This window comes from Pectobacterium sp. CHL-2024, from assembly GCF_044751765.1.
In the GTDB taxonomy this organism is placed as follows: domain Bacteria; phylum Pseudomonadota; class Gammaproteobacteria; order Enterobacterales; family Enterobacteriaceae; genus Pectobacterium; species Pectobacterium brasiliense.
In genome coordinates this window covers 1-52,844 of sequence record NZ_JBIXKO010000019.1, presented here as the reverse complement: position 1 = coordinate 52,844, position 52,844 = coordinate 1, and the positions used below count along the sequence as shown (strand labels likewise).

Annotated in this window: 48 protein-coding genes; 26 read left to right on the top strand and 22 right to left on the bottom strand. The window is 53.1% G+C overall.

Going from position 1 to position 52,844, the window contains the following annotated elements:
* Window positions 1–669: 669 nt before the first annotated feature.
* The 4 genes from nadS to ACIPUG_RS19195 all read right to left on the bottom strand — a co-directional run bounded on the left by nadS (window position 670) and on the right by ACIPUG_RS19195 (window position 4,828).
* Complete coding sequence (gene nadS, locus ACIPUG_RS19210) at window positions 670–954, bottom strand: NadS family protein (protein ID WP_205549079.1); 285 nt, start codon at window positions 952–954, stop codon at window positions 670–672.
* A 1-nt stretch (window position 955) separates the two neighbouring features.
* The gene (locus ACIPUG_RS19205; RefSeq protein WP_400339755.1) at window positions 956–1,288 is read right to left on the bottom strand and encodes a type II toxin-antitoxin system RelE/ParE family toxin; all 333 of its coding nucleotides are present in this window, start codon (window positions 1,286–1,288) and stop codon (window positions 956–958) included.
* 234 nt (window positions 1,289–1,522) lie between these two features.
* Window positions 1,523–4,240: a CRISPR-associated helicase Cas3' gene (cas3, locus tag ACIPUG_RS19200; protein ID WP_400339752.1), complete on the bottom strand. Its 2,718-nt coding sequence runs from the start codon at window positions 4,238–4,240 to the stop codon at window positions 1,523–1,525.
* 36 nt (window positions 4,241–4,276) lie between these two features.
* Window positions 4,277–4,828, bottom strand: coding sequence for a polymer-forming cytoskeletal protein (locus tag ACIPUG_RS19195; RefSeq protein ID WP_039504223.1), 552 nt, complete (start codon window positions 4,826–4,828; stop codon window positions 4,277–4,279).
* A 458-nt stretch (window positions 4,829–5,286) separates the two neighbouring features.
* Here ACIPUG_RS19195 and ACIPUG_RS19190 point away from each other — a divergent pair, with 458 nt between their 5' ends.
* The 5 genes from ACIPUG_RS19190 to ACIPUG_RS19170 all read left to right on the top strand — a co-directional run bounded on the left by ACIPUG_RS19190 (window position 5,287) and on the right by ACIPUG_RS19170 (window position 11,854).
* Window positions 5,287–6,210 (top strand): aminoimidazole riboside kinase, encoded by a 924-nt coding sequence (locus ACIPUG_RS19190; protein WP_180773946.1) that lies wholly within the window; start codon window positions 5,287–5,289, stop codon window positions 6,208–6,210.
* A 198-nt stretch (window positions 6,211–6,408) separates the two neighbouring features.
* Entirely contained in the window at window positions 6,409–7,944 is a 1,536-nt protein-coding gene (locus tag ACIPUG_RS19185; protein ID WP_205593336.1) for a carbohydrate porin, read from the top strand.
* An 80-nt stretch (window positions 7,945–8,024) separates the two neighbouring features.
* A complete protein-coding gene (locus ACIPUG_RS19180) occupies window positions 8,025–9,395 on the top strand; it encodes a sucrose-specific PTS transporter subunit IIBC (protein WP_014913919.1) in 1,371 nt (456 codons plus the stop codon).
* A complete protein-coding gene (locus tag ACIPUG_RS19175) occupies window positions 9,395–10,804 on the top strand; it encodes a glycoside hydrolase family 32 protein (RefSeq protein ID WP_400339749.1) in 1,410 nt (469 codons plus the stop codon). The genes ACIPUG_RS19180 and ACIPUG_RS19175 overlap by 1 nt, the downstream gene beginning before the upstream one ends.
* A 30-nt stretch (window positions 10,805–10,834) precedes the next feature.
* Window positions 10,835–11,854, top strand: coding sequence for a substrate-binding domain-containing protein (locus ACIPUG_RS19170; protein WP_014913917.1), 1,020 nt, complete (start codon window positions 10,835–10,837; stop codon window positions 11,852–11,854).
* A gap of 110 nt (window positions 11,855–11,964) precedes the next feature.
* On the opposite strand, the gene exbD is transcribed toward ACIPUG_RS19170, so the two are convergent.
* Window positions 11,965–12,390 carry a TonB system transport protein ExbD gene (gene exbD / locus ACIPUG_RS19165; protein ID WP_010280259.1) on the bottom strand — a complete coding sequence of 142 codons (426 nt, stop codon included), beginning with the start codon at window positions 12,388–12,390 and terminating at the stop codon, window positions 11,965–11,967.
* A 3-nt stretch (window positions 12,391–12,393) separates the two neighbouring features.
* Window positions 12,394–13,404, bottom strand: coding sequence for a tol-pal system-associated acyl-CoA thioesterase (exbB, locus tag ACIPUG_RS19160; RefSeq protein WP_080724439.1), 1,011 nt, complete (start codon window positions 13,402–13,404; stop codon window positions 12,394–12,396).
* Between the two features lie 705 nt (window positions 13,405–14,109).
* Between exbB and ACIPUG_RS19155 the strand changes: the two genes are divergently transcribed.
* The 5 genes from ACIPUG_RS19155 to ACIPUG_RS19135 all read left to right on the top strand — a co-directional run bounded on the left by ACIPUG_RS19155 (window position 14,110) and on the right by ACIPUG_RS19135 (window position 19,658).
* Window positions 14,110–15,087: a TRAP transporter substrate-binding protein gene (locus tag ACIPUG_RS19155; RefSeq protein ID WP_039279224.1), complete on the top strand. Its 978-nt coding sequence runs from the start codon at window positions 14,110–14,112 to the stop codon at window positions 15,085–15,087.
* 238 nt (window positions 15,088–15,325) lie between these two features.
* The gene (locus ACIPUG_RS19150) at window positions 15,326–15,832 is read left to right on the top strand and encodes a TRAP transporter small permease (protein ID WP_039462738.1); all 507 of its coding nucleotides are present in this window, start codon (window positions 15,326–15,328) and stop codon (window positions 15,830–15,832) included.
* 15 nt (window positions 15,833–15,847) lie between these two features.
* Window positions 15,848–17,140, top strand: a complete 1,293-nt coding sequence (locus ACIPUG_RS19145; protein ID WP_094370053.1) for a TRAP transporter large permease — start codon at window positions 15,848–15,850, stop codon at window positions 17,138–17,140.
* A gap of 338 nt (window positions 17,141–17,478) precedes the next feature.
* Entirely contained in the window at window positions 17,479–18,669 is a 1,191-nt protein-coding gene (gene metC, locus ACIPUG_RS19140) for a cystathionine beta-lyase (protein WP_205593334.1), read from the top strand.
* 329 nt (window positions 18,670–18,998) lie between these two features.
* Window positions 18,999–19,658, top strand: a complete 660-nt coding sequence (locus tag ACIPUG_RS19135) for a DedA family protein (protein ID WP_014913910.1) — start codon at window positions 18,999–19,001, stop codon at window positions 19,656–19,658.
* A gap of 29 nt (window positions 19,659–19,687) precedes the next feature.
* Here ACIPUG_RS19135 and ACIPUG_RS19130 read toward each other — a convergent pair whose 3' ends face one another.
* Window positions 19,688–20,698: an AraC family transcriptional regulator gene (locus ACIPUG_RS19130; RefSeq protein ID WP_014913909.1), complete on the bottom strand. Its 1,011-nt coding sequence runs from the start codon at window positions 20,696–20,698 to the stop codon at window positions 19,688–19,690.
* Window positions 20,699–20,930: 232 nt separating this feature from the next.
* Between ACIPUG_RS19130 and ACIPUG_RS19125 the strand changes: the two genes are divergently transcribed.
* The 3 genes from ACIPUG_RS19125 (at window position 20,931) to dkgA (ending at window position 24,060) form a co-directional block, all read left to right on the top strand.
* The gene (locus ACIPUG_RS19125) at window positions 20,931–21,671 is read left to right on the top strand and encodes an NADPH-dependent oxidoreductase (protein WP_014913907.1); all 741 of its coding nucleotides are present in this window, start codon (window positions 20,931–20,933) and stop codon (window positions 21,669–21,671) included.
* 3 nt (window positions 21,672–21,674) lie between these two features.
* Complete coding sequence (yqhD, locus tag ACIPUG_RS19120; RefSeq protein ID WP_014913906.1) at window positions 21,675–22,838, top strand: alcohol dehydrogenase; 1,164 nt, start codon at window positions 21,675–21,677, stop codon at window positions 22,836–22,838.
* A 394-nt stretch (window positions 22,839–23,232) separates the two neighbouring features.
* Window positions 23,233–24,060 (top strand): 2,5-didehydrogluconate reductase DkgA, encoded by an 828-nt coding sequence (dkgA, locus tag ACIPUG_RS19115; RefSeq protein WP_014913905.1) that lies wholly within the window; start codon window positions 23,233–23,235, stop codon window positions 24,058–24,060.
* 47 nt (window positions 24,061–24,107) lie between these two features.
* On the opposite strand, the gene ACIPUG_RS19110 is transcribed toward dkgA, so the two are convergent.
* The 4 genes from ACIPUG_RS19110 to parC all read right to left on the bottom strand — a co-directional run bounded on the left by ACIPUG_RS19110 (window position 24,108) and on the right by parC (window position 29,906).
* The gene (locus ACIPUG_RS19110) at window positions 24,108–24,782 is read right to left on the bottom strand and encodes a GntR family transcriptional regulator (RefSeq protein WP_240477607.1); all 675 of its coding nucleotides are present in this window, start codon (window positions 24,780–24,782) and stop codon (window positions 24,108–24,110) included.
* A gap of 447 nt (window positions 24,783–25,229) precedes the next feature.
* On the bottom strand, window positions 25,230–26,645 hold the full coding sequence (ftsP, locus tag ACIPUG_RS19105; RefSeq protein WP_039282743.1) for a cell division protein FtsP: 1,416 nt from the start codon (window positions 26,643–26,645) through the stop codon (window positions 25,230–25,232).
* Between the two features lie 102 nt (window positions 26,646–26,747).
* On the bottom strand, window positions 26,748–27,485 hold the full coding sequence (locus ACIPUG_RS19100) for a 1-acylglycerol-3-phosphate O-acyltransferase (RefSeq protein WP_014913902.1): 738 nt from the start codon (window positions 27,483–27,485) through the stop codon (window positions 26,748–26,750).
* 150 nt (window positions 27,486–27,635) lie between these two features.
* Window positions 27,636–29,906, bottom strand: coding sequence for a DNA topoisomerase IV subunit A (parC, locus tag ACIPUG_RS19095; protein ID WP_400339743.1), 2,271 nt, complete (start codon window positions 29,904–29,906; stop codon window positions 27,636–27,638).
* On the opposite strand from parC, the gene ACIPUG_RS19090 reads away from it, so the two are divergent.
* Window positions 29,889–30,137 carry a hypothetical protein gene (locus ACIPUG_RS19090; protein ID WP_131546539.1) on the top strand — a complete coding sequence of 83 codons (249 nt, stop codon included), beginning with the start codon at window positions 29,889–29,891 and terminating at the stop codon, window positions 30,135–30,137. The genes parC and ACIPUG_RS19090 overlap by 18 nt on opposite strands.
* Here ACIPUG_RS19090 and ACIPUG_RS19085 read toward each other — a convergent pair.
* Window positions 30,134–30,637 (bottom strand): SUKH-3 domain-containing protein, encoded by a 504-nt coding sequence (locus ACIPUG_RS19085; RefSeq protein ID WP_039462713.1) that lies wholly within the window; start codon window positions 30,635–30,637, stop codon window positions 30,134–30,136. The genes ACIPUG_RS19090 and ACIPUG_RS19085 overlap by 4 nt on opposite strands.
* A gap of 274 nt (window positions 30,638–30,911) precedes the next feature.
* On the opposite strand from ACIPUG_RS19085, the gene ACIPUG_RS19080 reads away from it, so the two are divergent.
* The 8 genes from ACIPUG_RS19080 (at window position 30,912) to ACIPUG_RS19045 (ending at window position 39,872) form a co-directional block, all read left to right on the top strand.
* Complete coding sequence (locus tag ACIPUG_RS19080) at window positions 30,912–33,314, top strand: TonB-dependent receptor domain-containing protein (protein WP_400339739.1); 2,403 nt, start codon at window positions 30,912–30,914, stop codon at window positions 33,312–33,314.
* Between the two features lie 432 nt (window positions 33,315–33,746).
* On the top strand, window positions 33,747–35,297 hold the full coding sequence (locus tag ACIPUG_RS19075) for a BglG family transcription antiterminator (protein WP_400339737.1): 1,551 nt from the start codon (window positions 33,747–33,749) through the stop codon (window positions 35,295–35,297).
* 48 nt (window positions 35,298–35,345) lie between these two features.
* Window positions 35,346–35,825, top strand: coding sequence for a PTS sugar transporter subunit IIA (locus tag ACIPUG_RS19070; protein WP_039313703.1), 480 nt, complete (start codon window positions 35,346–35,348; stop codon window positions 35,823–35,825).
* 13 nt (window positions 35,826–35,838) lie between these two features.
* A complete protein-coding gene (locus ACIPUG_RS19065; protein ID WP_010280229.1) occupies window positions 35,839–36,153 on the top strand; it encodes a PTS fructose transporter subunit IIB in 315 nt (104 codons plus the stop codon).
* 25 nt (window positions 36,154–36,178) lie between these two features.
* Window positions 36,179–37,270, top strand: coding sequence for a PTS fructose transporter subunit IIC (locus ACIPUG_RS19060; RefSeq protein WP_010280227.1), 1,092 nt, complete (start codon window positions 36,179–36,181; stop codon window positions 37,268–37,270).
* 11 nt (window positions 37,271–37,281) lie between these two features.
* Window positions 37,282–38,133, top strand: coding sequence for a class II fructose-bisphosphate aldolase (locus ACIPUG_RS19055; RefSeq protein WP_039522255.1), 852 nt, complete (start codon window positions 37,282–37,284; stop codon window positions 38,131–38,133).
* A gap of 89 nt (window positions 38,134–38,222) precedes the next feature.
* Window positions 38,223–39,086: a ketose-bisphosphate aldolase gene (locus ACIPUG_RS19050; RefSeq protein ID WP_277517460.1), complete on the top strand. Its 864-nt coding sequence runs from the start codon at window positions 38,223–38,225 to the stop codon at window positions 39,084–39,086.
* A 204-nt stretch (window positions 39,087–39,290) separates the two neighbouring features.
* Window positions 39,291–39,872: an NAD(P)H-dependent oxidoreductase gene (locus tag ACIPUG_RS19045; protein WP_400339732.1), complete on the top strand. Its 582-nt coding sequence runs from the start codon at window positions 39,291–39,293 to the stop codon at window positions 39,870–39,872.
* A gap of 40 nt (window positions 39,873–39,912) precedes the next feature.
* Here the strand turns inward: ACIPUG_RS19045 and ACIPUG_RS19040 are convergent, their stop codons facing one another.
* Together ACIPUG_RS19040 and ACIPUG_RS19035 are read right to left on the bottom strand one after the other, a co-directional pair.
* Window positions 39,913–40,809, bottom strand: coding sequence for a LysR family transcriptional regulator (locus ACIPUG_RS19040; RefSeq protein ID WP_094370060.1), 897 nt, complete (start codon window positions 40,807–40,809; stop codon window positions 39,913–39,915).
* Between the two features lie 155 nt (window positions 40,810–40,964).
* Window positions 40,965–41,705: a 3-oxoacyl-ACP reductase family protein gene (locus ACIPUG_RS19035; RefSeq protein ID WP_039555413.1), complete on the bottom strand. Its 741-nt coding sequence runs from the start codon at window positions 41,703–41,705 to the stop codon at window positions 40,965–40,967.
* An 82-nt stretch (window positions 41,706–41,787) separates the two neighbouring features.
* Here ACIPUG_RS19035 and ACIPUG_RS19030 point away from each other — a divergent pair, with 82 nt between their 5' ends.
* A complete protein-coding gene (locus ACIPUG_RS19030) occupies window positions 41,788–42,447 on the top strand; it encodes a TetR/AcrR family transcriptional regulator (RefSeq protein ID WP_400339727.1) in 660 nt (219 codons plus the stop codon).
* A 188-nt stretch (window positions 42,448–42,635) separates the two neighbouring features.
* On the opposite strand, the gene parE is transcribed toward ACIPUG_RS19030, so the two are convergent.
* The 5 genes from parE to nudF all read right to left on the bottom strand — a co-directional run bounded on the left by parE (window position 42,636) and on the right by nudF (window position 47,199).
* Complete coding sequence (parE, locus tag ACIPUG_RS19025) at window positions 42,636–44,531, bottom strand: DNA topoisomerase 4 subunit B (RefSeq protein ID WP_400339724.1); 1,896 nt, start codon at window positions 44,529–44,531, stop codon at window positions 42,636–42,638.
* Between the two features lie 83 nt (window positions 44,532–44,614).
* On the bottom strand, window positions 44,615–45,196 hold the full coding sequence (gene yqiA / locus ACIPUG_RS19020; RefSeq protein WP_039282773.1) for an esterase YqiA: 582 nt from the start codon (window positions 45,194–45,196) through the stop codon (window positions 44,615–44,617).
* Complete coding sequence (gene cpdA / locus ACIPUG_RS19015; protein ID WP_010297432.1) at window positions 45,196–46,023, bottom strand: 3',5'-cyclic-AMP phosphodiesterase; 828 nt, start codon at window positions 46,021–46,023, stop codon at window positions 45,196–45,198. Before cpdA ends, yqiA begins: the two co-directional genes overlap by 1 nt.
* A 107-nt stretch (window positions 46,024–46,130) precedes the next feature.
* Window positions 46,131–46,562 carry a DUF1249 family protein gene (locus tag ACIPUG_RS19010; protein ID WP_010280219.1) on the bottom strand — a complete coding sequence of 144 codons (432 nt, stop codon included), beginning with the start codon at window positions 46,560–46,562 and terminating at the stop codon, window positions 46,131–46,133.
* A 4-nt stretch (window positions 46,563–46,566) separates the two neighbouring features.
* On the bottom strand, window positions 46,567–47,199 hold the full coding sequence (nudF, locus tag ACIPUG_RS19005) for an ADP-ribose diphosphatase (protein WP_039555410.1): 633 nt from the start codon (window positions 47,197–47,199) through the stop codon (window positions 46,567–46,569).
* 336 nt (window positions 47,200–47,535) lie between these two features.
* Here nudF and tolC point away from each other — a divergent pair, with 336 nt between their 5' ends.
* The 3 genes from tolC (at window position 47,536) to ACIPUG_RS18990 (ending at window position 51,044) form a co-directional block, all read left to right on the top strand.
* Window positions 47,536–48,927 carry an outer membrane channel protein TolC gene (gene tolC, locus ACIPUG_RS19000; protein WP_039282780.1) on the top strand — a complete coding sequence of 464 codons (1,392 nt, stop codon included), beginning with the start codon at window positions 47,536–47,538 and terminating at the stop codon, window positions 48,925–48,927.
* 270 nt (window positions 48,928–49,197) lie between these two features.
* On the top strand, window positions 49,198–49,872 hold the full coding sequence (locus tag ACIPUG_RS18995; RefSeq protein WP_010280216.1) for a DUF1190 family protein: 675 nt from the start codon (window positions 49,198–49,200) through the stop codon (window positions 49,870–49,872).
* 11 nt (window positions 49,873–49,883) lie between these two features.
* Window positions 49,884–51,044 (top strand): glutathionylspermidine synthase family protein, encoded by a 1,161-nt coding sequence (locus ACIPUG_RS18990; RefSeq protein WP_010297418.1) that lies wholly within the window; start codon window positions 49,884–49,886, stop codon window positions 51,042–51,044.
* Window positions 51,045–51,111: 67 nt separating this feature from the next.
* On the opposite strand, the gene ygiD is transcribed toward ACIPUG_RS18990, so the two are convergent.
* From ygiD to ACIPUG_RS18975, 3 genes are all read right to left on the bottom strand, one after another.
* Window positions 51,112–51,897 (bottom strand): 4,5-DOPA dioxygenase extradiol, encoded by a 786-nt coding sequence (gene ygiD, locus ACIPUG_RS18985; RefSeq protein WP_400339721.1) that lies wholly within the window; start codon window positions 51,895–51,897, stop codon window positions 51,112–51,114.
* A 176-nt stretch (window positions 51,898–52,073) separates the two neighbouring features.
* Window positions 52,074–52,361 (bottom strand): type II toxin-antitoxin system RelE/ParE family toxin, encoded by a 288-nt coding sequence (locus tag ACIPUG_RS18980; protein WP_100017717.1) that lies wholly within the window; start codon window positions 52,359–52,361, stop codon window positions 52,074–52,076.
* The gene (locus tag ACIPUG_RS18975) at window positions 52,351–52,605 is read right to left on the bottom strand and encodes a type II toxin-antitoxin system Phd/YefM family antitoxin (protein ID WP_039282788.1); all 255 of its coding nucleotides are present in this window, start codon (window positions 52,603–52,605) and stop codon (window positions 52,351–52,353) included. Before ACIPUG_RS18975 ends, ACIPUG_RS18980 begins: the two co-directional genes overlap by 11 nt.
* Window positions 52,606–52,844: the final 239 nt, after the last annotated feature.

The window sequence follows — 52,844 nt, the reverse complement described above, 5'->3', positions numbered from 1 at the left end:
GATTTGACACTCATACTCTGGCACATCTGATGCCGTTAAGATGGAGCGTCCATCTCATTATCCCTGCGGCAAGCCGATTACGGCTGGTTCTACAGTCTCTTTTTTAACGCATTCAGCCCGCGACGCCAGAGAGATGGCTCACGTTTGTGGCTTAGCGCTGGGATAGTACAGGTGGGGTGCGGTGGCGGTGCCTCCACTTTGGTTTGGTGAATAGTGATATTCACTGGGATAGTGATAACGGGAATAATGATCAATATTCATATTCCTTCTGGCGTGGTTTGATTTCCACGAAATACGCCGCTAGGCATGAAAGATGCCGCTGGCTCAACTAAATGCGTGTTCCGTGCCTTGCGCCTGAACACCGCTCAGTTGAGCAACTCCAGCTAGCAATATCAGGTGCTGTCTTATTTTTAGTCTAACTGAACAAAAAGTTCAATAAGATAATAGATACGGCTTTTAACAAAAAAATAGGAGCTGTTTAATGAATAGAACTTCTAATTGAATAATTATGAGTTAGACTTCATGCGTTCCCTCTATTAGAGGGATGAACCGATAATGGAAACAGCCTGTTACTTCTGTCTTCCATCTTCCCCGCGCCAGCGGGGACAAACCGCAGGGATGCAGCACCTCTTGCAAAACGCACTTTATACCCGTTTTTTTGGTGGCGGTTTAGTGTGAAGCTAACTCATAGAAGAAAGCAGGGTTCGCCTGAATGGTAGCCAGAACCTTAGCCGCCAGTCCAGTTGGGTTACGCCGTTTAGCTTCCCAGCTTTTGATGGTATCAACGCTGGTTCCCAAAGCTTGTGCCATTTCACTTTGAGAAACATTGAGCTGTTCTCTTATCGCCCGCACATCTGCGATCTCATAGCGAGTCACTCTGGTTGGTGCTTTCACACCATTTTTTATGTCTACAGCTTCCTCCAGAGAGGTTTTTAGGTCATCAAAAAAGCTCATTTCATGCCTCATCTTTCAGTAATTTTGTTAACTTCTTCAGAGCGGCTTTTTCAGCATCAGTTAGACTATCTTTGGTATTTTTCGGGTAAGCCATTACAAAATAAATAACATCTACGGTTGCCAAAAAGTAAATAACTCTAACGCTACCACTTTTCCCTTGGGAACCTGTCGCCATCCTAATTTTTCGCAGACCACCCGTTTTCTGTATCAGATCGCCTTTATCCGGGGATCCGATAAGCTCTTTCTGAAGTTCTTTAAGCTCATCATCGGTTGCGATCTGCTTTATCTGCCTGGTAAACATCGGGGTTTCAATAAACTCTATCGCCTGACTCACTGACACACCTTCCTTGTTAGGGTACAAAGTACACCAAATAGAGTACATAGTACACCAAAAGCAATAGTGTGCTAGAAACAGCCCAGGCCATACCGTACTTTATTTGCCAGTCTCATCATAAAACGCACGTATTTGCTAAATTGATAGGCAGCGATAAAGTGGCATTATTTATCACTATAAAGCCGCATCAGATAAAAGACTTTTCTCGCTACTTTAATGTGCCTGTTGAGACATTTATTGACTGAGCATCAACCCCACTCGCTCGCTATAAAACGCGTGGGTTTCACCCCGATGCAGCAGCAGCACTTCGGCCTGTGGGCGGTGTAATTGCTGCCGAAACCGTTCCAGTGCGTCACCTTCCAGTATGGGCAATCCGGTTTTACGCTTCTGCCACCAGCTTAACCGAACCTGCACGCGGCTTTGCTCCCAGCCGAAGGTTTCCGATGTGGCGTAAGGCTGCGGGAGTTCGCCGTCGTTTTCCGGTTTCCACACCAGATACAGATCCAGCGTTTCCTCTCCTATGCGGGTGGAGATATCTACCGCATCGCTCCAGCCAGAGTCGCTGGATTGAGCACAGTAACCGTGTACCAACGCCAGCGCAGACTGTAGTGCGAAAGAACGCTGGCCGTAGTTTTTCCCCAGAACCGTGCAGGCTATCGCTTCCAAGGCCGGAGGCACCGCGATCTGTTCTTCATACACGCTGTTGATCAGCTGTCGCGCCGCTTCCGGCATTTTTATCGCACCGTGTTCGCGTAATATCGCCTGCGTACGCCACAGCGCAGCATGATCGGGGTAAACGTAGCCGCTATTTCGCAGTTCATCGCCTAGCCAGTCGGCTTCCGCTTCTGGTTGCCAGACGGGAGCCATAATGTGCAGCACCGCAGCCGGGCGCTCATCCGTTAGCGGCGCCGTATCCGACTCTGTTTTACGACTCCCGTCGAGAAACCGGATATGCCGCTGTAGCCGCCCTGCACGCTGAATCAGCAAATCGATGGGCGCAAGGTCGCTAATCATATTGTCGACATCAATATCCAGCGATTGCTCAACCACCTGCGTGGCAATCAGTACTTTGCCACCACGTTGCTCCGGCGTACTGTCTTTGCCAAACCACGTCAGCGCCTGTTCCTCAATCGCCATGCGATCGCAAAAGGCAAAACGACTGTGGAACAGCAACATATTTTCCTCTGCAATACCCGCCTCAATGAGTTGGCGATACACGGCGATGGCGTCATCCACCGTATTCCTGATCCAACAGATCGATTGCCCCGCCGCCACGGCAACCTTCACACGTTCGATGCCCTGCAACCGTTCAGTCAACCAACCAATCTTGACCTCGCGTCGCACTTCCGCCCGCGTATCCAACAGCGTTTCCCGCAGGCACCCCCGCGTTAACTGTGTCATCCACGGATAATCCGCATCGGGATTGAGCTGTACAGATTCACACGCTATCCCCTGCGCGAACGCCCACGTCAGCTTTTCCCGCAGATTAAGCGGCAGCGTCGCGGTGAGGATAATCACGCTACCGCCCTGCCGCGCATGGAAGCCAATCAACAGCTCGATCAGCTTGCTCATGTAGGCGTCATACGCATGTACTTCATCAAGAATCAGCAGCTTGTTCTGTAGCCCCAACACCCGCAGCGACTGGTGGCGAAACGGCATCACCGCCATCAGCGCCTGATCGAGCGTGCCCACGCCGATATCCGCCAGCAGCGCTTTCTTGCGCGAGTCCGCAAACCAGATGTTGCAGTCTTTGCTAGCGGCGTTTTCCTTCTTGTCGTACTGCGTCTGTCCCTGACTGTCGCCCTCCCACAGCGATTGCATAAAGGCTGACGACATATGCCGCGCTCCGTGCGCCAGCATCAGCGAAGGGCTGTGCTCTGATGAATATAATGCGCGGTAGGCCTTGGCAAGCCGCAGGTACATAGCATTCGCCGTTGCCATCGTCGGCAAGCCGACATAAATACCGCTCGCTTTTTGCTGCGCAATCAGCCGATGCGCCAGTACCATCGCAGCTTCTGTTTTCCCCGCGCCAGTCACATCTTCCAGAATGAAAAGCTGCGGCCCGTCAGCAGAAATATCAGCCTCCAGCGCCTGCTGTTGCAACGGCGTTGGGCGCTGGATAAACGGAAAAAGCTGTTGGATAGAATGGAAAGGAGCGGTAGACGGCGCTCGTGGCAAGCGCGAGATGACCCTTTCTGCCGTCGGCAGCGCGTGTTCACGCCAATAGGTTTCGAGTGGCATCGGCGTGCTGCAATAGCAGAAATCCTGCTGGCGCGAGCCCAACCAATCTGCCAGCACCGTCAAGCCAGCCAGCGCCCAGCTTTGCTGCTTCAGCCGGTTTCGCCAGCCTTTATCAGCGAAGCAGGCAGGGAACGTAGACGCGTCGGGAAAGCACGTTTCCAGATCATGCAGGTAATGCTCTACCGCCAGATAGTCATCACGATGAAAAGCCAGACTGCCTTTGCATTCCGCCGCCGGTTTGCCGTGGTGCCCGGTAACAATGTTCAGCCAGATCTCCAGCGTATTTTTCACCACCGAAGTGGGCTTTTTCGTCCCTAAAGGAAATAAATTGGGAATGTCATCACGCATCGTCCATAGCCAGAAGCCCAGATCGTCATGCCTGTCCCTCCCTGACAGCCCCGAATGCTGGACTAACGGGGAATCAGGGTTGGCATATTTGCCCTGAAAACCTCGGGCAAATTTTCCGATATCGTGCCAGGCCAGAAAATACGCAAACCATGCGGCGACATCATCATCACCAGATGCCAGTTCACGCAGCACATGGTTAGCCTGAAAATAGTTTCCCTTTAATAAGAAATAACCACAGGCTGCCACATCCAAACCGTGATAAGGCAGCAGATGATAATCATCCCCCTCCAGCGCATCTGCCGATTTTTTTGCTTTGCCCCAATACTGGAAGTAGCGCCGGCCGATGATGTCTTCCTTGTCCATAGACTTTACCTGTCAAAGTGACCTTTCCCGACAATATCACGCCGTGGGCGCATTACTCGCTAGCGCGACGACGTTCTCTTGCTCTGCGGGGACTTTGCTGGTTTTCTCTTTTTTCTTTTCCACGTAGGTCAGTTTTTCCTGATTCTGTGCTGGCGGGGTCAGCGGGTGGGATTGGCCGGTGAAGACGCCGCCTTTTTCGATAGAGAGTTCATCGGTGAAAATGTCGCCGAATACTTTTCCCTGCGCCAGAATGGCTACGACGCTGGCGGCTATGCGTCCTTCTACGCGACCATTGATGACGATCTGCTGCGATTTCATTTCGCCGTTTACCTGACCGGTGTGCTCCACTTTAATCGTGTTATCACACTGCACATCACCTTCTACCCGGCCTTCCACGGTAATGTTGCCATCCACGGCCAGAGAGCCCGTCATGCGCGCGCCCTGAGAAATGAAGGTGTCTTTTTTCACACGCACAGGGTTCACTGAATTAATCAACTCGTTCGATGGATTGATAGCGGGAGAGCTGTTTATTTCACTGCGCTCTTGCGGTTCTTTTGCATCTTTTTTGTTTTTATCGAATGAAAACATCGTGTTATTCCTTTTAACAGTGTAGAAAAATGCGATCGTGGCACTTGCGGCGAGTACGGCTGCCACTCCCTGACCGTAATATCGAAGGGGAAATTCGCTATAAATATCAATAAGCCAGACGATAACCAATAAAGCCCATATCGCCCATATTCCCCAAAGCAGGTTGTAATTACGCACCGGGGCAAACCCGGAAAGAGGTGGGGTAATGCATATCCTTCTCCATTCGTCCTTTTTGCGGCTTAATTCAGCCACGCCCCATAGATATCGGATAACAGGCCCGTTTATTTAGCCCGATGACCATGGCAACGTGATGACTATCGCATAAATTTTCGCCAACGCGATGTGGAAATGTGCCTTTTATTGATGTGGACGTGTCTCTGCGGTGAAGAGTATTGCTTAGCTAAACCGATTCTTCTATTTTAGCAAACAGTCTAATTATCATTGATAAGAGTAACGTTATGGCAAACAGAATTTGGGTCATGGGCGACGCGGTTGTCGATCTCATCCCGGAAGATACGGAACGCTATCTGAAATGCCCTGGCGGCGCGCCCGCCAATGTGGCGGTCGGCATTGCCAGACTCGGGGGAAACAGTGCCTTTGTTGGTCGCGTTGGCGACGATGTTTTTGGCCATTTTCTCAAAACGGTGCTGGAACAGGAAAGCGTAAATACCCGCTACATGGCACACGACAGGCTACATCGGACCTCAACCGTGGTCGTGAGCCTCGATGAAACAGGGGAACGCACCTTCACGTTCATGGTGCGCCCGAGTGCTGATTTGTTTTTACAGCCGGAAGACCTGCCGGTGTTCAGCCAGAGAGAGTGGCTGCACCTCTGTTCCATCGCACTCTCACAGGAACCTTCGCGCAGTACCGCATTTGCGGCGATGCGGCAGGTGAAAGCTGCGCAGGGACGGGTCAGCTTCGACCCGAATATCCGTGACGACCTCTGGCAAAGCGAGCAGGAACTGCGCGACTGTCTGACACAGGCGCTGATGCTGGCCGATGTGGTGAAGCTATCGCGTGAAGAACTGGCCTTTCTCTGTTCAACACCGGATGTTGAAGCGGGGATTCAGCAGTTTATGCAGCGCTACCCTACCCAACTCTTGCTGGTAACGCTGGGCGGTGAAGGCGTCTGGCTGCACGATCGCCACCGGCTACAACACTTTACCGCGCCGTCGGTAACGCCCGTCGATACTACCGGTGCAGGGGATGCCTTCGTCGCCGGTTTGCTGCACGGTCTGGCGCAGTATGACGACCTGTCACAGCCGCTGAGCTGGGACCCCATTATCGAGCAGGCGCAGCGGTGCGGCGCACTGGCTACCACGGCAAAAGGTGCGATGACCGCACTCCCCTACGCTCAGCAGTTGCACGCACGCCCTTAGCCAAGCCCTAATCCCCTCGTTTGATACGGTTACCGCCCGGTTTTGTAGTCAGGATCACAGTTACAGAATCGGGTGAATGAAATTTCTTGCTAACCCTTCTTTTGGCTTTTATTTTCCTCATGAAAAACCGGTTTAGCAATTTAGCTAAACACGAAAAATCCAAAAACAATAAATCTCCTTCACGACGAGAAAGAAAAAATGAAGCCAAGCCACCTTGCTGTGACGATAGGATTATTACTTTCCTCCCCGTTTTATGTTTCCGCTGCCAACACCGACAGTATTGAAGCCCGTCTGAACGCCATGGAACAGCGTCTGCAACAGGCTGAAGCCCGCGCTCAGGCCGCTGAAGCCAGAGCTAATGCCGCTGAAAAGCAAACCCAGCAGTTAGCCACCCGCACGACCCAAACCGAACAAAAAACCCAGCAGGTGGAACAGCGTACAACGGCGCTGGCCAAGCAGAAGTCGTTCGCTGATGGATTCGAATTCCACGGCTACGCGCGTTCTGGCCTGTCGATCAATGATTCTGCCACCAGTTCCAAAACCGATATCGGGCCGGGCATGTCCCCTGCGGGTCAAACTGGCGGGCATATTGGCCGTTTAGGCAATGAAGACGACACCTACGTCGAAATTAAACTGGAGCACAAACAGAAGCTGGATAACGGTGCGACCACCCGTTTCAAGGTGATGATGGCGGACGGCCAGCGCAGCTATAACGACTGGACTGGCGATGATAGCAAGCTCAACATCCGTGAAGCTTTCGTCGAGCTGGGTTCACTGCCAACCTTCACCGGTGCCTTTAAGGACACCACGCTGTGGGCGGGTAAACGCTTCGATCGCGATAACTTTGATATTCACTGGCTGGACAGCGACGTGGTCTTCCTCGCGGGCACCGGCGGCGGGATCTATGACGTGAAATGGGCAGATAGCGCCAAGAGTAACTTCTCGCTGTATGGCCGCAGCCTCGGCGAAATTACCTCGCTGGATAACGACATCAAAAACTACGTCTTTACTGCGAACAACTACGTCGGGCCATTCCAGTTCATGCTGAGCGGATTAACCGCCAAGAACAACGACGTAAAAGAAAACACGGGTACCAGCCGCGATAACACCGTCGTTACTAACACCAATGCGGGCGACAAAGGCTATCACGCGATGGTGGCATACCACGGCGACAGCTTCTACGGCTTGCGCGACGGGACATCGAAAACCGCGATCCTCTACGGTCACGGTCTGGGTGGCGAAGTGAAAAACATCGGTGCCGATGGCAACCTGACCAACGATGCTAACACCTGGCGCTTTGCGACCTACGGTACCACCGCGCTGAACAAAACCTGGAGCTTCGCGCCATCCATTCTGGCGCAAACCAGCAAAGACCGTTACGTCAGCGGTGATAGCTACGAATGGGTGACGTTTAATGCGCGCCTGATTCAGGAAATCACCGAAAACTTTGCACTGGCCTATGAAGGCAGCTATCAATACATGGACCTCGATCCGCGCGGTTATCGCAGCCTGAATCAGGTTAGCGGCGGCTTCTACAAGCTGACCTTCGCACCGACGTTCAAGGTTGGCGATATCGGCAACTTCTTTAGCCGCCCTGAACTGCGCGTGTTTGCCAGCTACATGGACTGGGATAAACGACTGGATAACTACTCCAGTGAAGATACGTTTGGCTCCACCGGCTTTAAAGCAGGCGGCGAATGGAACTTCGGTATCCAGATGGAAACCTGGTTCTAATCATTGCCTGAATCTGGCGTCGATGATGCGCTAATCGACGCCAAAGAAACCGCATATCCTATAGAAAGAAGAGGAATAACATGGATATCAACGCTACTGCCGCCGCGCTCATCCCCCTCCTCGGCGGGAAAGAGAACATCGCCAGTGCTGCTCACTGTGCGACTCGCCTGCGTCTGGTGCTGAATGATGACAGTCTGGCTGACAAGAAAGCGATCGAGAACGTCGACGGCGTGAAAGGCTGCTTCCAGAACGCCGGACAAATGCAGATCATTTTCGGCACAGGGCTGGTCAACAAGGTGTATGCCGAGTTCATCAAAGCGGCAGGCATCAGTGAATCGAGCAAATCCGAAGCCGCCTCGATTGCCGCGAAAAAACTGAACCCGCTGCAACGTCTGGCGCGCCTGCTATCGAACATCTTCGTCCCTATCATGCCGGCGATTATCGCGTCCGGTCTGTTGATGGGGCTGCTCGGCATGATCAAGACCTACGGTTGGGTCGATTCCAGCAGCGCGATCTTTGTCATGCTGGATATGTTCAGCTCCGCGGCATTTATTATCCTGCCGGTTCTGATCGGCTTTACCGCCGCGCGGGAATTCGGCGGCAACCCTTATCTGGGTGCGACGCTGGGCGGTATCCTGACTCATCCAGCGTTGACCAACGCCTGGGGCGTCGCCGGTGGTTTCCAGACCATGCATTTCTTCGGCATGGACATCGCCATGATCGGCTATCAGGGCACCGTGTTTCCGGTCCTGCTGGCCGTCTGGTTCATGAGCATCGTGGAAAAACGCCTGCGTAAGATCGTACCGGATGCGCTGGACATCATCGTCACGCCGTTCCTGACCGTCATCATTTCCGGCTTTGTCGCCATGCTGCTCATTGGTCCGGCTGGACGTGCGCTGGGCGATGGCATTTCTTTGGTTCTCAGCACATTGATTACGCACGCTGGCTGGCTAGCCGGTTTGCTGTTCGGCGGCCTCTACTCCGTCATCGTGATCACTGGCGTCCATCACAGCTTCCATGCTATTGAAGCTGGGCTGCTTGGCAACCCGAATATCGGCGTCAACTTCCTGCTGCCAATTTGGGCGATGGCGAACGTGGCGCAGGGCGGCGCGTGTCTGGCGGTGTACTTCAAAACGCGTGATGCCAAAACCCGGGCGATTGCCGTTCCTGCCGGGCTTTCTTGTCTGCTAGGCATCACGGAAGCAGCGATATTTGGTATCAACCTGCGCTTCATTAAACCGTTCCTGGCGGCGCTGGCAGGCGGTGCACTCGGTGGCGCATGGGTGGTTTTCAATCACGTCAATATGACGGCCGTCGGGCTGACCGGTTTTCCGGGACTGGCGATTGTGCAAGGGGGCTCAATGCTTAACTACCTGATTGGGATGTTAATTGCGTTCGGTGCCGCCTTTATCATTTCCTTACTGCTGAAATATAAAACGGATAGCGAATAATGAAGGAAGTCCACTTACTAAAGCGCATGGCGCACGCCCTGATGTCAGGCCATTCACGGAAACAGGAAGATCCGTATCGCCCGGAATGGCACCTGTCTCCGAACGTTGGTCTGCTCAACGATCCGAATGGATTTATTCATCACAATGGGCGTTACCATCTGTTTTATCAGTGGAATCCTTTAGCCTGTGCCCACGGAGCGAAATTCTGGGGGCACTGGAGTTCCGCCGATCTGGTGAACTGGACGCATGAACCCGTCGCGCTGGTACCGAGCGAAAGCTATGAAAGTCACGGCTGCTACTCCGGTTCTGCCGTGGTGGATCATGGCGCGATCACGCTGATTTACACCGGTAACGTCAAATACGATGACGGTTCACGTACCGCGTTTCAGTGCCTCGCCCGTGAGAACCCTAACGGTGAATATGACAAACTGGGAGCGGTGCTGACGCTCCCCGACGGCTACACCGGCCACGTTCGCGATCCCAAAGTGTGGCGTCATGACGACCACTGGTACATGGTGCTCGGTGCACAGGATCTCGATCTACAAGGTAAAGTATTGCTCTACCGTTCTGCCGATCTGCTGGCATGGGAAAAGATCGGCGAGATCGCCGGTTCCCGTTTGGGCGGGCTCGGTGATTTTGGCTACATGTGGGAATGCCCGGATCTGTTCCCGTTGGATGGCAAAGACGTACTGATTTGCTGCCCGCAGGGCGTTCCCGCCGAAGAGGAACGCTACCTGAATACCTTTCAGGCTGGCTATTTCATCGGCTCACTCAATTACGAAAACGGCGCTTACCCGCATCAGGATTTCCACGAACTGGATCTCGGCTTCGAGTTTTACGCTCCACAAACCACGTTGAGTGAAGACGGGCGACGCCTGCTGTTCGGCTGGATGTCGATTCCTGACGACAATGAATTTTTTGAACCGACGATCGAACATGGCTGGATCCATACCATGACCTGCCCGCGTGAACTCACGCTGCATGACGATCGCGTTTATCAACGTCCTGCGCGCGAGTTGCAGTTGCTGCGCAGACAGCATTACAGCTGGCAGGGTGCCGCAGACTACGCGTCTCCGCTGGACGCTAGCAGCGCGGAAATCCTTATCACCGTGCAGGGAGAATTCCAGTTCAGCCTCGCTTCCCAATTGGTTCTCTGTTGGGACGGTGAACGCGTCACGCTGAGCCGACGTAACCGTCGTACCGGCGAGCCCGAGCATCGTTACTGGCGTGGCGCTCTGAACCAATTGCAGATCTTGTGCGATCGCTCCAGCGTTGAAATTTTTATCAACGACGGTGAAGCCGTGATGTCTGCACGCTATTTCCCGGAAAGCGAGGCGCTCATGACGTTCAGCGGTTCTGGGCGATTAACGCTACAGCACTGGCTGTTAGCGCCATGCGTGATAGAATAACTTCCCTTTTTTCTGATAGCAGACCTCGCGGTGAAACCGACTAAACGCATAACAATCAGTGACATCGCCGCGCTGGCTGGTGTATCAAAATCTACCGCCAGCCTGGTGCTTAACGGGCGTAGCAAAGAGTTTCGCGTTTCTGATGAAACCCGCGATCGCATTTTAGCCGTCGCACATGAGCAACGTTATCAGCCCAGCATTCACGCACGTTCTCTGCGTTCCTCACGCAGCAACACGCTGGGGCTGGTGGTGCCGGAAATGACCAACTACGGCTTTGCTGTGATTTCCCGCGAGCTGGAAATGCTGTGTCGTGAAGCAGGGCTACAGTTGCTGATTGCTTGCACCGACGAAAACGCCAGTCAGGAGATGATGGCGGTCAACAGTCTGGTGCAACGTCAGGTCGATGGCCTGATTGTCGCTTCCAGCCTGTTAAGCGATGTCGAATATCAGAAAATTAATCAGCAGTTGCCCGTCATACAGTTTGACCGGGTGATTGGTGATTCCACGCTGCCGATGGTGATTTCCGAAGCGGTAGAATCCACGGCAGAAATGGTCGAGCGTATCGCCCGCCAGCATCGTGATGAATTCTATTTCCTTGGCGGCCAGCCGCGAATCTCCCCGACTCGCCACCGTCTGGAAGGCTTTCAACTTGGACTCACGCGCGCAGGTATCGATTGCAAGCCGGAGTGGATTATTCACGGCAGCTATCACCCCAGTGCGGGTTATGAAATGTTTGCTCAGCTGTGTGCAACGCTGGGTCGTCCGCCAAAAGCGCTGTTTGTTGCCGCCTGTGGCCTGATGGAAGGCGTGCTGCGCTATATGAACCAGCATAACCTGATGGAAAGCGGTATTCGACTGTGCTGCTTTGACGATCACTATCTGTTTGACTGCTTACCGTTGAAGATCGATACCGTGGCGCAGGATTGTGAAAATCTGGCGCGCAGCAGCTTTGAGATGGTGACCAGCCTGATTGCACAACAGCCGCTTGAAGAAGATCGACGCTATATCCCGACGCGGATTCACTGGCGCCATCCTGACTCGCGTGCGTAGGCTTAACGCCTAACCACTCTACCCTATCACCCAGATGTAAACCTACAGACATAAAAAAAGGAACGCGGTTTGAACATCCGCATTCCTTCTTACAACACAACCCTCAGCCGTTATTTAGCAGCAGCGGTTTCCGCACCGACCAGGCCGACTTTGAGGTAGCCTGCTTTACGCAGTGAATCCATCACGCTCATGATGGTTTCATAATCGACGCTTTTATCAGCCTGAAAGAAGATGGTCGTTTCTTTGTTGGCACTGGTTTTCGCATCCAGCACCTGCGCCAGCGACTGCTCGCTAACCACCTCTTCACCCAGGAACATTTGCTTGTCCGCTTTTACCGTCAGATAAAGCGGTTTTTCCGGCCGCGGCTGTGGTGCTGCCGATGAGGCTGGCAGATCGACACGAATGTCTACCGTTGCCAGCGGGGCAGCCACCATGAAGATAATCAGCAGAACCAGCATGACGTCAATGAACGGCGTGACGTTAATGTCATGCATTTCACCGTCATCACTCACGTCCTCCTTCAAATGCATCGCCATGACTTAACCCACCCGCAGTTTATGCGCTGCTGAAGACGCCCGGTTATCGTTGCTGGCAGCCACGTCGAGATCGCGACTTTGCAGCAGCAGCACTTGTGCAGCCACATCGCCGACCATCGCTTTGTAGCCAGCAATCGAACGAGCAAACACGTTATAGATGACCACCGCAGGAATCGCGGCAACCAGACCAATCGCCGTCGCCAGCAGGGCTTCTGCAATCCCCGGAGCAACGACCGCCAGGTTAGTGGTTTGCGTCTGTGCGATACCGATGAAGCTGTTCATGATGCCCCATACCGTACCGAACAGCCCCACGAACGGGGCAACTGCGCCGACCGTCGCCAGATAGCCGTTACCACGCCCCATGTGACGCCCGGTAGCCGCCACGCGACGTTCCAGACGAAACGCGGTGCGCTCTTTAATGCCGTTGTTGTCATCAGAACGTGCGGAAAGCTCCAGTTCGTTCTGCGCATCAACCAGCAGTTGCTGTGCGACGCTGCCGGCTTTGAACGCGTCCGCGGTTTCCAGCGCGTCGTCCAATGTTTTCGCCTGTTCCAACGCCAAATACTCACGGCGCAGGCGGCGTTTCGCGCCAGACATCTCAACGCTTTTACTGAAGAAGATCGCCCAGGTAATCACGGAGGCCAGCAGCAAACCGATCATCACCGTTTTCACCACGGCGTCAGCATGCTGGTACATACCCCAGACGGACAAATCGGTTTTCATCAGGTTGTTGGTGCCCGGTGCCGCACTGGCAGGCAGCGCGAGGGCTGAGGCTGGTGCCTGCACATCGGTCGTCACAGGAGCGGAAGGCGACGCAGCAGCAGGCTGAGCGACGGGTGCTGCATTCTCTGTCGATAACGGTGCCGTTGCTGGAGCCGCAAACGCATTTCCACTTAGTCCCGCCGTACACAGCAGGATAACCAGCACGCTACGGGAAAATGCGCTGAACGCGCCACGTTTTTTTTGCCAGGTTGATAACACCTGTTGAGTTGTATTACTGACAGCCGTCTTCACGCTGTGCCTCCACCATTCGTTCTGTACAATCATCTGTTTTGTACAATCATCTGTTCTGTACAATATCCGCACATATTCGCAGGTATAATGCCGCAATAACGCAGCCTGAAATGATACCAAACCCTGAACGAATTGATAGTCGTTCTCATTATTATTTACATCAGATAACGCACTTTCCTTGCGTTTTGACAGGATTTCGGAGGGTATTGCTCGCACATCAGCAGGAAAAGCATAAGAACGACAAGAAGAATAGCATTCAGGAATATATCAGGCGGGAGATCCCACCTAAAACACGGTGCGATAGCAAAGATTTTTACGATCGGCTTTTTGTGATCAACATTAAGTTATCACACCATTTCATGATGACTGGCGATAAGTTTACTGAAATAAATAGACACATAAGAACATAATAAGATAAATAAAAACACCAAGTTACGTATATTCCTATAAGTCAAATAGGAATAAAGCCCATATAAAACAGCATTTCATATTAGCTTTTTCTTTTGTGACACGAGTCATTCTACGAAGTTGTATAATAGGTTAGCTTAACTCGCAGAGAATACTGACACACGCCACAATAATACGTAATAGGCGGTCGTCTTCTCATCATTAAACCCACTCTTCATTACGCTATTATTCATGGGTTTATATTTTTAAATCACCTTTGATTATCGATAATGTCACCCCACCTCTGGAGATAATTCAATGAAGCTGTCGAAAACATTGATCGGCGTTTGTCTGGGTTCTACTGCACTCCTGATGAGCCAAGCGATTCAGGCACAACAAATTAAAGCCTCTGATGTTCACCCTGAAGGTTACCCTAATGTCGTCGCCGTTCAGAAAATGGGAGAAAAATTAAAAGCCGCCACAAATGGCAGGCTGGAAATTAAAACCTTCCCTGGCGGGGTATTGGGTGATGAAAAACAAATGATTGAGCAGGCGCAGCTCGGCGCGATTGATATTATCCGTGTATCAATGACGCCCGTTGCTGCTATTTTACCGGAAATAGAAGTCTTCACGCTGCCCTATATTTTCCGTGATGAAGATCATCTGCATAAAGTGCTGGATGGGAAAATTGGTCAGGAAATTGGTGACAAGATTACCCATAGCAGTAAATCAAAATTGGTTTTTCTGGGCTGGATGGATGCGGGAACGCGTAACTTAATCACCAAGGAACCGGTGGTGAAACCAGAAGACCTCAAAGGCATGAAAATTCGCGTACAGGGTAGCCCGGTCGCGCTGGCTACGCTAAAAGCGATGGGGGCCAACTCGATTGCCATGGGCGTCAGTGAAGTCTTCAGCGGCATGCAAACCGGCGTGATTGACGGCACCGAAAATAACCCACCAACGTTTGTCGCACACAACTACCTGCCTGTCGTGAAAAACTATACCTGGAGCCGCCACTTCATTATCCCTGAGCTGTTCCTGTATTCCAAAGCCAAATGGGACAAATTATCCAAAGAAGATCAGGATCTTATCCTGAAGCTGGCGAAAGAAGCACAGCAGGAACAGCGCGTACTGTGGAAAGAATATACGCAGCAATCTCTGGATAAAATGAAAGCCGGCGGCGTTCAGTTCCATGAAATTGATACCGAGTACTATTTTAAAGCCACCCAACCCGTTCGCGATCAGTTTGGTGCCAAATATCAGGATCTGATTAAAGCCGTCGCTGACGTCCAATAATCAGTACCTCATCTCAGCGGATAAATAGCCTGCTATTTATCCGCCACCATTAATATACCCCAAATAATTCGAGTTTCAGGAAGGCGGCAAGAGAGTGAATCCCGATGAGCTTACTCAGGTAAGTGATTCGGGTGAGTGAACGCAGCCAACGCCCATGCAACTTGAATGATGACGGGATAGCCTGATATCAACAATGATCCTTTGCTTATCACTCAGCGAAGTGAGTATAGGTGGAAAAATGGCACAGTCTTATCTTTCCAGCATGGATGTACTCTATCGTATTGCCATGTGGGTTTCTGGTCTGGCGTTATTAATTATGACGCTTGTTATTCCTGTCGGTATATTCGCACGCTATGTATTGAATTCCGCATTATCCTGGCCAGAACCCATTTCTATTATTTGTATGGTGACGTTTACTTTTGTCGGTGCCGCTGTCAGCTACCGTTCCAACTCGCATATTGCCGTCAGTATGTTGACCGACAGATTGCCAGAAGCCGGTAAGAAGGTTTGCGTTCATCTGGCGAATCTCCTGATGCTGTTAATCAGCCTGTTTATTCTCTATTACAGCACGTTGCTTTGCCTGGAATTATGGGAACAGCCCGTTGCGGAGTTTCCCTTATTAACCGCGGGTGAAAGCTATTTACCGCTGCCTATTGGCTCGTTAATCACCGTGCTGTTCATCATCGAAAAAATGTTTTTCGGCCCGCAGGATAAACGCCCTGTGGTAATGCTTGGCAGTTCTTAATCTGGAGCCAATACCATGGATGCATTTATTCTGATTGCCTCACTGGCCGTGCTGTTGGCGGTCGGCGTTCCCGTCGCCTACGCAGTGGGATTAAGCGCCATCGTTGGCGCGTTCTGGATCGATCTACCGCTTGAAGCGGTCATGATTCAGGTTACCAACGGCGTGAACAAATTCTCGCTGCTGGCGATTCCCTTCTTTATTCTGGCCGGAGCAATTATGGCCGAAGGCGGCATCGCCCGTCGGTTGGTCAGCTTCGCTTACATCTTTGTCGGCTTTATTCGCGGCGGTTTATCGCTGGTTAACATCGTTGCATCGACGTTTTTCGGCGCGATATCCGGCTCTTCCGTGGCGGACACCGCCTCTATCGGTTCGGTGATGATCCCGGAAATGGAGAAGAAAGGTTATCCGCGCGACTTCTCCGCCGCCGTCACTGCCAGCGGCTCCGTGCAGGCGATTTTGACACCGCCGAGCCACAACTCCGTGATCTACTCACTGGCAACCGGCGGTACGGTTTCCATTGCTTCGCTGTTTATTGCAGGGATCCTGCCCGGTCTGCTGCTCAGCCTGACCCTGATGGTGATGTGCGTCGGCTTCGCACATCGACGCGGTTATCCAAAAGGCGAACGCGTACCGTTCCGTCAGGCGCTGAAAATCTTTGTCGATACCCTGTGGGGATTGATGACCGTCGTCATCATCATGGGCGGGATCCTATCCGGCATTTTCACCGCAACCGAGTCTGCGGCCATCGCCTGCCTGTGGTCCTTCTTCGTGACCATGTTTATCTACAAAGACTATAAGTGGTCAGAACTGCCCAAGCTGATGTACCGCACGGTCAAGACCGTCACGATCGTAATGATCCTGATCGGCTTCGCTGCCGCGTTCGGTGCCATCATGACTTACATGCAGCTGCCGAGCCGCATTACCGAGTTTTTCACCTCCATTTCGGACAACAAGTACGTCATCCTGATGTGGATTAACATCATGCTGCTGCTACTTGGCACACTGATGGACATGGCACCGCTGATCCTGATTCTGACGCCCGTTCTGCTGCCCGTCGCCCTCTCGCTCGGCATCGATCCGGTGCATTTCGGCATGATCATGCTGGTGAACCTTGGGATCGGCCTGATTACACCGCCGGTGGGGTCGGTACTTTTCGTCGCCAGTGCAGTGAGTAAACAGAAGATAGAACAGGTGGTTAAGGCGATGCTGCCCTTCTACTGCGCGCTCTTCCTTGTGCTGATGCTGGTCACCTATATTCCGGCCATCTCGCTCTGGCTGCCTAAGCTCTTTGGCGTCCATACGGGTTAACGCACGCCCCATTGCGCCATGTTGTTCGCCGCAATACAGAACAACATGGCGCTTTCCCGACATTTTCTGACCTGAAATATTTTCACCTACTTCCGACCTTCTCACCGCAAAACGGGCTGAAAGCCCACTCTCCAAGGGAATGCCTGCGGTGCGGCGCATTTTTCCGCCGTGACAAAACCCGCCCACACGCCGCCCAAGCCGTGATAACGTAGACCTCATCAATCGAACGCTTATAAATCCAATCATGCCCCGCCCTACGATTCCCTCTGCATCGCCGTTGGGAATCGTCGGCGTAGTGAGTCATCCGGCAGGACTGAACAGAAAAGGTGATAGTGGTTATGACAAGCAAAAAAACGGCAACAGCATTAGTCGCCGCAGGACGCAGCAAGAAATTCACCCACGGCTCCGTCAACCCCGTTATTCAGCGCGCGTCCTCTCTGGTATTCGATACCGTGCAGGACAAAAAAAACGCCACGATTAACCGAGCAAAGGGAGCGCTGTTCTATGGCCGCCGCGGTACGCTGACCCACTTTTCGTTTCAGGAAGCAATGGTTGAGCTGGAAGGCGGCGCGGGTTGTGTGTTGTACCCGTGCGGTGCAGCGGCTATCTCTAACGCTATTCTTTCTTTCGTCTCAGCAGGCGATCATGTGCTGGTAACCGGTTCGGCCTATGAACCCACGCAGGATTTCTGTAATAAAGTCCTCAGCAAAATGAACGTCAGCACCACCTACTTTAACCCGCTGATCGGTGCCGATATTGCCGAGCTGATCCAGCCCAATACCAAAGTGGTCTTTCTCGAGTCGCCCGGCTCCATCACGATGGAAGTCCACGATGTGCCAGCCATCGTACAAGCCGTACGCCGCATCAATCCCGACATTATTGTCATGATTGATAATACCTGGGCGGCAGGTATTTTATTCAGAGCATTCGACTTTGACATTGATATCTCCATTCAGTCTGCCACCAAATATATTGTCGGTCATTCCGATGCCATGATAGGCACGGCGGTCGCTAACGAACGCTGCTGGGCACAGCTGCGTGAACACTCTTATCTGATGGGACAAATGGTCGATGCCGATAGCGCCTATGTCGCCAGCCGTGGCCTGCGCACATTGGGCGTTAGACTCAAACAGCATCAGGAAAGCAGCATCCGCATTGCGAAATGGCTGGCAGAGCAACCCGAAGTCGCGGTGGTTAACCACCCAGCCTTACCTGAGTGCAAAGGGCATGAATTCTACGTACGCGACTTTAAAGGCTGCAACGGCTTGTTCTCCTTTGTGCTGAAAGAGAAATTGAGCAAAGACGCGTTGGCGAACTATCTGGACAATTTTGAGCACTTCAGCATGGCGTATTCCTGGGGTGGCTTTGAGTCGCTGATACTGGCGAATCAGCCGGAAGATCTGGCCGCCATCCGTCCTGCTGGCGGCGTGGATTTTACCGGCACTCTTATTCGGTTACATATTGGACTTGAAGACAGTGACGATCTGATTGACGATCTGGCTGCGGGTTTCAGCAGGCTGAGCGCCTAGTCTGGCAAGGCGTCAGCAAGCTCGCCGCTGGAAACCACATACAGGCAGGAAACAAAATATAGAAAGTGTGACGGCCATAAAACCGCCGTATCTTGATTTCCCCTGCGGCGCGGTGGGTAATGCGTTATGATAATCATGAGTCAACGCTTACCCAAAAACCGCGTTACCTTAACCAAAACTAAGCATTAAGCCCTGCTGCATTCTCATCATGCGGCAAGGCGTTTTGCCCATATCGATCTTAGGGCTTGATAAGCAGTAGATTTCAGGTAGCCCAGCGTCCCACGCCGCAGCCTGAGAGATAGTGAATATCGTCACTGGCGGGAAGTAATATGAGTGTGGTTCACGACATTATTCAGGCGCTCTGGCAGCAGGATTTTAGTGCACTGGCCGATCCCCACGTTGTTTGGGTCGTTTACGGCATTCTGTTCACGACACTGTTTCTGGAGAATGGTCTGCTCCCTGCCTCTTTTCTGCCTGGCGATAGCCTGTTGCTGCTCACGGGTGCCATGATTGCCAAAGGCGTGATGAGCTTTTTCCCTACGATGATTCTGCTTACCATCGCCGCAAGCCTCGGCTGCTGGCTCAGTTACCTTCAAGGGCGCTGGTTGAGCGATACGCGCTTGGTAAAGGGCTGGCTGTTGCAGCTTCCCGCCCATTACCACCAGCGGGCCCATCACCTGTTTCATCGCCACGGCCTGATGGCGCTGCTGGTTGGCCGCTTTTTAGCATTTATCCGCACGCTGCTGCCAACGATGGCGGGCATTTCTGGATTAAACAATACGCGCTTTCAGATTTTCAACTGGCTCAGTGGGTTGCTGTGGGTCGGCGGGATTGTCACGCTCGGCTATGCGCTCAGCCACATTCCGCTGGTCAAACGCTATGAAGATCAGGTGATGACCGCGCTGATCCTGCTCCCGATTATTTTGCTGGTTAGCGGCCTGATCGGCATGGCTGTCATGGTGTGGCGCAAAAAACGTGCGGTCGCCTAATCGGGCAACGGCACGCTTTCTTCACGTCTTCAGCTTTCCTCAACCGCCATGTTACTGGCCTTTACTCTCGTGACTTCATCGCTCGGCGTCGCACCGAAATAGCGCTTAAATTCCCGGCTAAACTGCGACACGCTCTCATACCCTACGCGGGCCGCCGCAACGCCCGCTCTCAGCCCCTCGTTGATCATCAGCACCCGCGCTTTATGTAAGCGGTAGGATTTCAGGTACTGCAACGGCGATGTGTTGGTGACGGCCTTAAAGTTGTGATGAAACGCCGAGACGCTCATGTTCACTTCAGCCGCCAGCTGTTCCACATTCAGGCTATCGGCATAGTGGTTTTCGATACGTCGCAGAGATCTGGCTATCTGGCTGAAATGCGTGTGCCGATTCACCAGCGCCTGTAATGCCGCACCGCGTTCACCGCAGAGCATATGATAGATAATCTCGCGCACAATCGCCGGCCCCAGCACACGGGCATCACGCGGGTTATTCATCGCATCCAGCAGCCGTTCAACGGCACATAAAATTTCATCGGTCAGCGGGGCACTGTTCACACCGCACGTACAGGAGCAAGGGCGGATCGCGCTGTCATCGTCACCGATGTCGATCAGCAAATCCTGAAGCATCTGGATATCGATACGGATCGCCATCCCCACCAGCGGGTGTTCAACGCTGGCTATCGTTTCACATTCGAACGGCAGCGGCACCGTCATCAACAGGTAGTTTTCCGGGTCATACTGGAAGGTTTTTCCGCCCAGATAACCAATCTTTTGGCCCTGAAAAATGATGACGATCGTCGGTTCATACATCACCGGCACACGCGGATGATGCTGTTCCGTGTACAGAATTTTGACCTGCGGGACGAGCGAAGGCGTGGTCCAGCTTTTAGCTGAACAGCGTATTGCCTGCTGCACAATGCGCTGCCGCACGGTCTGCTGCTGTTCTGCTGGATTCTGAGCCTCTTGCTTCTGAACATCTTGTTTCTGAACAAGCTGCCCACATGGGTTTTCCGTCGACATGCTTTGGCTGTCCGTCAACATGTATTGGGTTCGCGTCAAAATGGTGTTCTCTCGCTACGGGTTTGCTTTTCCTGTCCGAAGCCTCTCTCCTGACAGAAGAAACAAAATGACATACCTGCGAATTATTATCACCCTTTTCTCCTGTATTTTGGAGAAATAGGCAATAAGCAAACAGAAATGTGCATTGAACGTCTTACGTGGGTTGATGACAATACTGAGCATACCGTTATCCTTTCATCCCACGGGAAAAGACATGAATAAAACGATTGAACTGTTCACCTCACACCGCAGTGAACGTAGCTATCTTGATAAAGCGATTCCCGATGACGTGCTGGATGCCATTATTCAGTCTGCGCATCTGGCACCGACGTCCGTGAACTCTCAGCAGGTCTCGCTCATCGTCACCCGCGACCCGGAACGCAAAGCACGCATTGCCGAATTAGCTGGCGGCCAGCCGTGGATTGCCCAGGCACCGGTCTTCATCACCGTAGTGCTGGATATGCATAAAACGCAGGTTGGGATTGCCATGAGCGATAAGCAGCAGCACGCGCATGAAAGCCTCGAAAGCCTGATTTCCGGCACAACGGATGTCGGCATCGCGCTCGGCACGCTGATGGCCGCCGCACGCTCGTTTGGGCTAGGCATCGTCCCGATTGGCGGTATTCGTCGCGACCCACAGGCGATGATCGACTTTCTGGAACTGCCTGAACTGACGTTCCCCGTTGCAGGCGTTGCGATTGGCTACGTGGATACCCCTGCGCATCAGAAACCGCGCCTGCCGCTGAATTCCTTCCGCCATGATGAAACCTATCATCAGGACGTTCTGCCTGCGGCGATTGAGCAATATAACCAAACGCTGGTGGCACACTGGCAGCAAACCGGCCGCGCAGACGGCGACAACTGGGGTGATAACACCGCCAGCTACTATCAGCACATTTATTTCCCGAAAGTCTTACCCGCGATCCTCCAACAGGGCTTTAAACTGGACAAATAACCTATGCTAAATTTCACACTTCATACCCCTACCAAGATTTTGTTTGGCGAAGGCCAGATTGCTGAATTAGGCAAAGAAATTCCTGCCGATGCCCGTATCCTCATCACCTACGGCGGCGGCAGCGTGAAGCACAATGGCGTGCTGGATCAGGTCTATCGTGCCTTAGAAGGCCGCAATGTCCGTGAGTTTTCCGGCATTGAGCCGAACCCGACTTACGAAACGCTGATGAAGGCCGTCGAGGTCGTCCGGGCGGAGAAGATTGACTTCCTGCTGGCGGTTGGCGGTGGATCTGTCGTCGACGGCACGAAATTTATCGCTGCCGCCGCAGACTATCAGGCCGCACAAGATCCGTGGCATATTCTGCAAACCGGCGGCGCGGAAATCGATCGCGGCGTCGCGATGGCGGCGGTGCTCACCCTGCCAGCGACCGGTTCGGAATCCAACAACGGCGCAGTCATCACGCGTAAATCGACCAACGATAAGCTCGCTTTCCGCTCACGCCACACTCAACCGCTTTTCGCCGTGCTCGATCCGGTCGTGACGTACACCCTGCCTGCTCGCCAGATCGCGAACGGCGTGGTCGATGCCTTCGTTCACACGGTTGAGCAGTACCTGACGTACTCCGTCGATGCCAAAGTACAGGATCGTTTTGCGGAAGGTTTACTGCTGACGCTGGTTGAAGAAGGCCCACGCGCGCTGGCTGAACCGGAGAACTACAAGGTCAGAGCCAATGTGATGTGGAGCGCTACGATGGCGTTGAACGGCCTGATTGGCGCAGGCGTGCCGCAGGACTGGTCAACCCACATGCTGGGCCACGAATTAACGGCGCTGCACGGTCTTGACCATGCCCAGACGCTGGCTATCGTTCTGCCTGCCATGCTGACGGCAAGAAAAGCCCAGAAACGCGACAAGCTGCTGCAATACGCCGAGCGCGTCTGGAACCTGCGTGACGGTAGCGAAGATCAGCGTATCGACGGTGCGATTGCCGCTACGCGTGACTTCTTCGAGACAATGGGCGTACCGACCCGTATGTCTGACTATCAGTTGGATGGCAGCTCCATTCCGACGCTGGTCGCCAAACTCAGCGAGCACGGCCTGACTGCTCTGGGCGAACATCGCGACATCACGCTGGAAGAAAGCCAGAAGATTTACGAGGCGGCACGCTAAGCGCCTCTCCCCCTAATCATTCAAGTTAGAGGAGAAAACACTATCGTTTAACCATATCGATACTCTAAATAATTCAAGTTTCAGGAAGGCGGCAAGCGAGGGAATCCCGATGAGCTTACTCAAGTAAGTGATTCGGGTGAGTGAACGCAGCCAACGCACATGCAACTTGAAGTATGACGAGTATATACCCTCAATGCTGTGTCTGTTAAAGGGAGCCAATCGGCTCCCTTTATCATCAGGCACTGTATAGCCGACGAATTTTTCTACTAGAATGAAAGCATATGCCTGTTCCTGCGAGGGATCACGTTGTCCTATTTCCGTGATATGAACAGGTCGCCCATCCAGTTAACCCTATGATACTTTTATGGATTAACGGATATAAAAGGAGAATGAGATGACGCAACCGAAAGTTAAGCTGGCGGACGGCAATATCATGCCCCAGTTGGGCCTTGGTGTCTGGCGAGCAAGCAGTGAGGACACGGTGATCGCCGTGACTGAAGCATTGTCCATCGGTTATCGGGCGATCGATACCGCCGCGATTTATAAGAACGAGGAGGCCGTTGGTCAGGCACTGAGTTCCGCGAACCTGCCGCGTGAAGAGGTGTTCATCACCACCAAGCTCTGGAATGGCGATCACACCGATCCCCAAAAAGCGTTGGAAGAGAGCCTGAGAAAACTTCGGTTAGATTACATCGATCTCTACCTGATTCACTGGCCGCTCCCGCAACAGAACACCTTCGTGGATGCCTGGCGCGGACTCATCAAACTCCAGGAACAGGGTCTGGCGAAAAGTATCGGCGTCAGTAATTTCCATATTCACCACTTACAGCGGTTAAAAGAAGAAACGGGCGTATTGCCGGTCATCGATCAGGTCGAGCTACATCCTCTTCTCCAGCAAAGACAGCTCCATGCCTGGAATGCTATCCACCATATCCAGACGGAATCCTGGAGCCCGCTAGCGCAGGGCGGCGAAGGCGTCTTTGACCATCCCATTATCCGTAAACTGGCGACAAAATACGGCAAAACGCCGGCACAGATCGTGATCCGCTGGCATCTGGACAGCGGGCTGGTGGTGATTCCTAAATCGGTCACGCCGTCGCGTATCAAGGAAAACTTCGAGGTGTTTGATTTCCGTCTGGATAAAGATGAGCTCAGTGAAATTGCCAAGCTGGACTGCGGGAAACGTCTGGGATCGGACCCTGACGAACCGAGAAACGACTAATCTACCTTCGATGCCAGCCTTCACCGGGCTGGCATTTTTCTTCTCATCTAATCAGCAAACTGAATCTCATACACATCGCTACGGCAATGTGCTTCACTGTATTCCAGCAGTTCACCCCGTTCGTTATAAACATGCAGTTGGCAATACAGCGCTGGAGCCCCCGCCGCAATACCAAGAAGCGCAGCAATTTCTGCCGTACAGGCAATCGCTTTGAAACGATAGCGTTTTTTGTCAGGTGTGACGCCACGCGCCATCCAATATTGATAGAGAGACTGCTCAAGCGCTTCGGGGTCGGGTAGAAATTCTTGCGGTATCCAGGTCGTTTCCAGCGAAACGGGTTCGCCGTTGCTGAGCCGGACGCGTCGCAGATAGGTGACGGCCTCACCTTCGGGCAGAGACATTTTCGCGGCGATGGCTGCGGGTGGAACCTGTATTGCCTTTTCTAACCAGAGGCTGCCGGCGACGCCGCCTTGTTTCAATATCAGCGCAGTGAACCCTTCATCCTCTGTGCTCAGCGCGTAGTTAAGCCGTTGAGCCACGCGGGTTCCCACCCCCTGCTGGCGCACAATCAGCCCTTTTTCTTCCAGCAGTGACAGGGAACGGGAAACCGTTACGCGCGATAATCCCAACTGCTGCGCAATCAGTCTTTCGGCGGGTAAGAACTGGCCGGATAACGTCTTACGGCGGCCGATTTCTGATTCAAGCAACGACGCGAGCTGCATGTACCGAGGCGCCGACGGCGCTCCAGCCAGCTGATCCCTGACCCAAAGCAGTAATTCCCGCATAGTGCAGCCCTTTTAGTGACGCAGCGTTCTGGCTGCGTACAGGTTAAAACAGAAAGTGAACCTGATTTCATAGCGAAACGAAACGCTCGGACGCTGACATTGTTGTAATAAAAAATATTCTTTTAGCAATAATCAGATCCGGAACAGTGCGCGACGCAAAACGCAATTCACCCTTAATTAATAGCAACATCAATATATAAGGTATCGTCCGCGCGGCTCTGCATCTTTAATTGTGGTTTGTCTGAATAGAGGTGGATCACATTAAGAAACAGATGGGGATCGGGAACACTGCCGTCTGACGAGCAAGCAGCGCATCAGACGGGTGCCGTTACCTTTGTCACAGCAAAAGGGGGGCGCGGAGAAGCTGGCAGGCTAGCGGTTGGTTTACATCGCAGGCTGTACGATGAGCTGTCCCGTCGAGCCGCGATCGGCCAGTTCCAGCGTCTGGCTGTAATACAGGAAGGGGAACGCCATTGAGGAAGGCTGTGTGAAATAAACCAGCAGCTCGACATCGTTATCCACCCACACCGTATCTTTCCAGCCGCTGTCTTCCACCGCTGGTGGCCGACCATTCGCGCTGCGCACCAGAAACTTGACGCCCTGAATGTGGAAAGCCTGCGGCGTGTCGGCGTGGATAATCCAGCGCTCACAGCGGCCAAGCTGGGTTTGTACATCGGCACGCGTCATGTCCCACATCGCGCCATTGATGCCGGGCAGACTATCACCCAGACGGAATTCGCGCGTGCGGCTGATGCTACCTTCAATGATGTTGTCGGCCAGCAAACGCATCGGCAGGTTATCCGTGACTAATGGCAACAGCCCCGTCGGCTTCAGCGTAAGTATTTGCGTTGAAATCAGGATGCTGGAAGGCTCAAACAGCCCGCGCAGACGATCCATAATCCCAGCCGACTCACCTGCCGTTAGCGTCACTTCTTCGCCTTGCGACATGTCGACCAGAATTTCGCGCCGTTCGCCGGGCGCGAGAGAAAGCTGGTTTACCGCCATCGGTGCCGGCAACAGCCCCTGATCGCTGGCGATCACATGCATCGCTCGCCCATCGCTCAACCGCATCACGTAACGCCGAGAGTTCGACGCGTTCAGCAACCTCAGGCGCACCCAGCCACGGGACACTTCAACAAAGGGATTTTGCACGCCGTTGACGAGCAGCGAGTCGCCCACGAACCCACCGTTAGAAGGCGGGTTATAGAGAGGGACACCAAAGTTATCCAGTCGTTTATCCTGAATAATCAGTGGGAAATCATCAACACCGTAGTGATTGGGCAGCGGCAGGGCCTTACTGGCTCGGTCTTCCACCAGCCATAGCCCAGCCAGCCCGTTATAGATATGCGGTGCCATGCGGTTCGGCGTATTCGCATGATACCAGCAGGTCGCCGCTGGTTGACGAACGGGCAACACTGGTGACCAATCGGTTCCTGGAGAAATGATGCGAGCCGCGCCGCCCATCAACGGCCCCGGCACCTGCAAGCCGCCGATCGTCATCGCGACAGGCTCATTCAGGCGGTTACTGTAAATCAGCTTAACGTCATCGCCATCATAGACCCGCACCGTCGGCCCTAAATAGCGGCCATTGATTCCCCAAATGGAGGTCTTACGGTCACCGGAGAATGCCCAATGGGCACGCTGCATGGTCAGAAAAAGCGGCTGGCCTCGGCGCGACTCCAGTAATGGCGGTATCGGCAATGCGGCGGGATTCCCACTGGCTTTGGCTGCCAGTGGCGTCATACCCGCACATAACGCAAGGCCCGATGCCTGAATAAACTGACGTCGGCTGAGTGACATAAGGACTCCGTAAATCCAATAAACCGTAAGCAAAGTTTATCTTCCGATTCGTTCTTGGATAGACAATCGGAAGAAATAATCGCGTAACTCGATGGGGTAAGTTTATTTTTTGTCTGCTGCTTCGCGCGCCGCGACTTCCGCATCCAGCTCCGCAATCTTGGCCGCCATCACATCATGACAGTGTGCAGCCAGCTCGCGAACCTGATCTTTGGTATATGCGCGGGTATCAATCGGCGGCAACATTTCTACGATAACGAGTCCGTTATTCCAGCGGTTCAACTTCACCTTGTTGCTGGTCGTAGAAACGCAAATCGGCACAATCGGCACCTCTGCGCTAATCGCAGCATGAAAGGCACCGGTTTTGAATGGCAGCAGGCCGCGTCCACGGCTGCGCGTACCTTCGGGGAACATCCAGATAGATGTGTTGCGCTCTTTAATATGCTTCACGACCTGGGCAATGGTGCCATGCGCTTTAGCGCGGTTTTCACGGTCAATCAGCAAGTTACCTGTCAGCCAATACAGTGGCCCGAAGAACGGGATCCACAGCAGGCTTTTCTTGCCCACGGTAACGGTACGCGGCTGAACCGCGCTGGATACCGTGACCATATCGTAGTTGTTCTGATGATTCGCGATATAGATGCAGTTGCCGTAATGCGCAGCTTCTTCCGGTATCCGCATTTCTACTTTCAGACCAAACACCACGGACAAGCGACCAAAAAGATGGCCGAAGGTCGCGACATGGCGGGGATTTCGAGGGCTGAACAGGCAGTAAAACAAGCCAAAAATACAGATCAAAATCGAAAAAATAACGACAATAAAAAAACGCAAAATGGATAACATAGCAACCTCATTAGCCGACAGCCGCCGCTAGTATAGCGATTTCGCGCTAAAACACACGGTGATTCAATTTGCTGCAAGATGGCAACCGGAAACTAAAGAAAGGCGGTATGACACCGCCTTTCTCAACATGCACATGACAGTATGGAGGAATTATTCTTCGCTGCTGCCGGTGCTAATCTGCTGTGGTGCATCCACCTCAATTCGGTCAATGCGCTGTAGCCCACGCAACAATGTGCCTTTCCGCCCACGCTCCCCTTGATACTTCTGAAGCTCGTTCGGACGCAGCACCAGCTTACGCTTACCGAAGTACAGCGTGACGGAAGCCTGTGGTGGCAGCAGATACAGCCAGGTCAGACGGTCTTTCCCTTCCGCAAAATCAGCCGAGGAGATGGACACAATCTTGTTGCCCTTGCCTTTCGACAACTGTGGCAGATCGGAGACAGGGAACAGCAGCATTCTGCCTGCGGCGGTGATCGCCATCAGCAGGTTATCGTCACCTTTGATCTCGATCGGTGCCAACGCCTTCGCGTTATCCGGCAGCGTAATAATCGCTTTACCCGCGCGGTTACGCGCCACCAGATCGTTGAAGGTACAGACGAAGCCGTAGCCCGCATCGGATGCCATCAGCAACGGCTGATCGTCTGCGGCCATCAGCACCTGTTCAATCGTCGCGCCCGGCGGCGGCGTGAGTTTGCCCGTCAGCGGCTCACCCTGACCGCGTGCAGAAGGCAGCGTGATCGGATCCAGCGCATAGCTGCGGCCGGTGGAGTCAATGAACACCACAGGCTGATTGCTCTTGCCTTTCGCGGCGGCGCGGAAGCTATCGCCGGCTTTATAACTCAGTCCGGCAGGATCGATGTCATGCCCTTTCGCGCTACGTACCCAGCCCATTTCTGACAGCACAATGGTAACCGGTTCGGACGGCACAAAGTCGTGCTCGCTCATCGCTTTCGCTTCGCCACGCTCACGCAGCGGCGAACGACGATCGTCACCATAGGCTTGCGCATCGGACTGAATTTCTTTCTTAATCAGGTTGCTGAGCTTACGGTCTGACGCCAGCAGCGCTTGAAGCTGATCGCGCTCTTTTGCCAGATCGTCCTGCTCACCGCGGATTTTCATCTCTTCCAGCTTGGCCAAATGACGTAATTTCAGCTCCAGGATCGCTTCAGCCTGTGTTTCACTCAGGCTGAACTGGCGTATCAGAACGGGCTTCGGCTCATCTTCCGTGCGGATGATATGGATGACTTCATCGATATTCAGGAACGCGATCAACAAGCCTTCAAGGATATGCAGGCGCTTGAGCACTTTTTCCAGACGGTAGTTCAGACGGCGGCACACGGTGTCGCGACGGAAGACCAGCCACTCGCTCAGGATCTCGACCAGCCCTTTCACGCTCGGGCGACCATCCAGACCGATCATGTTCATGTTAACGCGATAGCTTTTTTCCAGATCGGTCGTGGCGAACAGGTGGTTCATCACCTGATCCATATCGATCCGGTTTGAGCGTGGCACCAGCACCAGACGGGTTGGATTCTCGTGATCGGATTCATCACGCAGGTCTTCGACCATCGGCAGTTTCTTCGCACGCATCTGGCTGGCAATCTGCTCCAGCACTTTGGCACCGGAAACCTGATGTGGCAGCGCGGTAATCACGACATCACCGTCTTCTTTCTTCCACACCGCACGCATACGCACGGAACCACGGCCATTCTGGTAGAGTTTGCGCACTTCATCACGCGGCGTGATAATTTCAGCTTCTGTCGGGAAATCCGGCCCTTGGACATGCTTCAATAACTCGTCCAGCGAGGCTTTCGGGTTTTCCAGCAACATCACTGCGGCGGCGGCAACTTCACGCACGTTGTGCGGCGGTATGTCCGTGGCCATCCCGACGGCGATCCCGGTAGTGCCGTTCAGCAGAATATTAGGCAGACGCGCAGGCAGCATCTTCGGCTCTTGCATCGTGCCGTCAAAGTTCGGGGTGTAATCTACCGTGCCCTGCCCGAGTTCAGACAGCAGCACTTCCGCATATTTGGACAGCCGCGATTCGGTATAACGCATGGCCGCGAAGGATTTAGGATCGTCCGGCGCCCCCCAGTTCCCCTGACCATCCACCAGCGGATAGCGATAAGAGAACGGCTGCGCCATCAGCACCATCGCTTCATAGCAGGCGCTGTCGCCGTGCGGATGGTATTTACCCAGCACGTCACCCACAGTACGGGCAGATTTTTTAAACTTGGCGCTGGCATTCAGTCCCAGCTCGGACATCGCATACACGATGCGACGCTGCACAGGCTTCAGGCCATCGCCAATGAACGGCAATGCCCTGTCCATGATGACGTACATGGAATAATTCAGATATGCATTTTCGGTAAACGTGCGCAGCGCAAGGCTTTCTGCGCCGTCATGAGTCATCTCACTCATTTATCTCACTTCCCTCACATCGCGGCGCGATGGTTACGCTTTCCGGCACGCCATAGCGGCGGTATGTTTGGCGGGAATAGTACCTTATCTGATGAGGTGATGTCACAGGGAACCATTCGCAGAAAACTACGTTGCAGGGAACCGCGCCACGGGGAACGATGCCGCCTCAGAGAATCATCGCATCAGGCGATTGCCGAAGTGAATCCGATGGTTGCCGGAGAAGGTGGCTAGCGGTAGCGATGAACGCTCGGGTGATCTGCGGTAATCGTTTCGCCGTACACGGAAATTGACGGCTGGTCGGGTCGCAGCATCGGTTTCCCCTTACGGCCAAGCAGAATACGTTCAACCGCAGCACCGAAAGACGCGCCTTCAAGCCAGAATGCCTCATGTATAAAGCTCATCCCATAGCAAGTTCCTGCGTCATCCATCAGCAGAGCGCCGTGCGAATGATGGGTTTCGCCGATCAGAATCAGCGTCGTGTTCAGAATACCTTGCCACTCAATCAGCGTTTCATCCTGCTGCAAATCCTCGCTGCCGCCAAAAGCGATGTCGCCGCTGGCACACGCTTCCCCTGCACCGCACTGCCCGACCGTCAGCCCGCTGAACGCGTGAAGGATGGCGAAGGCTGGGTGATTCTCTGGCACAAACGGCGGAATGGATTGCGCTTCAGCACGCGGCCAGCCCGCCGCGTGAAACAGTGGAAGAACGGATTCGGGTATTTCAATCGGCATTGTTCGTCATCTCGCAGTTGCGGCTAAGGAAAAGTCAGCGTTGATTCATCGCCCGTCGCTTCCGTTTTGATAGCAAACATACCGTTTCATTAAGAATTATTCATCATCGTTGCAACAACAGATGATAATGCTTAGCATATTGATAATAATTATCATTACCACATGATAATTAATGTTATTCGCCGTTTTGCATTTCCCTTGCAGACGTTAGCGACCAGCACGCCATGTTTCCCCAACGCCGCTGGCCAGAACAACCTTATAGCAGAGTATCATTATGTTAATTAACAAGAATTTAAATAAAATTCTTCTCACCGGCATCTTGACTGGCGTCGCGCTGAACAGCATGGCAGCGGATAGCACCACAGGTAACAACGCACTCAACGTGAAGAACCAAGACGATTCGGCGGCGAAAGCGGGACAGACTGACGATGTGATGACGGTTCACGCGCCAAAAGTCGAGAAAAAGGCCGGTTCAAGCACGACGCTGACGGCCGCAGATATGCAAAAAGAAGGCGGCAACAATTTCGGCACAATCATGCGCTATCAACCTTTGGTGAGCGCAACCGGATCCAGCGGCGGCAGTAATACAGGGAAAAGCGGCTTCGACCGCGGCGGTTACACGGGCTACAACATTCGCGGCATTGAAAGCAACCGTGTTGCGATCGATACCGATGGCATCGCCCTGCCCAATGCCACGGGCCGCAGCTATGCCAGCCGTGCCGGATTCAATACCTTCGGCATGGGGCGCGACTATATCGACCCTTACGTGTACAGCAGCGTCGATATTGAGTCAGGCGTCACCTCCGCAGAAAATACGGTCAACGCGCTCGGGGGCAGCGTCTCCTTCCGGCCAAAATCTGCCGATGACTATCTGAAAGCAGGCAAGCAGGACTACTTCGGTTTTCAGAGCGACTACGACTCCGCCAACCATGGTTGGCATAATGGCATCACCGCAGCAGGCGGTGATGACGAATTACGCGGTGTGGTCGTATTTAGCCGCCGTGACGGCCAGCAAACGCGTAATAACAGCGACGAGATCGCCGCTTACCCCGCCAACTGGCACTCTAACGCCATTTTGGCGTCCGGCATTTGGCAGGCTAACGACGAGCATCAGCTCACCGGTACGCTGGATTATTACCATAAAACTAACCACACCCATTATGACTACTGGGGTAGTCTGCCAAGCGGCAACAACACCATTTACGGCACGGCGCAACAGAGCAGCGAAACACGCCGTTGGACCGCCAGCCTGAAAGATCGCTGGACGCCCGTTAACAACACGCTGGTCGATTTGGTTGATAGCCGCATTTACTTCCAAAACAGCGAATCACACGACAATACCTGGCTGCCCGCAACCACAGGGATGGCGGCAGCAGATAGCCATCGCGTCTATTCTGACTACAATGTCACCACCTATGGGTTCGATACCCATATGGTGAAAAGCTGGGATCGCCACGAGTTCAGCTGGGGCCTTAACGCCAGCCAAAGCAAAACAGAGCGTCCGTTCAGGCAGTCGCCTAACCAAACGGGTGCCAATAACATCATGCAGCCGGAAGCCGATAGCAACAGCTACACCGTCGGCGGCTTTGTGCAGGATACCGCTACGTGGGATCTGGCGGGGCACGCCTTCTCGGTTGTCCCTGCCGTGCGCGCTATCCATCAGCGTACCAAACCGACCAACACGGTTCGCCTGAGCGGTGACGGTAGTGTCATCAGTGAATCCGATGTCAACAGACTGTACGGCAAAGCCAACAGCGATACGCAAGTCCTGCCTTCACTGAGCTTCCTCTACGACATCACTCCTACGCTGACAACCTATGTGCAGTACCGTCGTGGCGCACAGTTCCCGGATGCCAGCCAGCTTTATGGCAGCACCAACCTGGACGCCAACTATGCCGGACCAGCTCAGTATGCCTTTATCGGCAATAGCGACCTCAAGACGGAAACCAGCAACAACGTAGAATGGGGATTAAAAGGGGAAGCGACGGAGGGGGTCACCTTCCGCACCGCGCTGTTCTACAACACGTATAAGAACTTTATCGCCAATACCCGCTACCGTCGTAACGCTAACCCCGATAAATTCGTCAATGTGCCAAGCAATATCAGTACGATATATCAGGCGGAAAACCGCGATAAGGCTTATATCTACGGCGGAGAAGTCAGCAGCAAAATACAGCTAGGCACCTGGTTCCCAGCGGTTGATGGGCTCAGCACCACGCTGGCGTTTGGCTATACCAAAGGCCAATCGCAATCGCGCTACCTCGGCGACCGCTATGTCGATCTCGACAGCGTTGCGCCAATGAAAGCCGTGATAGGTATTGCCTACGACGATCCTGCTCAGCGCTACGGTGCTGCCCTGACGTCGACCTTCCAGAAAGGGAAGCAGGCGAAGGATACCAGCCGTGAAAGCTATACCAATGCTGGCAACGCGATCGCCACCTCGAATACCGAATATATGCGTATTCCCGGCTATGGCATGGTTGACCTGACCGCCTACTATCGCATTAGCAAGAACGTGAAGGTCAACGGTGGCGTGTATAACCTGACTGACCGTAAGTATTGGGATTATCTCAGCAGCCGTCAGATCGAAACCAACGATCGGCAGGGACAGTATGACCGCGCCCTCTCCGTGCAACCTGGTCGTTCCTTCCAGTTGGGTGTGAACGTGGACTTCTAATCCGCGTCGCTCACGATTCAATAAAAAAGGCGGTGCCTCATTCGGGCATCGCCACAACTCGGCAAGAATGCGTACCACGGTTTTCTTGCCTTTTTATTTTCCTCTACACGCTCTTCCCGCAACATCCCGTTTAATGACGCCAATATCGTTATTTCTTCAGGATAAAAGAATAAATATATCGATAAGAGCGTCTGACTTAACTCAAGCTATAACGTGATCGCGATCTCAATTAATATTCCGTCAGCATCATGTTTTAATTTTGTCCTATTCAGCGGACAGCATTTAGTATTGTCCCTATCGACTATCACGACTAGATTAATCACTACAGCATTCTATTTAAATAAACGCACAGAGAAAATAAAACAGGAAATTATTTAGAAAAAGTTATCAATTCGATAAGCATCAGAAAATCTAAAAATTCATGAGGGTAATATGATGCAGCCACTCACCTCCCGCCAGAACCGTTTATTGAAATATCTGTTACAACACCAGGGATATGTAACGGTTAAAGATATTGCACATTACCTGGATGTGTCGGAAAAAACTGTCTATCGCGATATGCAATTTGTCGAAGCCTTCCTTTCTGTCTGGAATATTTATCCAGACAAAAAGGTCGGTGCGGGAATCATGTTAACCACGGATGACGACCGACACCTCGCGTTGCTGGAACAGCAAATTGTCGTGGACGACGGGGACACCGATGCCCTCATCAACAATGCTCGCCGCGTCAAAATTGCCTCGCAGCTGTTAAGCGATACGCCTCATGAAACGTCCATCAGCAAGCTGTCAGAACGCTATTTTATCAGCAGCGCCTCTATCGTTAACGATCTGAAAATCATCGAAAGCTGGCTACATCCACTGGGGCTGGCGCTGGTACGCAGTCAGAGCGGCACGCACATTGAAGGCAGTGAGAATCAGGTGCGTCAGGCGATGGCCTCGCTCATTAATGACGTAATGCACCATAAAGAACCCGGCCCGCTTAGCCATTCTCGTCTCGACCCCGGCAGCTATAAGGCGCTGATTAATTATTTCGGTGAAGAAGACGTGTCCTTCGTCGAATCACTGTTACAAGGCATGGAGCAGCAGCTTTCTTATCCGCTCGGCGAGCCTTATTACATCAACATTTTCACGCATACCTTAATTATGATGCACCGGATTGCGCAGGGGAAAGCGTTAATGATGGCGGAAGAATCCGTTCTCCAGCAGGTTGATAATCGCATCTTCTCTATCGCTCAAAACATGGTGAGCCAAATAGAGCAGCGGGTCGAGAGCACGCTGCCTTCTGATGAAATCTGGTTCATTTATCAATATATTATTTCTTCGGGCATTGTGATGGAGGAGCGGGAAAATAACCAACTGCTGCGTTATCAATTCTCTAACGGTGAATCACGCAGAATTACGCGCGCCTTGACGCAGATATTTTCTGATTTAATCAATATCGACCTGCGCACGGATAAGTTATTACATGAAGGATTGCTTATTCACATTAAGCCGTTGCTGAACCGTTTGAAATACCAAATACATATTCGAAATCCATTATTAGACGATATCAAAAGCGAATTTGTCGATATTTATGAAATGACTCAGCAAGTCATGAGTGAAGTCTGTCAGCGGTTTCAATTAAAACCGGTCGCTGAGGATGAAGTCGGCTATCTAACCATTCATTTTCAAGCCGCGCTGGAACGCCAAATTGCGCATAAACGTATTCTGGTGGTGTGTTCAAGCGGTGTAGGAACGTCACACCTGTTAAAAAACCGTATTCTGCGCGCGTTTCCTGACTGGATTATTGTTGGCGTGATCTCGGCCAGCAATATGCAAACGTTTTGCCAGCAGGAAGAAATTGAACTGATTATTTCCACGATTCATCTGGAAGAACAACACATTCCTGTCGTCTATGTTTCTGCCTTTTTTAACGATGATGACATTAAGCGCGTGACCGAAAAAGTTATCACTAATCAGCTGCATCAGGCCGTCCCTCACTGATTCTCGGCCGAACGTTAATTTTTTAATTTTATAGATGAGGTGTGCTCAATGGATATCAATAAAATACTGAATGCCAATCGCGTGAAGTTAAACATGTCCGCGACCAATAAAGATGAAGCCATTAATGAATTAACCGATCTGTTGTATGCCGATGGCGCTATTACCAATAAACAGGATTTTGTTCACGATGTCTGGTTACGTGAAGCCGAAGGCTCAACCGGTTTTGAAAACCATATTGCGATCCCTCATGGGAAATCCTCCGCCGTCAAACAAACCACGCTCGCGATTGGCCGCACCCGTCAGGATATTCCCTGGGAGACGCTGGACGGTAGCCAGGTTCGCTGCATTATTCTTTTTGCCGTGCGTCTGGAAGATCAGAACACGACACACATTCGCCTGCTGTCTCAGGTTGCCAGTGCGCTGGCTGATGATGAGGTGATTGCTCAACTGCTGGACGAATCCGATCCCCATAAAATTATTCGGCTGTTTAGTCAGTACGCAGAAACAGCGCCCGTCACTCCGACATAAAACGAGGCTCAAAATGAATATTGTTTGTGTTGCCGCCTGCACGGCAGGCATTGCGCATACCTATATCGCACGCGAGAAACTCATTAAGGGTGCGAACGCCTTAAATTACGCCATTAAAGTGGAAACCCAAGGCACCATTGGTACGGAGAATGAATTAACGCCCGAGGAGATAGCCGCAGCCGATGTCGTTATTTTGGCTATCGATATCAAAATAACAGGCGAAGAGCGATTTAAGGGTAAACCCGTCGTTCGAGTAAAAACGGAGGTCGTTATTAAATCTCCAATTAAATTTCTGGAAAAAGTCGCTAGTTCTTTAGCGGGTGCCTGAATAGCTAATTTTCGGGGTAATCATAATGAACACCAGAAAAATCACCGTTGGACAGGAAATAAAACGGCATCTCCTTACCGGTATTTCCTGGATGATCCCGCTCATTGTCGCCGCCGGGATCTGTATTGCCCTCGGTCAGGTGATCGGCGGCCCGGATGTCGGTAAGCAAACCGGCAGCATCGCGTGGATGCTCAACCAGATCGGCGGTTGGGGCATGGGGCTGATTGTGCCGCTGATCAGCGCCGCCATCGCTTACTCCATTGCCGACCGCCCCGGCTTCGCTCCCGGCCTGATTGTCGGCTTTATCTGCGGTCAGATTCAAACCGGGTTTATCGGCGGTATTCTCGGCGGCTTCTTAGTCGGCTACACCGTGCTGCTGCTGCGTCGCTACATCAAGCTGCCCACCTCGATGCAGGGACTGATGCCCGTCATGATCCTGCCGCTGCTCAGCACCATTATCGCCGGGCTGCTGATGATGACGTTTATCGGCCAGCCCATTGTCTGGCTGCAAAAAGCACTGATTCATCTGCTGGAATCCATGCAGGGCGGCTCGAAATTCCTGATGGGGGCGATTTTGGGGGCGATGGCAACCTTCGACTTCGGCGGACCGGTGAACAAGACGATGTCGCTCTTCGCCGATGGCATGCTGGTCGATGGCATCTACGGACCGGAAGCCGTCAAATTTGTCGGCTCAATGATTCCGCCTTTCGGCATCACGCTGTCCTTCCTGCTGACCCGCTACAAATACACCCGCGCTGAAAAAGAAGCGCTGAAAGCCGCCTTCCCGATGGGGATCTGCATGATTACCGAAGGGGTAATCCCGATTGCCGCGCGCGACTTGTTCAGGGTGGTTGCCAGCTGCGTCGTCGCCTCGGCCATTGCGGGCGGGCTCATCATGGTCTGGGGCGTGGAGGCGCCCGTGCCACACGGCGGCATGTTTGTCGTCCCGCTGTTTACCAAGCCGCTGATGTTCTGTCTGGCGCTCGGTATCGGCACGGTCATCTGCGGCGTGATGCTGTCGCTGATTAAGAAACGCGTCACGCAGGCAGATGAAGAGTTCGACGACGTTGACGACAGCAGCGTTCGTGACGAAGACATTAAATTCACTCTCGAATAATAGGAGCCGCCATGTATGCCGCAATGAAAACCCTCATTGATGACGCGTATCAACAGCAGTATGCCGTGCTCGCCATCAACTGTTTCAACCTGGAGACCGCTCGTGCGGCCATAGCCGCTGCCGAGCAACAGCGTGCGCCGCTGATTCTTAATGTGTATCAGGGCCACAGCGCGCACTTTCCGCCGCACCTCGCAGTGCCGTTGGTCAAGGCGCTGGCCGAGCAGGCCACCGTTCCGGTGGCGCTCAGTCTGGATCACGGCACAGCTTTCAGCCTGATTGGGCAGGCGTTCCGCGCCGGCTTTACCGGACTGATGATCGATGCCTCCAGCCATCCGCTGGCGGAAAACATCCTGCGCACCCAGCAGGTAGTGACCATCGCCGCGACCGCGGGCGTCTGCGTGGAAGGTGAGCTTGGGCATATCGCCGATGCGCCCGTCTACGACCAAGAGGATGCCGCGGTGAAAATGACACAGGTGGAAGACGTCGTTCCCTTTATCCGCCAAACCGGTATCGACCTGCTTGCCGTGTCGGTCGGCACCGCCCATGGCATTTATCCACCGGGGGTGGCGCCACGGATTGATTTTGAGCGTCTCGAAGCCCTGCATCGGGAATCGACCGTGCCGCTCGCGCTGCACGGCGGCAGCGGCACCAAGGCCGACGATATTCGCCGCGTCAGCCGTCACGGCGTCGCCAAAATCAACGTTGGCGCGGCCGTTTTTGAGGCAGGCAAAACGGCATTGCAGCAGGCGCTGCATCAGCACCCAACGACAGAACTGTCCGAGCTGCTGGCGACGATGGAATCCGCCTGCCGCGATGTGGTCGCCGATTATCTCAGTTGGTCCGGTTCCGCCAACCAAGCCTGACCGTTCGCCCTTTACCGACTTTCGCCATCAGTGGTTTTCCACTGGTACAGGAACGCTTTGCCCTTTACCCGACACAGGAGAGACATAACATGTTGATTTCAATGACCGATATCCTTAAACCCACGCGTGAACACCGCTTCGCTATCGGCGCCTTTAACGTGGCCGACAGCTGCTTTATCCGCGCCGTAGTGGAAGAAGCCGAAGCAACGAATACTCCAGCCATTATCTCTATCCACCCGAGCGAGCTGGAATTCGTGACCGATGAATTCTTCGCCTATGTGCGAGAAAGAACGTTGCGTAGCCCGGTGCCGTTTGTCATCCACCTCGATCATGGCGCGTCGATCGCACATGTCCTGCGCGCTATTCAGTGCGGATTTACCTCCGTGATGATCGATGGTTCGCTGCTGCCTTATGAAGAAAACGTGGCTCTTACGGCCGAAGTGGTGAAGCTGGCGCATGCCGTTGGCGTTTCCGTGGAGGGGGAATTAGGTACGATTGGTGATACCGGCACCACGATAGAAGGCGGCGTTAGCAAAGTGATCTACACCGACCCCGAGCAGGCGGAAGATTTCGTCAACCGGACAGGCGTTGATACGTTAGCCGTCGCTATCGGCACCGCGCACGGCATCTATCCCAAAGACCTGAAGCCAGAGCTGCAAATGCATATCCTGCGGGATATCTCGCAGCGGGTCTCGATTCCGCTCGTCCTGCACGGCGGTTCCGCCAACCCGGACGCCGAAATTGCCGAAGCGGTAACGCTTGGCGTGGGCAAAATCAATATCTCCAGCGACATGAAATTCGCCTATTTCCAGAAAGCGCGGGAAATCCTCAGCCGTGAAACCTGGTGGGATCCGAATGCCATCTATCCAGAACCGATTAAGGCGGCAAAAGAGGTGATTCGCTACAAAATGGCGCTCTTCGGTTCGACAGGTAAAGCCGCTTTATACCGATAGCTACGCCACACGATCTGAACAAGGCAAGGGAAGGATGCTCTTGCCTTTTACCCCACCCACATTATTTCAATATGGCGTCATTCCGCTTCTTGATTATTGATATTCAGTCAACAGTGTTATGCGCTAGCGCACATTTTTCTGCACTGCTCTCTGCTCTAGACTACGCCCAACATCTTCGTTGATAACCGATTCGAGAGCAGACCTATGCAAAACATTTTGCTGATTGACGCAGGCAAATCATTCGCTCATTCCAAAGGTGAGTTGAACCATACCCTTACCGATGTCGCCGCCAGTTTCCTACGCGATAAAGGTCACGACGTGCGCGTGACGGTCGTGGACAGCGGCTACGATATTGAACAGGAAATTCAGAACTACCTGTGGGCAGACACCATTATTTACCAGATGCCGGGATGGTGGATGGATACGCCGTGGATCCTGAAGAAATACATCGATGACGTATTTACCGCCGGCCACGGCTCGCTTTATGCCAGCGATGGCCGCAGCCGTTCGGATGCCAGCAAGAAATACGGTTCGGGTGGGCTGCTACAAGGTCGCAAATACATGCTGTCTCTGACGTGGAATGCGCCGCTGGAGGCCTTCAACGATCCCGAACAGTTCTTCCACGGTGTGGGCGTGGACGGCGTGTATCTGCCGTTCCATAAAGCGAACCAGTTCATCGGGTTATCCCCACTGCCAACCTTCATCTGCAATGATGTGATAAAGGCACCGGATGTGCCAGCTTATCTTGCGAATTACCGCCAACATCTGGACGAACACGTTGCCTAATCGGTATTAGGCTCGCTTCTCTACCGCTGTGGGCCACGTATCACAGCGGGTTTTCCGTGAGCTTCTCGCTCATGAAATCCAGAAAACAGGTAATGCGCGCCGCCAATTGGCTATTGCGATAATACACCGCGTAAACCGGCAGGCTGGCGTCCAGCGTCTCCTCAGTGAGGATCGGTACCAGCCTCCCCGCCGCCAAATCGTCCCGGATCAGGAAGGTAGACATACGCATAATCCCTTCGCCTTGCAACGCAAGTTGACGCAAGATCTCACCGTTTGAGGCTGATAGTACTGGCTTGATGGTATAGAAGTCCTGAAGCCCATGCCGCAGCGGCCAGTGATTCAGCGACTCCGACTGGGTAAACCCCAGACAAAGATGATCGGCCAATGACTCAACCGTCTTGGGCGTACCATTTTGCTGTAGATATTCAGGACTGGCGACAATACGCAGCTTGCTTGCACCGAGCAGCCGGGCATGAATGGTGGAATCTTTGAGCGTGCCGATGCGAATGGCGATATCGGTATGCTGCTCAAGCAAATCAATAATGAAATCGTCAGTGTTGAGTTCAAGAACGATCTTGGGATAACGGCGGCGAAATTCCGGCACCAGAGGCACGATCACATGCTGCATAAATGCCGAACCCGAGTTGATTCGCAGCCGTCCGCTCGGTTGCTCATGGCGCAGCAGTACCTGCTCTTCAGCGTGTTCCACCGCGTGAATCACACCACGGGCGTGCTCAAGAAACATCGTGCCTTCTTCGGAAAGGGAGAGGCGTCGAGTGGTACGGTGCAGCAACGTCGTGCCCAGCTTGTCTTCCAGACGCCGCAGCGCCCGGCTGATGCCCGACGTGGTTTGCCCAAGCTGTTCCGCTGCCGCCGTGATCGAACCGGTGTCGATCACCACCACAAAAGCCTGAAGTTCCTCAAGCGTGACTTTCATAAGCGCGTACACCTGCCGTCGATTCGGTATTCACCAAACGTTATCGTGTACTCGCATCATACCGCAGTCACTTGTAAATGACTGCCACCGTCCGAACATCATCCTGCCGAAGAGGATGATCCACCTCGGCAAGATGAAACAGGATAAAGATCGCGTTAGGCGTTAGATCCGCCATCCACTGTGATCCCGGTTCCCGTAATTTGTCGCGCAGCCGGGCTCGCCAGAAACGCAACCGCTGCCGCAATGTCTTCAGGCTTGCCATAATGACCCAGTGCGATCGACGAACGCTGTGCCTCTGAATACTCGCCGTCAGCCGGATTCATATCCGTATCGGTTGACCCCGGATGCACCAGATTCACGGTAATGCCATTCGGCCCCAGCTCACGCGCCAGCCCGCGGGTGAAAGAAAGTAACGCCGATTTGGACATCGCGTAGACCGACATTCCCGGCATAGGAACACGCTCGGCGACACTCGACCCTATCGAGATAATACGACCGCTCTGACCTAAATGCGGGATAGCCGCTTGCGATGCCAGCACCACGGCACGCACATTCACGTTCAGCGTGTCATCAATGTCAGCAAGACTCAGTTGCGACAGCATGCCGCCGCGAGCAATTCCGGCGTTATTGACGAGAATATCCAGACCACCCAGCGCGTCTGCGGCCCCGTTCACCGAGCGCACAACGGCTTCGGCGTCCGCGCTATCGGCCTTTATCGCGAAGGCGCGACGGCCTTTTGCTTCAATCGCCCGCACCACGTCCAATGCCCGTGCCTCAGAGTTCTGGTAGGTGATCGCCACATCTGCGCCTTTTTCCGCCAGTTCAAGCGCAATGGCCGCACCAATACCGCGAGATGCGCCAGTTACCAGCGCTTTTTTACCTGCAAGTTCAGTCATCGCTTACCCTATTTTGTAGTGATTGATATATAATGTTATAAACGCCCTCTGGGTAACCGTCAATTCATTTATGTAACGAACGATGCAGAATTCATTTACGCCTAAAAACGTCGCAACGGAGCGTCCCGCTAAAGGACGACCACGGGCGTTCGATCGCGAAAAAGCATTGGAAAAGGCAACACGCCTTTTCTGGCACAAGGGCTTTTCCGCTACCTCGATGTCCGATCTCACCGCCGCAATGGGGATCGGATCGCCCAGCCTGTATGCCGCGTTTGGGTCGAAAGAGGAACTGTACGCCGAAGCGGTTCGCTACTACGCCGAACACTATGGCCCACACGTCTGGGCGGGTTTCGATAGCGCCCAGACGGCTCGTGACGCCGTTCAAGCCTACCTGATGGATTCAGCCGCAGCGCTCACCGGGGCGAACGGCTCAGACGATCCTCCCGGCTGCATGCTGGTGCTGTCCGCCGTCGGCGAAGAGGGAAATGCCACCCTTGGCGCTATCGTGCGGGATGCGCGCGCGCAGGCGCTGAAAAAGCTAGAAACACGCTTTGAGCAAGCTGTGTCCGAGGGGGAATTGGACGCCGCGCTGAACGTTAACGGACTGGCGCGCTATGTTCTCGCGATACAGGGCGGAATGGTGCTGCAATCACGCGATGGCACCAGCCGCACAGAACTTGAGAATATCGTTCAATACGCCCTGTTAGGATGGGATGCGCAGGTGAGATGTGAGAAACGTTGAGCCGCAGTGGTTAACCGGCATCGTAAAGAAAACGACAGAATCAGACAAATAGCCTTAAGGATAAGTGGCAAGGTCGTCTGCTGATTTGCTGAGAACTGAAAAGAAGAAAGCTGGCTGTATCATGAGCGTTTTCGCTCACCATACAGCCAGCTTGTCATTTTTTGTTTAGCTAATGCAGGAGTCGGCAGTTAGACCTCGATCTCCGCCTTGTCGCCCTTCTCTTGCAGCCAGTTTCGGCGATCTTCAGAACGTTTCTTCGCTAGCAGCATATCCATCATCGCCATCGTCTGATCGATATCGTCTTCGTTGATGGTCAATTGCACCAGACGGCGAGTGTTGGGATCCAGCGTGGTTTCACGCAGCTGTAGCGGGTTCATTTCGCCCAGACCTTTAAAGCGCTGTACGTTCGGCTTGCCTTTCTTGCGCTTAAGCTGTTCCAGTACGCCCGCTTTTTCCTCTTCGTCCAGCGCGTAGTAAACCTCTTTGCCCAGATCGATACGGTACAACGGCGGCATGGCGACATAAACGTGCCCGCCCTGAACCAGCGCCCGGAAATGGCGGACAAACAGCGCGCACAGCAGCGTCGCAATGTGCAGACCATCGGAATCCGCATCCGCCAGAATACAGATCTTGCCGTAACGCAGTTGGCTGAGATCGGCGCTGTCAGGATCGATACCGATCGCGACTGAAATATCATGTACTTCCTGCGACGCCAGAACCTCATCGGAGGACACTTCCCAGGTATTCAGGATCTTACCTTTTAATGGCATGATCGCCTGAAATTCACGCTCGCGCGCCTGCTTCGCCGATCCGCCCGCCGAATCCCCTTCCACTAGGAACAGCTCCGTCCGGTTAAGATCCTGCGAGGTACAATCGGCCAGTTTGCCTGGCAGCGCCGGCCCACTGGTCAGCTTTTTACGCACCACTTTTTTGGCGGCGCGCATACGGCGCTGAGCACTGGAAATCGCCAGCTCGGCCAACTGCTCCGCAGCCTGTACGTTCTGGTTCAGCCACAGGCTGAAAGCGTCTTTCACGACGCCGGAGACAAACGCGGCGCACTGACGAGAAGAGAGGCGTTCTTTGGTCTGCCCGGCAAACTGCGGTTCCTGCATTTTGACCGACAGCACGTAAGCACAGCGCTCCCAGATGTCATCTGCACTCAGCTTCACGCCGCGCGGCAGAATATTGCGGAATTCGCAGAATTCACGCATCGCATCCAGCAAGCCTTGGCGCAGGCCGTTAACGTGCGTCCCGCCCATTGGCGTCGGGATGAGGTTAACGTAGCTTTCCATCAGCAGCTCACCGCCTTCCGGCAGCCAGAGCAGCGCCCAGTCTACGGCTTCCGTATCGCCAGTAATCGACCCCAGAAACGGTTTTTCCGGCAGCGTGATCAGGCCATTTACCGCCTCGCACAGATAGTCATTCAGGCCATCCTGATAGCACCAGCGCTGCTCGGTGTTGTTAACTTTATCTTTGAAGATGATTTCCACACCGGGACATAAGACCGCTTTGGCCTTCAGCAGGTGCGTCAAACGGGAGACGGAAAAACGGTGGCTGTCGAAGAACTTCTCATCCGGCCAGAAATGCACGCGCGTGCCAGTGTTACGACGTCCGCAGGTGCCAGTTACGGTGAGTTCCTGCACTTTATCGCCGTTTTCAAACGCGATGTCGTACACCTGACCATCGCGCTTAACGGTAACTTCAACGCGGGTAGACAGGGCGTTCACCACGGAAATCCCTACGCCGTGCAAGCCGCCCGAGAACTGGTAGTTTTTACCGGAAAATTTGCCGCCTGCATGCAGACGACACAGGATCAGTTCAACGGCGGGTACACCTTCTTCCGGGTGGATATCCACCGGCATCCCACGACCGTCATCAATGACTTCCAGCGACTGATCGGCGTGCAAAATCACATCAATTCGGCGTGCATGACCCGCCAGCGCTTCATCAACGCTGTTATCTATGACCTCTTGTCCCAGATGGTTAGGACGCGTGGTATCGGTGTACATTCCCGGACGACGGCGCACCGGTTCCAGTCCGCTGAGTACTTCAATCGCATCAGCGTTATAACTTGATTGAGCCATAGTTTGCGTTAATTCTTTGAGTTCAGTGAATGGTGTTTAACGAACCGCTTTCGGCGGATCGTTTTTCAATCATAGGTGGCGATTCAGTCTGTCGTGAGCCCTAAAAAATTCACAATCGGTGCGAAAAAGTGCTCAAATCCGACAAAGGCATGACTGCCCCCTGACTCCACAGTTTGACGGCAGGCCGTGTAATACGCGACTGCCTGACGATAGTCCAGAACCTCATCCCCTGTCTGCAACAGCAGCCAGAGCAAATCCGGCGATTCCAGTCGGTCAACCTGCATGACCTTCAGATCGTAAACGTGCCGAGACTCTAGCACATATTTTTCACCGGTGTAGGGGTTCTGATATTCGCCCAGATGGTCCAGCAACAGTTCAAACGGCTTCACCGCAGGGTTCACCACCACGGCAGGCAGCATAAAACACTGGGATAGCCAGGTGGCATAATAACCACCGAGGGAAGAGCCAACAATGCCCACCGGACGGCCGGCCCGCTCCATAATCAGCGACTCCATCATCTCAGCCGCCTCCGACGGATACGGTGGAAGCTGTGGAATCACCATATCGATTTCAGGATGCTGCTCTGCCAACCACGTTTGCAGAGCCGTCGCTTTTGCCGACTGTGGCGTACTGTTGAAGCCGTGCAGATAAAGAAGCGTTGGCATTAGTAACCGTCCGAATCCATGTCAGGCAGGAATTCGCTGCCTGAGAGACGATAGACCTCGGTTTCCAGACGGCCATCCGGCAGCAGGTCCAGATAGCGCCAGCCCGGCGCCACGTCATCAATGGTGAAGTTAGTGCAGTGCGGTTTGAACTGTACGCAGGTCGACGGCGTGGCCAGCAAGCGGCGGCCGTGCCAGTCAAAATCCATCTCCTGATGAATATGTCCACACAGCACGGTGTTCACCTGTGGATAGCGATCCAGTACCGCAGACAGATTATGCGCGTTACGCAAGCTATGCTGATCGAGCCAGGTACAGCCAGAAGGATGCGGATGATGGTGCAGCAGCAGCAGCGTAAAGCGATCGGGCTGACTTTTCAGACTGCGCTCCAGCCATTCAAGCTGGTATTCGCTCAGCTCGCCGTGTGGGACGCCAAATACCTGACTGTCCAACAGGATGATTTGCCACTTGTCACCCAGCAGCACATGCTTGGACGGTGCAATACCGGCGTCAGCCAGCGCATCGACCATCGCCGGCTGGAAGTCGTGGTTACCCGGAAGCCATACGCAAGGTGCGGGGATCTGCGCAATCCCGCGTGAGAAATGGTGGTAGGCTTGCAGCGTGTGATCCTGCGCTAAATCGCCCGTCGCGACGATCAAATCAAACGCATCCTGCCGAGCCTTGATGGCATTCAGCACAGCGTGATAGCTACGATAGGTGTTGATACCCAGCAAGGTTTCATGCTCGCCCGCAAAAAGATGGGTATCTGTTATTTGTAAAATCCTGACTCTGGCGCCACTCGCCACAGGCAGTGTCAACAGGCTTTCCAAATGGTGTCCTTGGTTACGTAAATCTGTCTCTACCCGTCATCTTCCAAATTGCAGAATACGCTGCCTTCCCTTGTTGGTTCGACTGCCGTCGTCCTGCGTCTTGAAATCTATTGGGTATCAAAAACCGGTATCGACATCGAACCATACGCCAAACAATACTTTAGCCAATCAGCAAGAAACTGATTAATTTGATGCTTTTCGTCACGTTGATGTAACTTCTTATTAGGATAATCATAACGTGCTTTGAAGCGAAAGATCTGCTGGCTGGCACACACTTCCGCAACCAACGCATCATGATACAACCTAACGCTCATCATTGGCAGGCTCCAGTAGCTGACAGTGGGCGCTGTCTGCTTAATTTCCACCAATGAGGTATAGCGAGTAGATTCAAGAATCGTCAGTTGATAGACCGCATTATTGACGTGATAAACCGCGATTTCACCGACTTCATCAATTTTTGGCAGCAAACGCCGCAATTGCATGAAGTTGGTTTCACATAGCCTCATCATGGCCGGGAAATCCGGAGTATAACGTTTCATAAATTCAATCCACCCACTCACGTTTCAGTTCTTCATGGTGCAACGCCAACCATTGCAAGGCAATGACAGACGCGGCGTTATCAACGATGCCTTCTTCAACCCATTGATAACTTTGTTTACGGCTCACCACATGTACGCGGATATCTTCATTCTCTTCCGCTAGACCGTGAATACCTTTCGCCGTACGCGTATCCACTTCGCCCACCATCACCGCCAAACGCTCGCTGGTGCCGCCGGGGCTAGCAAGATAGTTGATTATCGGTCGGCAACGGCCAACCCTTAATCCAGCTTCTTCTTCTGCTTCGCGCCGCGCCACCTCTTCGTGGCTTTCTCCTGGCTCAATCATGCCAGCCACCAGCTCAAACAGCCAGGGAGACGCGCTGGTGTCATAGGCCGCAATGCGAATCTGTTCGATTAATACCACTTCATCACGCACCGGATCGTAAGGCAGCAACACTACGGCATGGCCGCGTTCGAAGATCTCACGGCTGACCTCATCGCTCATACCGCCATTAAACAGGCGATGACGGAAACGGTAACGCTCCAGCGAAAAAAAACCGTCGTACAGCGTTTCGCGTGCAATAATTTCTACATCATCTTTGGTGAAAGTAACCGGACCGGATGCGGAAGACGACATAACTGCACTCCTGTAACAAGTATTAATGGAATCCGGTATTGTATGGCGGAATCCGCTGTCATTATACTCATCATTGTTTTTGAACGTTTATTAGGCGTGACGTCGGCCAAGTGAGGGGGTTCTCACCCATCGCATCACTTTTCGGTGCCTTACTGAACAGAAAAACGCCGCACTGAATCATCCAACAGGTCAATTTACCTGACCTTGTGGGCATATTCCGCTGAAAGATGGCACGTTCAGCTACCTTATCCTATTGGCAGATTCTGATAGAATCGACAATTATTCGTCTACAGACAGCGCTACCATAGCGAGATTGCTGCACAACAAGGAATGCAAATGAAGAAATTGCTCCCTCTTCTGATTGGTCTGAGCCTGGGCGGTTTTAGCGCCATGAGTCAGGCGGAAAACCTGTTACAAGTCTACCAGCAGGCAAAAAGTACCAACCCTGATTTACGCAGCTCTGCGGCAACCCGCGACGCCGCGTTTGAAAAAATTAACGAATCACGTAGCCCGTTACTGCCGCAGTTGGGAATCAACGCCGGTTATACCTATAACAAAGGTTACCGTGACAGCAATGGCGTCAACAACAACGAGAAAAGCGCGACATTGCAGTTAACCCAGACGCTGTTCGACATGTCCAAATGGCGTGCGCTGACGTTGCAGGAAAAACAAGCGGGTATTGAAGACGTTACCTATCAGACCGCTCAGCAAAACCTGATGCTGAACACGGCAACCGCCTATTTCAACGTCCTGCGTGCCATTGACTCGCTGTCCTACATCAATGCGCAGAAGCAGGCGATTTATCGCCAGTTGGATCAGACAACACAGCGCTTCAACGTGGGTCTGGTTGCGATTACCGACGTCCAGAACGCCCGTGCCCAATATGACAGCGTGCTGGCAAATGAAGTGCTGACCCGCAATACGCTGGATAATGCGTTGGAATCACTGCGTCAGATCACCGGCAATTTCTACCCACAACTGGCCGGTCTGAACATCGAGCGTTTCTCTACCCAGAAACCGGAAGCGGTTAATAACCTGCTGAAAGAAGCGGAAAATCGCAACCTGAACCTGTTGTCCGCACGTTTGAGCCAGGATTTGGCGCGTGAGCAGATTCGCTCCGCCGAAACAGGCTATATGCCAACGCTGGATCTCACCGCGTCAACAGGGGTGAGCGATACTCGTTACTCCGGTTCACGGACGAATAGCGGCAACTTCAACGACACCGACGCCGGGCAACACCGAGTTGGCATTAACTTCACTCTGCCACTGTATAGCGGTGGCGCGACCAACTCTCAGGTGAAACAGGCGCAGCACAGCTACGTCAGCGCCAGCGAACTGCTGGAAAGTGCACACCGTTCTGTTATCCAAACGGTACGTTCATCGTTTAACAATATTTCCGCGTCTATCAGCAGCATCAACGCTTACAAACAGGCTGAAGTGTCTGCACAAAGCTCTCTGGATGCGATGGAAGCAGGCTATCAGGTAGGAACACGTACCATCGTTGACGTCCTGGATGCGACCACTACGCTGTATAACGCCAAACAGCAGCTCTCCAGCGCACGTTATGATTACCTGATCAATCAGTTAAACATCAAATCCGCGCAGGGCACGCTGAATGAAGCCGATCTGCAGGCGCTGAATGCGTCACTGGGTCAGCCGGTTTCAACGACGCCGACCGTAACCGACAACACCGCTCCGCTGGCAACAACTGCCTCGGCGCAGCGTTAATCGGTAGCCGCGTTTACACGCATCAAATACAGGGGAACCACGGTTCCCCTTTTTCATACCTGTCTCTTTCCCACAAAATAACGCAACTGTACCAGAACACAGGAACCACCTTCTTTCGCCATAAAGCGAAACGTTGCACAACAGAATGTATAGCAACGTAAAGACACCTCCCGTTACACCTATTGCCGCTTTAAATTCAAGCAGCGTTCCCCTATTCTTAGGCACACTTATTTGTTATTGGCCGTGATGCTTTGCTCTGGGATAAACACGATGAAACGTACAAAAAATATTAATCAGGAAACGTTCCGCAAGGAATGGCGGACGCACCGTCTGGCACCTGTTGCTTTGGCCGTCAGCGCCGTATTTTTCCTCGCGGGCTGCGAGCAAACTGATGAAACCGTCTCCCTCTACCAGAATGCGGATGACTGTTCTTCCGCTAACCCGTCCATGGCTGCCCAATGCACCACTGCATACAATAATGCGTTAAAAGAAGCAGAAAAAACGGCACCGAAATACGCAACAAAAGAAGACTGCGTAGCAGAATTCGGCGAAGCGCAGTGTACCCAAACGCCTGCGCCGGCACAGGCCGGTATGGCAGCAGAATCTCAACAGGGCGGCGGTATGTCCTGGATGCCGTTGATGGCCGGTTACATGATGGGCCGAATGATGGGTGGCGGTGCCGGTTTCGCACAGCAGCCGCTGTTCAGTCCAAAAACGCCAGCCAGCCCGGCCAATGGCCAGTTCGTTGATGCCGCTGGTAAAAACTACGGCAACGCGACAACAGGCCGCACGATGACCGTGCCGAAAACTGCTCTGGCACCGAAGCCTGCAACGACCTCAACCATCACGCGTGGTGGCTTTGGTGAAACCGTCGCGAAGCAAAACAGCATGCAGCGCAGCAGCGCCAGTTCAAGTTCCAGCTCTTCCCGTAGCATGGGCGGCTGAGGACGTATTAGATGAAGCGGATAGATATTACAGCGCGTCCTGACTGGCAGGAAAAAGCCACCGAATTTGGTTTTCGTTTCCACACCATGTATGGCGAGCCCTACTGGAGCGAAGAGGCTTACTACCAGTTCACACTTGCCCAGATCGAAGAGCTGGAAGAAGCCACCGCCGAGCTGCACCAGATGTGTCTGCAGGTGGTGGAAAAAGTCGTCAACAGCGACGCGCTGCTCGCCAAATTCCGAATTCCTAAACACACCTGGGAATTCGTCAGACATTCATGGCGTACCAATCAGCCTTCGCTGTATTCACGCCTCGATCTGGCGTATGACGGCAAATCTCCAGCCAAGCTGCTGGAGAACAATGCGGATACACCGACGTCGCTGTACGAAGCGGCCTTTTTCCAATGGCTCTGGCTAGAAGATCAAATCAACGCCGGAAATCTGCCGCAGAATTCAGACCAGTACAACAGCATTCAGGAAAAGCTGATCGAACGCTTTGAAGAGCTAAAGCTCAATCACGGCTTCGGCCTGCTGCACTTCGCCTGCTGTCAGGATACGGAAGAAGATCGCGGCACGGTGCAATACCTTCAGGATTGCGCGCTGGAAGCCGGTCTGCCGAGCGAGTTTCTGTACATTGAGGAAATTGGGCTCGGTGAGAAAGGCCAGTTCACCGACCCTGAAAATCAGGTAATTGGTAATCTGTTCAAGCTGTATCCGTGGGAATTCATGCTGCGCGAGATGTTTTCCACCAAGCTGGAAGATGCCGGCGTGCGGTGGCTGGAACCGGCCTGGAAAAGCATTATTTCCAATAAAGCACTGCTGCCAATGCTGTGGGAAATGTTCCCAAACCACCCCAACCTGCTTCCTGCCTATTTCGCGGAAGATGAACACCCAGAACTAGACAGCTACGTCATTAAGCCGCTGTTTTCACGTGAAGGGGCGAACATCCAGATCGTCGAAAATGGCAAAGAGATTGCGTCAGCCGATGGCCCTTACGGCGAAGAAGGGATGATCGTCCAGCAGTACCATCAACTACCAAAATTCGGCGACAGCTACACGCTGATTGGTAGCTGGCTGGTAAACGATCAACCTTGTGGTATCGGCGTACGTGAAGATCGTGCCCTGATCACTCAGGATCTCTCGCGCTTCTATCCGCATACCATTCTGGATTAAGCCGCACATTGAAAGTAATAAGGCACGGTGAAAACCGTGCCTTCTCATTTCTGCTGCAAAAAGCGGATTATCCCACCTGTACCGACAACATACTCAGCGACCCCATTTCAAGCCCATCGACCGGAATGCCGATCGCCTCTTTACCGTCCCAGCTTCCCAGCACATAGAGCAGCGGGAAATAGTGATCGGGCGTCGGGTTGGATAATGCGGCACCCTCATGCTGCATAAAATGAACCAGCGGGTGGTCGTCGCCCTGATAAGTCAGGTTATCACGCACAAATTGATTGAACGAAATGGCCCACGGATACGGCTCCGCGTCGCCGTCCCATTTCACCATCCGCAGGTTATGCACGACGTTGCCACTCGCCACAATCATGAAGCCTTCATCACGCAGGGCTGCCAGCTTGCGCCCTAATTCGTAGTGATACGCGGCAGGCTGCGTACCGTCCACGCTCAGTTGCACAACGGGAATATCCGCATCGGGATACATCTTGATCAGCACGCCCCAAGAGCCGTGATCCAAACCCCATTGGCTTTGATCGGCGGTAACCGGATACGGTGCCAACACCTGTTGGATCCTCGCCGCCAATTCAGGCGAACCGGGTGCCGGATACTGGGTATCAAACAGCGCCTGCGGGAAGCCGCCAAAATCATGGATGGTGCGCGGGTTTTCCATCGCCGTCACAGCCGTACCACGGGTATACCAGTGGGCAGAAACCGCGATAATCGCCTTCGGACGCGGCAGCGTCTCACCCAGCGTTTGCCATGCCTGCGTATACACATTGTTTTCCAACACGTTCATCGGGCTACCGTGGCCGAGGAACAGTGCAGGCATCCGGGAAGTGTTGTTCATAGTCATATCCTCTGAAAGATGTCAGCGAGCGTGCAGCCGCACGCGATGGCCTTACTTTACGCGCTTTATGACACAGAAAAAGTCAGAGTTATGCGATGGAGAACATCAATTAATTTGAAAGGTATGACGCGGCAAGAAAAACTACCGACAAGAGGTAGGACTCGCAAAAGACCAGATTAAGCAGAGCGACCTTTCGTATCAGAATAAATCTGGCTACCTTCGCGCTTTCCAACTCCCATAACCATCACAGTAATAGTCTCATCCTGGACCAGATACACCAGCCTGTAGCCAGCGGACCTCAGTTTAATTTTATACTGGTCTTTACGGCCATGAAGCTGTGCTGAAGGAACACGAGGATTTTCCAAACGCTCAACCAGCTTTTTCTTGAACTGTTCCCGGACAGGATGCCCTAACTTTTTCCATTCCTTCATTGCAGAAGGCACAAATTTTAACTTATAGGTCATCGAGCGAAATCTCTTCCGCGTCAGCTAGCTCTGACATCCTATCATCAACGGTACGCCCCAGTTCTGCATCTTCAGCCAGTTCCATTAAATAGGCGAATACAGCAGGAGGCACACAGTAGAACGCCGGCTCATTCCGGTTCAGTATAGCGATAGTTTCACCTTCAGCAGCCCGAACCGTCCCCATCGGGTCACGTTTCAACTCAGTAATACTGGCGGCTGTGTTAGTTAGGATGTTGAAAGCCATAATTTCATTCACTCAATTCGGTTAGTCAAAAGCCACTTAAACACACTAATAATAGCACTTTTAAAAGCACTCATTATAGTATTTCCTAAGCATCGCTTCACACTGACCGTTAAGCCGTGTTCTTTCATAAAAAGCGTCGTGGTCTTGCCTACCCCATAAAGCAAAACCCCGCCGAAGCGCTGAGGGATCCCCACAAATCAGCGCTAATAAACCAACACCATATTTCGGTAGGTTTTGGC

What these genes read in the sequence shown, in the direction of transcription:
- nadS (WP_205549079.1), bottom strand. Translation starts at nt 954, where the DNA reads ATGAGCTTTTTTGATGACCTAAAAACCTCTCTGGAGGAAGCTGTAGAC.
- cas3 (WP_400339752.1), bottom strand. Translation starts at nt 4,240, where the DNA reads ATGGACAAGGAAGACATCATCGGCCGGCGCTACTTCCAGTATTGGGGC.
- ACIPUG_RS19195 (WP_039504223.1), bottom strand. Translation starts at nt 4,828, where the DNA reads ATGTTTTCATTCGATAAAAACAAAAAAGATGCAAAAGAACCGCAAGAG.
- ACIPUG_RS19190 (WP_180773946.1), top strand. Translation starts at nt 5,287, where the DNA reads ATGGCAAACAGAATTTGGGTCATGGGCGACGCGGTTGTCGATCTCATC.
- ACIPUG_RS19185 (WP_205593336.1), top strand. Translation starts at nt 6,409, where the DNA reads ATGAAGCCAAGCCACCTTGCTGTGACGATAGGATTATTACTTTCCTCC.
- ACIPUG_RS19180 (WP_014913919.1), top strand. Translation starts at nt 8,025, where the DNA reads ATGGATATCAACGCTACTGCCGCCGCGCTCATCCCCCTCCTCGGCGGG.
- ACIPUG_RS19175 (WP_400339749.1), top strand. Translation starts at nt 9,395, where the DNA reads ATGAAGGAAGTCCACTTACTAAAGCGCATGGCGCACGCCCTGATGTCA.
- exbD (WP_010280259.1), bottom strand. Translation starts at nt 12,390, where the DNA reads ATGGCGATGCATTTGAAGGAGGACGTGAGTGATGACGGTGAAATGCAT.
- ACIPUG_RS19155 (WP_039279224.1), top strand. Translation starts at nt 14,110, where the DNA reads ATGAAGCTGTCGAAAACATTGATCGGCGTTTGTCTGGGTTCTACTGCA.
- ACIPUG_RS19150 (WP_039462738.1), top strand. Translation starts at nt 15,326, where the DNA reads ATGGCACAGTCTTATCTTTCCAGCATGGATGTACTCTATCGTATTGCC.
- ACIPUG_RS19145 (WP_094370053.1), top strand. Translation starts at nt 15,848, where the DNA reads ATGGATGCATTTATTCTGATTGCCTCACTGGCCGTGCTGTTGGCGGTC.
- metC (WP_205593334.1), top strand. Translation starts at nt 17,479, where the DNA reads ATGACAAGCAAAAAAACGGCAACAGCATTAGTCGCCGCAGGACGCAGC.
- ACIPUG_RS19135 (WP_014913910.1), top strand. Translation starts at nt 18,999, where the DNA reads ATGAGTGTGGTTCACGACATTATTCAGGCGCTCTGGCAGCAGGATTTT.
- ACIPUG_RS19130 (WP_014913909.1), bottom strand. Translation starts at nt 20,698, where the DNA reads ATGTTGACGGACAGCCAAAGCATGTCGACGGAAAACCCATGTGGGCAG.
- ACIPUG_RS19125 (WP_014913907.1), top strand. Translation starts at nt 20,931, where the DNA reads ATGAATAAAACGATTGAACTGTTCACCTCACACCGCAGTGAACGTAGC.
- yqhD (WP_014913906.1), top strand. Translation starts at nt 21,675, where the DNA reads ATGCTAAATTTCACACTTCATACCCCTACCAAGATTTTGTTTGGCGAA.
- dkgA (WP_014913905.1), top strand. Translation starts at nt 23,233, where the DNA reads ATGACGCAACCGAAAGTTAAGCTGGCGGACGGCAATATCATGCCCCAG.
- ACIPUG_RS19110 (WP_240477607.1), bottom strand. Translation starts at nt 24,782, where the DNA reads ATGCAGCTCGCGTCGTTGCTTGAATCAGAAATCGGCCGCCGTAAGACG.
- ftsP (WP_039282743.1), bottom strand. Translation starts at nt 26,645, where the DNA reads ATGTCACTCAGCCGACGTCAGTTTATTCAGGCATCGGGCCTTGCGTTA.
- ACIPUG_RS19100 (WP_014913902.1), bottom strand. Translation starts at nt 27,485, where the DNA reads ATGTTATCCATTTTGCGTTTTTTTATTGTCGTTATTTTTTCGATTTTG.
- ACIPUG_RS19090 (WP_131546539.1), top strand. Translation starts at nt 29,889, where the DNA reads ATGAGTCATCTCACTCATTTATCTCACTTCCCTCACATCGCGGCGCGA.
- parC (WP_400339743.1), bottom strand. Translation starts at nt 29,906, where the DNA reads ATGAGTGAGATGACTCATGACGGCGCAGAAAGCCTTGCGCTGCGCACG.
- ACIPUG_RS19085 (WP_039462713.1), bottom strand. Translation starts at nt 30,637, where the DNA reads ATGCCGATTGAAATACCCGAATCCGTTCTTCCACTGTTTCACGCGGCG.
- ACIPUG_RS19080 (WP_400339739.1), top strand. Translation starts at nt 30,912, where the DNA reads ATGTTAATTAACAAGAATTTAAATAAAATTCTTCTCACCGGCATCTTG.
- ACIPUG_RS19075 (WP_400339737.1), top strand. Translation starts at nt 33,747, where the DNA reads ATGATGCAGCCACTCACCTCCCGCCAGAACCGTTTATTGAAATATCTG.
- ACIPUG_RS19070 (WP_039313703.1), top strand. Translation starts at nt 35,346, where the DNA reads ATGGATATCAATAAAATACTGAATGCCAATCGCGTGAAGTTAAACATG.
- ACIPUG_RS19065 (WP_010280229.1), top strand. Translation starts at nt 35,839, where the DNA reads ATGAATATTGTTTGTGTTGCCGCCTGCACGGCAGGCATTGCGCATACC.
- ACIPUG_RS19060 (WP_010280227.1), top strand. Translation starts at nt 36,179, where the DNA reads ATGAACACCAGAAAAATCACCGTTGGACAGGAAATAAAACGGCATCTC.
- ACIPUG_RS19055 (WP_039522255.1), top strand. Translation starts at nt 37,282, where the DNA reads ATGTATGCCGCAATGAAAACCCTCATTGATGACGCGTATCAACAGCAG.
- ACIPUG_RS19050 (WP_277517460.1), top strand. Translation starts at nt 38,223, where the DNA reads ATGTTGATTTCAATGACCGATATCCTTAAACCCACGCGTGAACACCGC.
- ACIPUG_RS19045 (WP_400339732.1), top strand. Translation starts at nt 39,291, where the DNA reads ATGCAAAACATTTTGCTGATTGACGCAGGCAAATCATTCGCTCATTCC.
- ACIPUG_RS19040 (WP_094370060.1), bottom strand. Translation starts at nt 40,809, where the DNA reads ATGAAAGTCACGCTTGAGGAACTTCAGGCTTTTGTGGTGGTGATCGAC.
- ACIPUG_RS19035 (WP_039555413.1), bottom strand. Translation starts at nt 41,705, where the DNA reads ATGACTGAACTTGCAGGTAAAAAAGCGCTGGTAACTGGCGCATCTCGC.
- ACIPUG_RS19030 (WP_400339727.1), top strand. Translation starts at nt 41,788, where the DNA reads ATGCAGAATTCATTTACGCCTAAAAACGTCGCAACGGAGCGTCCCGCT.
- parE (WP_400339724.1), bottom strand. Translation starts at nt 44,531, where the DNA reads ATGGCTCAATCAAGTTATAACGCTGATGCGATTGAAGTACTCAGCGGA.
- yqiA (WP_039282773.1), bottom strand. Translation starts at nt 45,196, where the DNA reads ATGCCAACGCTTCTTTATCTGCACGGCTTCAACAGTACGCCACAGTCG.
- ACIPUG_RS19010 (WP_010280219.1), bottom strand. Translation starts at nt 46,562, where the DNA reads ATGAAACGTTATACTCCGGATTTCCCGGCCATGATGAGGCTATGTGAA.
- nudF (WP_039555410.1), bottom strand. Translation starts at nt 47,199, where the DNA reads ATGTCGTCTTCCGCATCCGGTCCGGTTACTTTCACCAAAGATGATGTA.
- tolC (WP_039282780.1), top strand. Translation starts at nt 47,536, where the DNA reads ATGAAGAAATTGCTCCCTCTTCTGATTGGTCTGAGCCTGGGCGGTTTT.
- ACIPUG_RS18995 (WP_010280216.1), top strand. Translation starts at nt 49,198, where the DNA reads ATGAAACGTACAAAAAATATTAATCAGGAAACGTTCCGCAAGGAATGG.
- ACIPUG_RS18990 (WP_010297418.1), top strand. Translation starts at nt 49,884, where the DNA reads ATGAAGCGGATAGATATTACAGCGCGTCCTGACTGGCAGGAAAAAGCC.
- ygiD (WP_400339721.1), bottom strand. Translation starts at nt 51,897, where the DNA reads ATGAACAACACTTCCCGGATGCCTGCACTGTTCCTCGGCCACGGTAGC.
- ACIPUG_RS18980 (WP_100017717.1), bottom strand. Translation starts at nt 52,361, where the DNA reads ATGACCTATAAGTTAAAATTTGTGCCTTCTGCAATGAAGGAATGGAAA.
- ACIPUG_RS18975 (WP_039282788.1), bottom strand. Translation starts at nt 52,605, where the DNA reads ATGGCTTTCAACATCCTAACTAACACAGCCGCCAGTATTACTGAGTTG.